The organism is Agromyces sp. NPDC055661, from assembly GCF_053618135.1.
Map to the genome: position 1 here is coordinate 723,463 of NZ_JBSHHC010000002.1, position 56,267 is coordinate 779,729.

Genomic DNA, 56,267 nt, shown 5'->3' on the forward strand with positions numbered 1-56,267 from the left:
ATGCCGCGGGCTGCGGGGTCGGCGGCGCCACGAGCTCGGAGTCCAGCAGGTCGACGACCGTCCACGCGGCATCCGTGCCCTGCGGCGCCGTGAGGCGGACGACGGAGCCGGCCGGGTACGTCGAGCCCAGGAGCATCCGCTGCTCGTCGTAGAAGTGCATGGGCCGGAACGGCTTCTGCACGTCGTAGCCCTCGCCGGGCACGCAGCCGCACTCGGTGATCCACCAGTCGGGGTGGAGGAGCCCCGCGTTCGGGTCGTTCGTGAACGGGTACTGGTTGTAGAGCCACGAGTACTCGGAGGTGAGCGTCATGAGCTTCGGCGCGCCGCCGTCGACGCGGACCTCGAGCGGCGCCGTGATGCCGCCGCCCGTGGGCGCGTCGGGGATGCTGTACCGCACGGTGATCGCGTTCGCGGCGGCAGGCAGCGTGAACTCGACGCGCTCACCGGGGTCGAGGCGCACGGCGGTGCGGCCGGATGCCTCGGCGGGCAGCGTGTAGGCCGTGCGGTCGGGGCCGATGATCTCGCCGTTCGTCGTCGCGTGCTCGGCCTCCTGCTCGAGGAAGGGCACGTCCGCACCGCGGCCGGCGACGAGGGCCGGGTCGAGCGCTGCACGCGTGACGACCGGGGCCGCAGGCGCAGCGGATGCCGCGGGGCCGGCCAGCGCCGCGCCGGCGACGATCGCCGCAGCGGCCGCCGCCGCGACGGCCGCTCGACCGCGCCAGAGACGCCGTCGACGAACGGGTGGGACGGGGATCGTGGGACGCGTCATCGTCGACTCGTTTCCTCTCGGTGGTGCACGCCATCGGACACCGCGGACTGGCCGCGAGTGAGGCGAGGGTATGCCGCCGCCGAGCGGCGTCACAAGGGGTTGCGAGGGATTGTCGACGGAAAGTCGTGTTCTTGCAGAGACGGGCGCAAGCGGGCGCAAGCGAGTGCGCCCGGGGCGCGCCGCTTGCGCGCTCCGGCCGAAAGCGGGGCGCTCAGGGGCCGGGGTTGATCGGCAGCGGGTCGAACACGAGCGGCGGATGTGCGATGCGCGTGCTGAACCAGGACCACGACTCGCCCGAGGTCTGCTCGATGGCGGCGAAGGTGTCCTGGCCGGCCGGCACGTTCCGCAGGATGATCGTGATCACCCGCCGGCCCTCGAACCGGATCGAACCGGGCGCGTCGACGGTGCCGCTGCCGGCGAATCCGCTCGGCGAGAAGCCGGCACGGGTCGGCGCGTCGACCGCGAACGTGAACACGTACGTGCCCGGTCCGGTGGCGCCGTATGCGCTCGGGTTGAAGTGCACCGACACCGCCGGGTTCCGGTTCGGCGACTCGCGCCGGTCGAAGCCGGCGAACGGCACGGGCGTGTCGGTCTGCACGATGGTCGGACGGATGAGCGTGAGGTTCGTGCGCCCGAGCCCGACGGTCTTCGTGGGCGAGAGCACCTCGATCGGCGCCCAGAAGATCGGGCCGAGGTGGAGGTCGCCGGCTCGCAGCTTCGCGGCCCAGTCCTCCGAGGTGAGGTCGCTCTCGAACTCGCCGAGCTGGGCGACGTCGGCCAGCGGTGCGCGGTCCGCGGCACCTGGATCGGTAGTAGACATGAGCAAAACTCTAGAACTTGGGTGGGTCGGCGTCATCAGGGCGAGCCCGGATGCCCCGGGGCGGGTGGTGCGTCCGCGCCGCACTACAGTTGAAGGGTTCGTTTCGACCTCACAGGGAGTGGATCACAGTGGCCGACGGCTTCGAGCTCTTCACTGATCGATCCGTTGTCGCGATGCGCGTCAACGGCGAGCTCAAGGACCTGGCCACGACGGTGACGGAGTCCGACGTCGTCGAGCCCGTCACGATCGACTCGCCCGACGGCCTGAGCATCCTCCGCCACTCCACCGCGCATGTCCTCGCGCAGGCGGTGCAGAACGTCAATCCCGAGGCGAAGCTCGGCATCGGCCCGCCCGTGACCGACGGCTTCTACTACGACTTCGACGTCGCCGAGCCGTTCACCCCCGAGGACCTCAAGGCCCTCGACAAGGAGATGGCGCGCATCGTCCGGTCCGGACAGCGGTTCGTGCGACGGGTCGTGACCGACGACGACGCCCGCGCCGAACTCGCGGGGGAGCCGTACAAGCTCGAGCTCATCGGGCTGAAGGGCCACGCCACCGGCACCGAGCAGTTCGAGGAGAGCGAGTCGGTCGAGGTCGGCGGTTCCGAGCTCACGATCTACGACAACGTCGACCCGAAGACCGGCGAAGTCGCCTGGAAGGACCTCTGCCGCGGGCCGCACCTGCCGAACACCAGGATGATCGGCAACGGCTGGGCGCTCATGCGCGTCGCGGCGGCGTACTGGCGCGGCTCAGAGAAGAACCCGCAGCTGCAGCGCATCTACGGCACCGCCTGGCCCACGAAGGACGAGCTGCGCGAATACCAGCACCGACTCGAGGAGGCGGCCCGCCGCGACCACCGCAAGCTGGGCGCCGAGCTCGACCTGTTCTCGTTCCCCGAGGAGATCGGCAGCGGCCTGCCCGTCTTCCACCCCAAGGGCGGCATCATCAAGCGCGAGATGGAGGACTACGTCCGCCGCCGCCACATCGAGGAGGGGTTCCAGTACGTCTCCACCCCGCACATCACGAAGGCGCACGTCTTCGAGCTGTCGGGACACCTGCCGTACTACAAGGACACGATGTTCCCGCCGATGGACCTCGAGAACAGCGAGTACTACCTGAAGGCGATGAACTGCCCCATGCAGAACCTCATCTTCCGGTCGCGCGGCAGGTCGTACCGCGAGCTTCCGCTGCGGTTCTTCGAGTTCGGCACGGTCTACCGCTACGAGAAGTCGGGCGTCGTGCAGGGCCTCACCCGCGTGCGCGGCCTCACCCAGGACGACTCGCACAGCTACGTGACGCCCGAGCAGGCGCCGGGGGAGATCAAGCACCTGCTCGACTTCGTGCTGGGCCTGCTGCGCGACTTCGGCCTGGACGACTTCTACCTCGAGCTCTCGACCCGCGACGCGGCATCCGACAAGTTCAAGGGCACCGACGAGCAGTGGGAGGTGGCCACGAACGTGCTGCGCGAGGTCGCCGAGGCCTCGGGCCTCGAGCTCGTGCCCGACCCGGGTGGCGCCGCGTTCTACGGCCCGAAGATCTCGGTGCAGGCGCGCGACGCGATCGGCCGCACCTGGCAGATGTCGACCATCCAGTACGACTTCAACCAGCCCGCGGGCTTCGGGCTCGAGTACACCGCGGCCGACGGCACGCACCAGCAGCCCGTGATGATCCACTCGGCGAAGTTCGGCTCGATCGAGCGGTTCTTCGGCGTGCTGACCGAGCACTACGCGGGCGCGTTCCCGATCTGGCTCGCGCCGGTGCAGGTCATCGGGATCCCCGTCGCCGACGAGTACGCGGAGTACCTCGGCGACATCGTGCGGCAGCTGCAGCGCGCCGGCGTGCGCGCCGAGCTCGACACGAGCGACGACCGCATGCAGAAGAAGATCCGCACGCACACCACCCAGAAGGTGCCGTTCCAGCTCATCGCGGGCGAGAACGACCGCGCCGGCGAGACGGTCAGCTTCCGGTTCCGCGACGGCACCCAGGAGAACGGCGTGCCGATCGCCGCCGCGATCGAGCGGATCCGCGCGGCGATCGACGACCGCCGCCAGGTGACCACGAGGGACGAACTGTTCGCATGACCCGCGCGTACGAGGCCGACGAGTTCGAGGGCGTGCCCACGGATGACGCGGCCGACCTCGCCGGCGTTCCCGACGCGTTCCAGCGGCTGTGGACGCCGCACCGCCTCGTCTACATCCAACACGGCCAGCAGCCCGACGAGCACACCTGCCCGTTCTGCCGCGCGCCCGAGCTGAGCGACGAGCAGTCGCTCATCGTCGCGCGCGGGAAGCTCGCCTACGTGCTGCTCAACCTGTACCCGTACAACAGCGGCCACCTGCTCGTGTGCCCGTACCGCCACATCGCGACGTACGACGAGGCGACGCCCGAGGAGGTCGCCGAGATCGGCGAGCTCACGCAGGTGGCGATGCGCGTCGTCAAGCAGGTCTCCCGATGCGACGGCTTCAACATCGGCATGAACCAGGGCCGCATCGCCGGCGCGGGCATCGCCGAGCACCTGCACCAGCACATCGTGCCGCGGTGGGCGCTCGACGCGAACTTCTTCCCGATCATCGCGGGAACCAAGGCGCTGCCGCGACTGCTCGGCGAGGTGCGGCAGGAGATCGCGGAGGCCTGGCGGGGCGCCTAGCGCACCTGTCGCACCGCGAACTGCATCCGCGGGTTCGCGTAGGCCTCCTGCGACTCGACGAGCTGCAGCTCGCGCTCACCTGAGGCGTGCGTGCGCTCGAGCAGGTCGAACACGCTCGAGGTCGCGCGCGCGAGGGCGCCCGCGGCATCCCCGGTGCGCCGGTAGTGCGCCGTGAAGAGGGCGGCGGTCACGTCGCCCGAGCCGTTCGCCTTCATGGGCAGCAGCGGGGTCTGCACGATCCAGGCGCCCGCGTCGTCGACGGCGAGCATCTCGATCGTGCCCTCCTCGCGGTCGGGTCGCTCGACGCTCGTCACCAGCACGGTGCGCGGACCGGTCGCGCGGATCAGGTCGACCGACTCCAGCGTGGACTCGAGGGTGTCGGGCTCCGTGTCCGTCAGGTAGCCGAGCTCGAACTGGTTCGGCGTGATGAGGTCGGCGGCCGGCACCACGCGATCGCGCAGGAGTACGGGAATCGCGGGCGCGACGAAGCATCCGGACTTCGCATTGCCCATCACCGGGTCGCACGCGTAGATGGCCGACGGGTTCGCGGCCTTGACCCGGGCGACCGCGTCGAGGATGACGTCGGCGATGCCCTCGCCGCCCTGGTAGCCCGACAGCACGACGTCGACCTGGGGGAACGCGCCGCGCTCCTCGATGCCCGTGATCACCGCGCGCACGTCGTCGGGGTCGATGAGCGGACCCCGCCACGCACCGTAGCCCGTGTGGTTGGAGAAGTTGACCGTGTAGACGGGCATGACCTCGACGCCGATGCGCTGGAGCGGGAACACGGCCGCGGAGTTGCCGACGTGCCCGTAGGCGACGGCGGACTGGATCGAGAGGACCTTCACCGGTCGATCATCGCATCCCGGCCGGGACGAGCCGTCCACCCGCGGCGCGCACCGCGCCCGCGATGTCCGCCGCGAGGCGCACGGCGTCGGCGTCTCCCAGGTCGTGCACGGTGAGCCGGAGCCGCCGTGCCCCGGGCGCGTCGGCGAGCACGAACGCGTCGCCCGGGCGGGCGAGCCAGCCGCGCCGCATGAGCTGCTCGGAGACGTCGCGGGCCGGCACCGGCAGGGCGACCCAGAGGTTGAGTCCATCGCCGGCCTCGGCGGGAATCCCGAGCGCGGTGAGCCGCTCGGCGAAGGCCCGGTTGCGCTCTGCGTAGTGCGCGCCCGCCGCCTCGATGCCGGCCGCGACATCGGGATCCGTCACGAGCGCGAGCGCCAGGCGCTGCAGGAGGTGGCTCACCCAGGTGGTCCCCGGGGTGAGCCGCATCGCCAGCCGCTCGGCGGTGTCGGGGTCGGACGCCGTCACCGCGAGGCACATGTCGGGGCCGAGGAACTTCGACACCGACCGTACGAGCGCCCAGCGCCGGTGATCGGGACCGATGAGGGAGTGGAACGGACGGCGCGAGAGCATCGAGAAGTGGTCGTCCTCGATGACGAGCACGTACGGGTGCTCGCGCAGCACGGCCCGCAGCTCCGCGGCGCGGGCCTCGGTCAGGCTCGCGCCCGTGGGGTTCTGCGCCCGCGGCGTGCACACGATGGCGCGCACGCCCTGGTCGAGCGCCGTGCGCAGGCCCTCGACGGTCATGCCCTCGTCGTCGACCGGCACCGGCACCACGCGGTATCCGCCGACGCGCACGGTGTGGATGCTCGTGAGGAAGCACGGGTCCTCGAGGGCGACCGCGTCGTCGCGCACGAGGGCCAGGGCGAGGAGCCGTTCGACGGCGTCGGCCGCGCCGCTCGTGATCGTGAGGCGCACCTCGTCGGGCGCGAGGTCCGAGCGCATCCAGGACTGCGCCCACTGCTCGAGCCCCGGGTCGATGACGGGTTCGCCGTAGAGCACGGGACGCCCGGCCACCTGCGCGAGCGCGCGGGACGGGTCGGGGATGAGGTCGGGGTCGGGATTGCCGGTCGCGACGTCGCGGAGCACGCTGTCGGCCGCGAACCCCTCCTGCGGCACGGCCGAGCGGTCGGCGACGTGCGTGCCGCCGCGCCCGCGGGTGACGACCACGCCGGCCTGGGTGAGCTGCCGATAGGCCGCGACGGCGGTGTTGCGGTTCACCCCGAGGGTGTCGGCGAGCGTCCGCACGGGCGGCAGCGCCTGGCCCGGCCGCAGCGCGCCGCGTTCGATCAGGGCGCGCACGCTCGCGGCGATGTCGGCGGCCGCACGGCCGGAGATCTCGAGGGTCAGGTCGCGGTCCATGGCTCCTCTTCGGGTCGGTCGCGGTCCATGCTACCGTTTGGCCTAGGCCAAGCGCTCGCATTGGCCGAGAGCCTGCGTCAACACGCGTCCTCCACCGAAGGGAACCCCCAGATGAGCACTGCCGAGACCGGCTCGAGCCGCGTGAAGCGCGGCCTCGCCGAGATGCTGAAGGGCGGCGTCATCATGGACGTCGTCACCGCCGAGCAGGCCCGCATCGCCGAGGACGCCGGCGCCGTCGCCGTCATGGCCCTCGAGCGCGTGCCCGCCGACATCCGGGCCCAGGGCGGCGTCGCCCGCATGAGCGACCCCGACCTCATCGAGGCGATCATCGCCGAGGTCTCGATCCCCGTCATGGCGAAGGCGCGCATCGGCCACTTCGTCGAGGCGCAGGTGCTGCAGGCCCTCGACGTCGACTACATCGACGAGTCCGAGGTGCTGTCGCCGGCCGACTACGTGAACCACATCGACAAGTGGGCCTTCAACACCCCCTTCGTCTGCGGTGCCACCAACCTCGGCGAGGCCCTGCGCCGCATCAACGAGGGCGCGGCGATGATCCGCTCGAAGGGCGAGGCCGGCACCGGCGACGTCTCCGAGGCGACCAAGCACATCCGCAAGATCACCTCCGAGATCAACCAGCTGAAGTCGATGACGCGCGACGAGCTCTACGTCGCCGCGAAGGAGCTCCAGGCGCCCTACGAGCTCGTGCTCGAGGTGGCCGAGACCGGCAAGCTTCCGGTCGTGCTCTTCACGGCGGGCGGGGTGGCCACGCCTGCGGATGCCGCGATGATGATGCAGCTCGGCGCCGACGGCGTGTTCGTGGGGTCGGGCATCTTCAAGTCGGGCAACCCCGAGGCGCGCGCCGCGGCCGTCGTCAAGGCGACCACCTTCTACGACGACCCGTCGGTCATCGCCGACGTGTCGCGCGGCCTCGGCGAGGCCATGGTCGGCATCAACGTGGGCGACCTGGCGGCGCCGCACCGCCTGGCCGAGCGCGGCTGGTGACCGCCACCCTCCGCGGCGAGTCGCTCGACGCGGGGGAGCCGGCCTCGTCCGGTCCCCGCGTCGGGGTGCTCGCGCTGCAGGGCGACTTCCGGGAGCACGCGCACGTGCTGTCGCGCCTCGGCGCGCACGTGTCGCTCGTCCGCCGGCCCGAGGAGCTCGACGCCGTCGACGGTCTCGTGATCCCCGGCGGCGAGTCGACCGTCATGGACAAGCTGTCGCGCGCCTACGGGCTCGCCGAGCCGCTGAAGGCGCGGATCGCCGAGGGCCTGCCCGTCTACGGCACGTGCGCCGGGCTCATCATGCTCGCCGACACGGTGCTCGACGCGATCGCCGGGCAGCAGTCGCTCGGCGGCCTCGACGTCGTCGTGCGGCGCAACGCGTTCGGCTCGCAGAACCAGTCGTTCGAGACGGACCTGGACGTCCCGGCGCTCGGCGACGACCCCGTGCACGCCGTGTTCATCCGCGGGCCGGTGGTGGAGTCGGTCGGTCCCGCAGCGACCGCGCTCGCGACGATCCCCGACGGCCGCGTCGTGGCGGTCGAGCAGGGCGACCTGCTCGGCACGAGCTTCCACCCCGAGATCACCGGCGAGTTCCGCTTCCACGCCTACTTCCTCGGCAAGGTCCGCGACCGGATCGCCGCACGGGAGGCGAGCGGGTAGTCGCCGCGCGTTTCCATGGAATCTCCGATGCGTCCGGCCGTCCGCGGCCGCTCCGCGTGACGGGGGCGCCCCATACACTCGGGGGCATGACCCGCTACATCGCACTGCTCCGGGGCGTCAACGTAGGCGGCATCACCATCAAGTCGGCCGACCTGCGCGACCTCGTCGAGTCGCTCGGCTTCGAGGGCGTGCGCACGGTGCTCGCGAGCGGCAACGTCGCCTTCGACAGCGGGCGAACGGATGCCGCCGCGCTGAAGCGCGACCTCGAGCGTGCGCTCGGCGAGCGCTTCGGCTACGAGGCGTGGATCGTGCTCGTCACGCGCGAGGACCTCGAGCGCGTCATCGAGGCCTTCCCGTTCGACGCCGACGACGACTCGCGCCAGCCGTGGGTCGTGTTCGCGTCCGAGACATCCGCGCTCGACGACCTGCTCGAGACGGCGGGGGAGACCGACCCCGAGGTCGACCCGATCAGTCGCGGCGACGGCGTCGTGTACTGGAACCCGGTGAAGGGCACGACCGTCGACACCCCCTTCGCCAAGGTGCTGGCGAAGGCCCGGTTCAAGCCGACGACGACGAACCGCAACCTGCGCACGCTGGCGAAGCTGCTGGCCTGACGCGAGCGGCCCGCCCGACGGTCGAACGGGCCGCCGAGGCGTCCGCCTGCCGCCCGGGGCCGGGGGCAGGGCTGGCCTAGAATGGGATGTCGGCGGGCGGACCCGCCGAGAAGCCGAACCAGGAGCAGCATGTCCGGGCATTCCAAGTGGGCCACGACGAAGCACAAGAAGGCCGTCATCGACGCGCGTCGCGCGAAGTCCTTCGCCAAGCTCATCAAGAACATCGAGGTCGCCGCCAAGATGGGCGGCGCCGACCTCAACGGCAACCCGACCCTGTACGACGCCGTGCAGAAGGCCAAGAAGACCTCGGTGCCGAACGACAACATCGACCGCGCCATCAAGCGCGGCGCCGGCATCGGCGGCGAGGCGGTCGAGTACCTGAGCATCACGTACGAGGCCTACGGCCCGTCGGGCGTGGCCATGATGGTCGAGGTGCTGACCGACAACAAGAACCGCGCCGCCGCCGAGGTGCGCACGGGGCTGAGCCGCAACGGCGGCACGCTCGCCGACCCGGGCTCGGTCGCCTACAACTTCACCCGCAAGGGCGTCATCGTGGTATCGGGTGAAGGCACGACGGAGGACGACGTCATGATGGCGGCCCTCGAGGCCGGCGCCGAGGAGATCGAGCCGCACGCCCAGGGTTTCGAGGTCATCACCGACCCGTCCGACATGGTCGCGGTGCGCAAGGCGCTGCAGGAGGCCGGCCTCGACTACGAGTCGGCCGACGTCGAGTTCGTGCCGAACCTCAAGGTCGAGATCGACGCCGACACGGCGCGCAAGGTGTTCCGCCTCATCGACGCGCTCGAGGACAGCGACGACGTCCAGAACGTCTACAGCAACTTCGACCTGAGCCCCGAGGTGCAGGCGCGGCTCGAGGACGAGGACTAGGCCGATCGCCGTGCGCGTGCTCGGCATCGACCCGGGACTCACGCGCTGCGGCGTGGGCGTGGTGGATGTCGAGCCGAACCGCACGGCTCGGCTCGTCGACGTCGTCGTGCTGCGGTCGCCCGCCGACCTCGACACGCCGCGCCGGCTCGCGCGCATCGCCGACGGGCTCGAGGCCATCCTCGACGAGCACCGTCCGCAGGCAGTCGCGCTCGAGCGCGTCTTCGCCCGATCGGATGTCTCGACGATCATGGGCACCGCCCAGATCTCTGGCGTCGCGATGCTCATCGCCGCACGTCGCGCCCTGCCCGTGGCATTGCACACGCCGAGCGAGGTGAAGGCCGCGATCACCGGGTACGGCCGCGCCGACAAGGCGCAGGTGGGCGCGATGGTCGCCCGCATCCTCGGGCTCGATCAGGTGCCGAAGCCGGCGGATGCCGCGGACGCGCTCGCACTGGCGATCTGCCATGCCTGGCGCACCGGCGGCGCGGCGGGGGAGGCCGTGACCGACGCGCGGCGCGGTCCCGCCGAGGACGCGGCGCTCACGCCCGCGCAGCGCGCATGGCTCGCCGCGGAACGCTCCGCCGCCGTGTCGGGGGCGGCCCGTAGGGTGAAGGAGTGATCTCCTCTCTCCGCGGCCGCGTGCTCACGTCGGCCGGCAGTTCGGTCGTGATCGAGGTCGGCGGTGTCGGGTTCCACGTGAACGCCACGCCCGCGCTGGCGCTCGCGAGCCGTGAGGGCGACGAGATCACCGTGCACACCAGCCTCATCGTGCGCGAGGACGCGCTGACGCTGTTCGGCTTCGCCACGCGCGACGAGCTCGACGTCTTCGAGCTGCTCATCGGCGTCACGGGGGTCGGCCCCAAGTCCGCACTCGGCGTGCTGTCGGCGCTCTCGCCCGAGCAGGTCGCCGCGGCCGTGCAGGCCGACGACGACACGGCGTTCCGCAAGGTCAGCGGCATCGGGCCCAAGACCGCGAAGCTCATCACGGTGTCGCTCGCAGGCAAGCTCGTCGCCCCGCGCTCCACGCCGTCCGCACCGGTGCCGGTCGCGCGCGGCGGCGCGGCCGAGAACGTGCTCGCGGCGCTCACGGGCCTCGGCTGGTCCGAGCGGGTGGCCGCCGAGGCGGTCGAGGAGACGGTGGCCGAGGCATCCGATGCCGACGCGGCATCCGTGCCCGCGCTGCTGCGGCTCACGCTCGCCCGGCTCGGCCCGGCGCAGCAGGCGGGCCGGGCGCGATGAGCGGCGATCGCAGCGGCATCGACGATCGCGACGGCGACGTCGACCTCACCGACCCGGTCCTCGCGTCCGAGGCCGAGCTCGCGTTCGAGGGCGCGCTTCGGCCTCGCAGCCTCGCCGAGTTCGTCGGGCAGACCCGCGTCAGGGGACAGCTGCAGCTGCTGCTCACGGCCGCGACGCTGCAGCAGCGCACGCCCGACCACATCCTGCTCGCGGGCCCGCCGGGGCTCGGCAAGACCACGCTCGCCATGATCGTGGCGCACGAGGGCGGCCGCCCGCTGCGCATGTCGAGCGGCCCGGCGATCCAGCACGCGGGCGACCTCGCGGCGATCCTCAGCTCGCTCGTGCCGGGCGAGGTGCTCTTCATCGACGAGATCCACCGCATGGCCCGCTCGGCCGAGGAGATGCTCTACCTCGCCATGGAGGACTTCCGCATCGACATCATGGTCGGCAAGGGCGCGGGGGCCACCTCGGTGCCGCTCGACCTCGCGCCGTTCACGCTCGTCGGCGCCACGACGCGCGCCGGACTGCTGCCGAACCCCCTCCGCGACCGCTTCGGTTTCACGGCGCACCTCGAGTTCTACGACGAGGCCGAGCTCGAGCAGGTGCTCGAGCGCGCCGCGAGGATGCTCGGCCTCTCCGTCGACCACGAGGCCCTCGCCGAGATCGCCGGGCGCTGCCGCGGCACCCCCCGCATCGCCAACCGGCTGCTCCGGCGGGTCCGCGACTACGCGCTCGTGCACCCTTCGACGGGCTCAGGGCACCGCTCCGGCCGGGCCGATGTCGAGGCGGTGCGCGCCGCCCTCGATCTCTACGACGTCGACGCGCTCGGGCTCGACCGGCTCGACCGTGCGGTCATGCAGACGATCCTCACGCGGTTCGGCGGGGGTCCCGTCGGGCTCAACACGCTCGCGGTCTCCGTAGGCGAGGAGGCCGAGACGATCGAGGCGGTCGTCGAGCCCTTCCTCGTGCGAATCGGGCTCATCACGCGCACCCCGCGCGGGCGGGTCGCGACGCCGGCGGCGTGGCAGCACTTCGGACTGTCGGGAAGCGCTCCCCAGGGCGCAGCGACCCTTCCGATCGATGACCTATAATCCATTGAGGCTTCGTCCTCACCGCCGTCGACTTCGTGCGGTACGCCGCACATCGGAAGGTTCCCTCCCCTCATGACGTTCGATCCGTTCACTATCATCATGCTCGCCGTCCTGGCGGTGCTGATCTTCTTCATGTTCCGCAACTCGCGCAAGCGCCAGGCGGACGCCCGCGACCTGCAGTCGAAGGTCCAGCCGGGTGCGAAGGTGATGACCAACTTCGGCGTCTTCGGAACGATCCTCTCCATCGACGAGGACGAGAACCAGGTCCTCGTCGAGACCTCGCCCGGCACGGTGCTCACGGTGCACCGCCAGACGATCGCCCGCGTGGTGGAGCCCGCTGCGGTCGCTGCCGCGACTGAGGTCGGCTCGGCCGACGCCGACGGCGCGCCCGAGTACGGCGAGCGCGTCGAGGACGCGCCCAGCGACGAGACGCCCGATACCAAGAAGTCGGACGACTAAGGCTCCCAACCGAGGCTCGGCCCGCGCGGCGTCGCACGGGCTCCAGCAGAGAAAGCAGAACACGTGGCTGCACCATCGAAGCGGTCATCGCGGCCGACCCCTGTTCGCAAGGCCTGGCGATCGCTCACCTGGCTCGGCGTCATCATCGTCGGACTCTTCGCGATCAATGCCGCCGGTGTGATCTGGGGCAACGGCTCGTGGACCCCGAAGCTCGCCCTCGACCTCGAGGGCGGCACCCAGATCATCCTGGAACCCAAGGTCGAGACCGGCGCATCCGTCTCGCAGGAGCAGCTCGACCAGGCGGTGTCGATCATCCGCCAGCGCGTCGACGCCTCCGGCGTGGCCGAGGCCGAGATCAACACCGAGGGCTCGAACGTCGTCGTCCGCATCCCGGGCGAGCTCGACGACCAGACGCGTGCGCGCATCGAGTCGTCGGCCAAGCTCGAGCTGCGGGCCGTGCTGCTCGCGGATGCCGCGACGAACCAGGCGATCGACTCCACCGAGAGCCCGGCTCCCACCGAGCCGGCCGAGGAGCTGTCCGACACGCCGACGGCCGAGCCGACGGACGGCAGCGACCCCGCGTGGATCACGCCGGCACTGCAGGACGAATTCGACAACTTCGACTGCTCGACGCTCGACGAGGCGGCCACGAACGTCGCTCCTGCCGACGAGCCGCTCGTCACGTGCGACGTGTCGCGCACCGCGAAGTACCTGCTCGGCCCGGTCGAGGCGAGCGGTGAGAACATCGTCGATGCGACGAACGGCATGATCCAGACCCAGACCGGTGCGAACACCGGGCAGTGGGCCGTGAACATCCAGTTCGACGACCAGGGCACCAAGGACTTCGCGGCGGTCTCGACGCGGCTCTTCGGCCTGCAGGGCCAGACGCCGCGCGACCAGTTCGCGTTCGTCCTCGACGGCGCCGTGCTCACCGCACCGTCGATGAACGGCGTCATCACCGACGGCCGCCCGCAGATCACGGGCAGCTTCACGCAGGAGTCGTCGAAGTCGCTCGCCGACCAACTGAAGTTCGGCGCCCTGCCGATCAGCTTCACGGTGCAGTCGTCCGACACGATCTCGGCCACGCTGGGCACGTCGCAGTTGGAGTCGGGCCTCATCGCGGGCCTCATCGGCCTCATCCTCGTCGTGATCTACACCCTGTTCCAATACCGGGCGCTCGGCAGCGTCACGATCGCGTCGCTCGTGATCGTGGGACTCATCACGTACCTGGCGATCACGATCCTGTCCTGGCGCGAGGGGTACCGCCTCTCGCTGGCAGGCATCGCGGGCCTCATCGTCGCGATCGGCTTCACAGCGGATTCGTTCATCGTGTACTTCGAACGCGTCCGAGACGAGCTGCGCGACGGCAGGCCACTGGTCGGCGCGGTCGAGGCCGGCTGGAAGCGCGCGTTCCGCACGATCCTCGCGTCGAAGGGCGTGAACCTGCTCGCCGCCGTGGTGCTGTTCATCCTCGCGGTCGGCAGCGTGAAGGGCTTCGCCTACACGCTCGGTCTCACCACCATCATCGACGTGGTCGTCGTGATCCTCTTCACGCACCCGATGCTCCAGCTGCTCGCGCAGACGAAGTTCTTCTCGAGCGGCAACCCGTGGTCGGGCCTCGACCCGAACGCGCTGGGCGCGGTCTACCGCGGCCGTGCCGAGTTCCGCAAGCCGGTCGCGGTCCCCGCGAGCAAGGTGGCGTCGAGCTCGAAGGAGGCGCAGAAGCGCCAGACCATCGCAGAACGCAAGGCCACCGCAGGCGTCGGCAGCGGGTCGAGCGAAGGCAAGGAGTCCTGATGGCCAACCGGCTCACCCAGTTCGGCAACGACCTCTACACGGGCAAGCGCTCGTTCAACTTCGTCGGCGGCCGTAAGAAGTGGTACCTGATCGCGGGCGTGATCATCATCCTGACGATCGCGATCCCGCTGCTGCGCGGTGTGAACTTCAGCATCGAGTTCCGCGGCGGGTCGCAGTTCCAGATCGCGAACGTCGAGAACGCCACCACCCAGCCGGCCAGCGACGCCGTGGCGTCGGTGGTGCCCGGTGCCGTCTCGCACGTCACGATCGTGGGCGGCAACGGCGTCCGGGTGCAGACCGACCAGCTCGAGCAGGCAGAGTCCCAGGAGGTCGCCGCGGCGCTGGCGGAGGCGTACGACGTGCCCGTGTCCGAGGTGACATCGTCGTTCATCGGCCCGAGCTGGGGCGCGGATGTCACCAGGCAGGCGCTCGTCGGTCTCATCGCGTTCGTGCTGCTCGCGGCGATCATCATGGCGCTGTACTTCCGAACGTGGAAGATGTCGCTCGCGGCGATCCTCGCGCTCATGGGCGACCTCATCGCCACCGTCGGCATCTACGCCGCCGTGGGCTTCGAGATCAGCCCTGCGGCGACGATCGGCGTCCTGACGATCCTCAGCTACTCGCTGTACGACACCGTCGTGGTCTTCGACAAGATCCGCGAGAACACGACGGAGGACGCCGGGCCCGAGTCGCGTCGGACGTTCGCGGAGTCGGTGAACCTCGCGGTGAACCAGACCCTCGTGCGTTCGATCAACACGAGCGTCGTCGCAGCGCTTCCGGTCGCGGCCATCCTCTTCATCGGTGCGGGCGTGCTGGGCGCCGACACGCTGCGCGACATCTCGCTCGCGCTGCTGATCGGCATCCTCGTCGGCACCTGGTCGACCGTGTTCATCGCGGCTCCGCTCTACTCGCAGCTGCGTGAGGGCGAGCCGGCGATCAAGCGCCACGACCAGAAGGTGCTGAAGGAGCGCGAGCGGGCCGGCGGTGCCTCCGCCCAGGCCGCGGGGGCCCTGCCGACGCCGGTCTGATGTTCGCCTCGGGCGAGAGCGGCGCGGAGCACTCCTCCGAGCGGCGATAATTGAGTCTTGGAGGTGCGCGCATGACCGAGGCGGGAGTCAACTCGACCGCTTCGCTGCGCCGCCTCGTGCCTCGGATCTTCTCGAAGGCCCAGCCGTCGGGAGCCGTCGACACGCTCATGCGCACGGTGCGGATGCACCACCCGAAGGCCGACCTCGGGCTCATCGAGCGCGCGTACACGGTCGCCGAACGAGCGCACGAGGGGCAGAAGCGCAAGAGCGGCGAGCCGTACATCACGCACCCGATCGCGGTCGCGCAGATCCTCGCCGACCTCGGCATCGGCCCGAAGACCGTCGCCGCGGCGCTCCTGCACGACACCGTGGAGGACACCGCCTACACGCTCGACGAGGTGCGGCATGACTTCGGCGACGAGATCGCGATGCTCGTCGACGGCGTCACGAAGCTCGACAAGGTCAAGTACGGCGACTCCACGCAGGCCGAGACCGTCCGCAAGATGATCGTCGCGATGTCGAGGGACATCCGCGTGCTGATCATCAAGCTCGCCGACCGATTGCACAACGCGCGCACGTGGGGCTTCGTCCCCGCGGAGTCCGCGACCCGCAAGGCCACCGAGACGCTCGAGATCTACGCGCCGCTCGCGCACCGCCTGGGCATCCAGGCCATCAAGTGGGAGCTCGAGGACCTCTCGTTCGCCGTGCTGTACCCGAAGCTCTACGCCGAGATCGAGAGCCTCGTGAAGCAGCGCACGCCGCAGCGCGAGGAGTTCGTCCAGACGGTCATCGACCTCGTGAACGAGGACCTGAAGGCGGCGCGCATCCGGGGCAAGGTCATGGGCCGGCCCAAGCAGTACTACTCGATCTACCAGAAGATGATCGTGCGCGGCCGCGACTTCGACGAGATCTACGACCTCGTCGGCATCCGGGTGCTCGTCAACTCGGTGCGCGACTGCTACGCCGTGCTCGGCTCGATCCACGCGCGCTGGACCCCGCTGCCCGGCCGCTTCAAGGACTACATCGCGACCCCGAAGTTCAACCTCTACCAGTCGCTGCACACGACCGTGATCGGGCCGAAGGGCCGCGCGGTCGAGATCCAGATCCGCACCCACGACATGCACCAGCGCGCCGAGTACGGCGTCGCCGCGCACTGGAAGTACAAGGAGCGGATGAACTCGGGTCGCGCCAGCGACAGCGCCGCGCATGAGACCGACATGGCGTGGCTGGCGCACATCTCGGACTGGCAGGCCGAGACGGCCGACCCGGGGGAGTTCCTCGACTCGCTGCGGTTCGAGATCGGCGCGAAGGAGGTCTACGTCTTCACGCCGAAGGGCCGGGTCATCGGCCTGCCCGCCGGTGCGACCCCGGTGGACTTCGCGTACGCGGTGCACACCGAGGTCGGCCACCGCACCATGGGCGCGAAGGTCAACGGGCGCCTGGTGCCCCTCGAGAGCGAGCTCAACAGCGGCGACGTCGTCGAGGTGTTCACGTCGAAGAACCCCGACTCGGGTCCGAGCAAGGACTGGCTCACGTTCGTCAAGAGCCCCCGCGCCCGCAACAAGATCCGCCAGTGGTTCACCAAGGAGCGCCGCGACGAGGCGATCGAGCAGGGCCGCGATGCCATCGCCCGCGCGATGCGCAAGCAGAACCTGCCGCTCCAGAAGCTGATGAGCCAGGAGTCGTTCGCCGAGGTCGCCGCGCTGCTGAAGTACGACGACGTGTCGTCACTCTACGCGGCGGTCGGCGAAGGGCACGTCTCGACGCAGTCGGTGATCGAGAAGGTCGTCGCGCTCGTGCGCGACGTCGACGAGGGCGACGACGAGCCCGACATCCCCATCTCGACGCGCTCGCGTCCGCTGCCGCGGAACAGCGACTCGGGCGTGCTCGTGCGCGGCGCCCCCGACATCCTCGTGAAGCTCGCCCGGTGCTGCACGCCGGTGCCCGGCGATGAGATCGTCGGTTTCATCACGCGCGGCTCGGGCGTCTCGGTGCACCAGGCGGCCTGCCACAACGTCCAGGCGCTCATGCGCGAGCCCGAGCGCATGATCGACGTCGAGTGGGCGCCGAGCTCGAAGAGCGTGTTCCTCGTGCAGATCCAGATCGAGGCGCTCGACCGGGCGGGCCTGCTCTCCGACGTGACGCGCGTGCTCTCGGAGCACCACGTGAACATCCTCTCGGCGAACGTCTCGACGTCGACCGACCGGCTCGCGCTCAGCCGCTTCGTGTTCGAGATGGGGGACACCACCCACCTCGATCGCGTGCTCAACGCGGTGCGGCGCATCGATGCCGTCTACGACGTCTACCGCGTGAGCGACGGCTAGGCCGCGTCACCGGCGCCGCGGCGAGCGGTCTGCTCGGCCCGATCGAGGCGTGCAAGCGCCGCCGCCTTGTGCGGCATGCGGGGGACGGCCGCGAGTCGGTCGCGCACGGCGCCGGCGAGCCCCGGATGCGACGTGACGAGCGCCGCGACCGCATCGAGGATCGCGTGCTCGTCGAGCACCGGGTCGCGCAGCAGGTCGAACGCCGTGCGTGCGGGCGTCGTGCACGGCACCTCGCCGAACCGCACGATCTCGTCGTCGTCGATGCGCACCTCGCGCACGAGGGCTCGGTGGTCGCCGATCACCGCGATGCGCGCGCTGAGCGGGACGCAGAACTGGGCGACGGCCGGGGGCGCGGCGATCGCGCCGTGCACCCATGCCGCCGACATCCGCTCGATCACGAGCGATCGCGGCGCACGCAGCGCGGTGACCGCGGCCCGGAACGCGGGCAGGTCGGGCTCGTCGAGCGGCGCCCATCCGTCGTCGACGGCGAAGAGCTCACCGTCGAGGCGGGCCGCGCACAGCTCGGCGAGCGGGAGGTCTCGGGTGTCGAGCACCGATGGGAGCCTGGCCATGAGACCATGCTGCGGCATCCGATCACCGAACCTCCGCTACCGCGGGCACGCTGTGGAGAACGACCCGCGCGAGTGCGGGGTGACGGACGAGTCGGCTCTAGCCGCCGACCGCCTTCAACCAGGAGCGACGTGCCTCGAGCGCCTCGCGCGCCTCTGCGGCGGCGCGCTGGTCGCCGGATGCCTCGGCCGCGGCGAGCTCGGCCTCGAGCTTCGCGATCGCGTCCTGGAGCTGCCCGACCATGCCCTCCGAGCGCGCCTTCTTCTCGGGGTCCTCGCGCTGCCAGCGCTCGTCCTCGAGCGAGCGCACGTGCGTCTCGACCTTGCGGAGGCGATCTTCGACGGGGCGCACCTGGTCGCGGGGGACCCGGCCGATGTCGTCCCAGCTGCGCTGGATGCGGTTGAGCGCGGCGCGCGCCTGCTTCGGGTCGGTCTCCGTGAGGAGCTTCTCGGCCTCGTCGAGGAGCGCCAGCTTCTCGGTGAGGTTGGCGCGGTAGGCCTCGTCCTCCTGCGCGTCGATCTCGGCCTTCGCCTGGAACAGCACGTCGCCGGCCGCCTTGAACTTCGCCCAGAGGGCGTCGTCGACCTTCTTGCCGGCGCGGCCGGCCTGCTTCCACTCGTCGAGCAGGGCGCGGTAGTCGCCGACGGCGTCGGCGCCGCGGGGTGCGAGGGCCTCGGCGCGCTCGATGAGCGCCTGCTTGCGGGCGCGGACGTCGCGATGGGCGGCGTCGAGCTCGGCGAAGAAGGCCTTGCGGTGCTGCTCGATCGTCGACCGGGCGGTGCGGAATCGCTTCCACAGCTCGTTGGCCTCATTCTTCGGCAGGCGCGGTCCGTCTTGCTGGTGCTGCTGCCAGCTCGCGAACAGTGCGTCGAGCTCGGCGGTCGCCTGCTTCCACTGCGTCTTCGCGGGGTCCTGGGCGGCGAGCGCCTCGGCCTGCTCGACGATGCGGGTGCGCTCGGCGACCGCGTCTGCGAGGGCGGCCTTCGCCTCGGCCTGTTGCTGCTCGGTGAGCTCCTTGGTGGTGCCCGACAGGGCCTCGAGGCGCTTGGAGAGCGACTCCAGGTCGCCGACGGCGTGCGCTCCGGCGACCGACTCCTGCAGGTTCGCGAGGGCCTTCGCGACATCCGCCGCGGGTGCACCACGACGCACGCGCTGCTCGAGCAGGCCGACCTGGCCCGCAAGGTCGGCGTACTTGCGCTCGAAGTACGCGAGCGCCTCCTCAGCCGTCGCGTCGGGGTACTGGCCGACCTCCCGCTCGCCGTCGCTCGTCCGCACGAAGACGGTGCCCGTCTCGTCGACGCGGCCCCACGGTTGCTGCTCTGAATCGGTCACGGGCCTCACCCTGTCGTGGTCGGATGCCGCCCATGGGCGGCGTTGACGGCATCAAGCCTATTGCACCGCCACCGGGCGGCGCGGGGTCGTCACTGGATCGTGAACCCCGTGATCGTGACCGGAACGGCGGGCGCTCCATCGGTGCCGCCGTCGGCCGTCCCGGCGTCCGTGATGCCCGACTTCAGCTGGTCGAGACCGCTCGTCACCTGGCCGATCACGGTGTAGCCGCCGGCCTCGTCGGGCGTCAGCTGCGTGTCCTCGTAGACGATGAAGAACTGGCTGCCCTGGCTGTAGGCGTTGGTGGGCTGGCGCGCCATCGCGATGGTGCCGGCCGGGTACTGGCCGTCGGCCGGCGCGTTCTCGACGGGGCCGTAGCTGTAGCCCGGGCCACCGGTGCCGTCGCCGGCCGGGTCGCCGCACTGCAGCACCCAGATGTTGTCGCGCGTGAGGCGGTGGCAGCTCACGCCGTCGTAGAAGCCCGACTGGGCGAGGCTGATCGTGCTCGAGACCGCCTGCGGCGCCGCGGCGCCGTCGAGCTCGACGCCCAGCGGGATGTCGTTGAGCGTGAGCGTGCCGGTCCAGGTGCGCCCTTCGGCGATGTCGGCCGACGGCACGTCGCCCTGGTTCTCGCCGGGCGGCGGCGTGGGCGTGGGCGTGGCGGTCGGCGTCTCCGTCGGCTCCGCGACGGGGGTGCCCGGTCCGCCGCCGAAGTAGAAGAGCTGCGCGGCGGTCGCGAGCGCGAGCACGACGACGAGCGCGACGACCGCGATCACGTTGTCCCGGACACGGCGGCGCTGCTTGCGGACGTGCACCTCCTGGCGCGCCTGGTACGTGCGGAGGCGGGCGCGTTCCTCACGCGCCTGACGGTCGTTCGATGCCACGCATGCTCCTTCTCGGGACTCCTGCGTGCCGACTCTACGCAACGCGCCGCCGTCGGCACCAATCGCGCGGGCGGGCGCACCTGCGCGGGCGTCCGCACGCGAGCGTCCACTGCCGGTGGTGTCGGATGCCGCGGCTACGCTGGACGGCATGGTGGACTCCAGCCCGGGGCTGCGCTCCGGCGCGACCCCGCTCGCCGTGCGCATGCGGCCGACGAGCCTCGACGAGGTCGCCGGGCAGCGCCACCTGCTCACCCCGGGGTCACCGCTCGTGGCGCTCGCGGGCGACCGCAGCGGCGAGTCGGGATCGGTGTCCGTCATCCTGTGGGGCCCGCCGGGCACGGGCAAGACCACGCTCGCGCAGGCCATCGCCCGCTCGTCGGGCCGCAAGTTCGTCGAGCTCTCGGCGGTCACCGCCGGCGTGCGCGACGTGCGGCAGGTCATGGAGGAGGCGCGCGCCTCCCGCGATCTCTACGGCCTCTCCACCGTGCTCTTCCTCGACGAGATCCACCGCTTCACGAAGGCGCAGCAGGACGCGCTGCTGCCCGGCGTCGAGAACGGGTGGGTCATCCTCGTCGCCGCGACGACCGAGAACCCGTCGTTCTCGGTCATCTCGCCGCTCCTGTCACGTTCGCTCCTGCTCACCCTCGAGCTCCTCACCGACGACGACCTCGGCGTGCTCGTCGACCGCGCGCTCGTCGATCCGCGCGGACTCGCCGGCGCCGTCGAGCTCGAGGCCGAGGCTCGCGCGGCGATCATCCGCCTCGCCTCGGGCGACGCACGCCGTGCCCTGACCGCGCTCGAGGCGGCATCCGTCGCGGCGAGCCAGGCGGCGGCGCAGGCCGCATCGGCCGAAGGCGGAGCCGAGGGCGAGTCGACCGACGACGAGGCGGCCGACGACGAGGCGGCCGAGTCGGCGGATGCCGCGAAGCCCGCGAAGCCCGTCATCACCGCCGAGGTCGTGGCCCGGGCCGTCGATCGCGCGCTGCTGCGCTACGACCGCAACGGCGACGAGCACTACGACGTGATCAGCGCATTCATCAAGTCGGTGCGCGGCAGCGACGTCGACGCGGCGCTGCACTACCTCGCGCGCATGATCGAGGCCGGGGAGGACCCGCGGTTCATCGCCCGCCGCATCATCGTGCTCGCGTCGGAGGACATCGGCATGGCCGACCCGACGGCGCTCGGCGTCGCGGTGGCCGCGGCCGACGCCGTGCAGTACATCGGCATGCCCGAGGGGCGCATCCCGCTCGCCCAGGCGGTCGTGCACCTCGCCACGGCGCCGAAGTCGAACGCGGCCTACCTCGGCATCGACCGGGCGATCGCCGACGTGCGCGAGGGTCGTGCGGGCCGAGTGCCCAAGCACCTCCGCGACGCCCACTACCCGGGCGCGAAGCGGCTCGGCCACGGCAAAGGCTACGTCTATCCGCACGACGACCCGATCGGCGTCGTGGCGCAGGAGTACCTGCCCGCCGAGCTGCGCGGCGCGACGTACTACGAACCGACCGAGCACGGCAACGAGCGCGAGGTCTCGGCGCGGCTCGCGAAGCTCCGGCGCATCGTGCGCGGCGGGCGCTGACCCAGCCGTGACCGCCGGTCGCGCCGTGATAACATGGTCGCTGGCCTGAAGCCAGATCCTCGAGCGCGGCTGCGAGAGGGTCACCGGCGAACGGGTGCGATCTGTAGCCGATCCACCCTTGGCGAATCCCTCTGACACGGACTTCCGGCGCGACCGCGCGCCGAGAAATCGCATTTGAGATTCTTCCGAAAGGACACTTGTGTCGAACCAGTCACGTAGCAAGACCCGCCTCTCCCGCGCGCTCGGCGTCGCCCTCACCCCGAAGGCCGCCAAGTACATGGAGAAGCGTCCGTACGCTCCCGGCGAGCACGGCCGCACCAAGCGCAAGCAGGACTCCGACTACGCCGTGCGTCTCCGCGAGAAGCAGCGCCTCCGCGCCCAGTACGGCATCCGCGAGAAGCAGCTCCGCATCGCGTTCAACGAGGCGCGCCGCACCGACGGCCTGACGGGTGAGAACCTCGTCGAGCTGCTCGAGATGCGCCTCGACGCGCTCGTGCTGCGCGCCGGCTTCGCCCGCACCATCGCGCAGGCCCGCCAGTTCGTGGTGCACCGCCACATCCTCGTCGACGGCAAGATCGTCGACCGCCCCTCGTTCCGCGTGAAGCCGGGCCAGACCATCGGCGTCAAGCAGCGCTCCGAGGGCACCGAGCCGTTCCAGGTCGCCGCGGCCGGCGGCCACGTCGACGTGCTCCCCAAGCTCCCGGGCTACCTCGACGTGGAGCTCGACAAGCTCCAGGCCACGCTCGCGCGTCGCCCGAAGCGCGCCGAGGTCCCCGTGACCTGTGACGTGCAGCTCGTCGTCGAGTACTACGCCGCTCGCTGATCGACGAACACCGTCCGACAGGGGCCGCGGGGATCTTCCCGCGGCCCCTGTCGCATTCCCGGGCGAGGTCGATCCGGATGCCGCGGCCTGCTGCCGCGGCATCCGACGCCACTAGACTGGATCGAGTGCCGGGCGGGACTCCGGCGCGCATTCACCCGGGGAGAGGGAGCACTTCGTGAAGAGCATCGTGTGGTTCGCCATCGGCGTCGCGGCCGGCTTCGTCGCCGCGCACCAGCTCAACCAGACCAAGCAGGGCCAGGAGTTCTTCTCCTCGATCGACGCCAAGGCCCGTGCATTCGGGAAGGCGATCGCCGAGGGCTACCACGAGCGCGACGCCGAGCTCCGCGCCCAAGGCGAGGGGCTCGACGCGGCCCGCTGACCGCCGGCACCAGACAGCTGCGGCCCATCGCGCCGCTGAACCAGAACGGAACCATGCAGACCGCAGACATCCGCCAGCGCTGGCTCGACTTCTTCGCCGCGCGCGGCCACACCGTCGTGCCCTCCGCCTCGCTCGTCTCCGACGACCCGACACTGCTCTTCACGGTCGCCGGCATGGTGCCGTTCGTGCCGTATCTCACGGGGCTGGTGCCGTCGCCGTACCCGCGCGCGACGAGCGTGCAGAAGTGCATCCGCACGAACGACATCGAGGAGGTCGGCAAGACCCCTCGGCACGGCACGTTCTTCCAGATGAACGGCAACTTCTCGTTCGGCGACTACTTCAAGGAGGGGGCGATCAGCCTCGCCTGGGAGCTGCTCACGACGCCCGAGGCCGACGGCGGCTACGGATTCGAGCCGAAGGACCTCTGGGTCACCGTCTACAAGGACGACGACGAGGCCATCGAGCTCTGGAAGAAGGTCGCGGGGCTGCCCGACGACCGCATCCAGCGCCTCGACAAGGACACGAACTACTGGCACACCGGCCAGCCCGGCCCGGCCGGCCCCTGCTCGGAGATCTTCTTCGACCGCGGACCCGAGTACGGCATCGACGGCGGTCCCGCCACCGACGACGACCGCTACGTCGAGATCTGGAATCTCGTGTTCATGCAGTACCTCATCGACGACGTGAAGTCGAAGACCGACTTCCGCATCGTCAAGGAGCTGCCGAAGAAGAACATCGACACCGGCATGGGGCTCGAGCGCGTCGCGTTCATCAAGCAGGGTGTCGACAACCTGTACGAGATCGACCAGGTCCGACCGGTGCTCGACCGTGCTTCCGAGCTCTCGGGCCGCCGCTACGGCGCCGATCACGAGGACGACGTGCGCATGCGCGTCATCGCCGACCACGTCCGCTCGGCGCTCATGCTCATGAGCGACGGCGTGAGCCCGTCGAACGAGGGCCGCGGTTACATCCTGCGCCGCCTGCTTCGCCGCACCATCAGGGCGATGCGCCTGCTCGGGGTCGAGGGCCCGACGTTCCGCGAGCTCTTCGCGGCGTCCCGCGACGCCATGAAGGCGGCGTATCCCGAGGTCGCACGCGACTACGCGCACATCGAGCAGCTCGCGCTCGGCGAGGAGGAGACGTTCCTCCGCACCCTCGCGGCGGGCACGTCGATCCTCGACGGCGCGGTCGCGTCCACGAAGCAGTCGGGTCGCGACGAGCTCGCGGGCGACACCGCGTTCCTGCTGCACGACACCTACGGCTTCCCGATCGAGCTCACGCTCGAGATGGCCGAGGAGGCCGGGCTGTCGGTCGACCGCGGCGCGTTCGACGAGCTCATGACGGCGCAGCGCACGCGCGCGAAGGCCGACGCGAAGTCGAAGAAGAAGGTGCTCGCCGACCTGTCGGTGTACGGCGACTTCCGCGCCAAGGGCGAGACGATCTTCACGGGCTACTCCGAGCTTTCCACCGAGTCGACCGTGCTCGGCATCCTCGTCGACGGCCAGCCGGCGCCCGTCGCGCTGGCGGGCCAGACGGCGGAGGTCATCCTCGCCGAGACCTCGCTCTACGCGGAGTCGGGCGGCCAGGCCCCCGACCAGGGCCGCATCGTCGGCGACGGCTTCGAGCTCGAGGTGCTCGACGTGCAGAAGCCCGTGAAGGGCCTCATCAGCCACACCGTGAAGGTGACCTCCGGCGAGGTCGCCGTCGGCGAGCACGCCACCACGCTCGTCGACGAGGACTACCGCCGCGGCGCGACGCAGGCGCACTCCGGCACGCACATCGTGCACGCGGCGCTGCGCCAGGTGCTCGGCCCCAACGCGCACCAGTCGGGCTCGTTCAACAAGGCCGGCTACCTGCGCCTCGACTACGGCTGGAACTCGGCCCTGTCGCCCGAGACCCGCAGCGAGATCGAGGAGATCTCGAACAACGCGATCCGCGACAACCTGCCGGTGCTCACCCGGGAGATGCCGCTCGACGAGGCGAAGTCGCTCGGCGCCATGGCCCTGTTCGGCGAGAAGTACGGCGACGTCGTGCGCGTCGTCGACATCGGCGGCCCGTGGTCGCGCGAGCTCTGCGCGGGTACCCACGTGGTGTCGAGCTCCGAGATCGGCATGATCAACATCGTCGGCGAGTCGTCGGTCGGCGCGTCGAACCGCCGCGTCGAGTCGCTCGTCGGTCGCGAGGCGTTCCAGCGGTTCGCAGCCGAGCGCGCGCTCGTCAACGAGCTCAGCACCAGCCTGAAGACGCGGCCCGAGCTGCTCGTCGACCGCGTCGGCGAGCTCGTGTCGAGCCTGAAGTCCGCCGAGAAGAAGATCGCGCAGTTCGAGGCGCGGGCGCTGAGCGACCGCGTCCCCGCCCTCGCGGCGAACGCGGTGCGCACGGGCGACGTGCTCCTCGTGGCCGAGACGGTCGGACGCCTCGGCTCGGGTGACGAGCTGCGGTCGCTCGCGACCGCGGTGCGGTCGAAGCTCGGCGACGCGGCATCCGTCGTGGCACTCGCGGCCGACGTCGGCGGCAAGCCCGTCGCGATCGTGGCCACCTCGCCCGCCGCACGGGACGCCGGCGTGAACGCCGGACCGCTCGCGAAGGCGATGGCCACGGTGCTCGGCGGAGGCGGCGGCGGCAAGCCCGACCTCGCGCAGGGCGGCGGCAGCGACGTGTCCGCGATCCCGGCGGCGCTCGACGCGGTGAAGCACGAGCTCGGCCGGTAGGCCCATGCGCTCGGGAGCGAGACTCGGCATCGACGTCGGGCGAGCCCGGATCGGCGTCGCACGCTGCGACGCCGGCGGGCTGCTCGCCGTTCCCGTCGAGACGGTCGCGCGCGACGTCGACGGCGACGCCGACGTCCGACGCATCCTCGAGCTCGCCGAGGAGTTCGACGCGATCGAGCTCGTGGTCGGCAATCCGCTCTCGCTGTCGGGCGCGCCGACGGCCTCGACCGACGACGCGATCGCCTTCGCCGGGCGGCTCGCGGCGGCGGGCTCGGCCGTGCGGCTGGTCGACGAGCGGCTCTCTACGGTGAGCGCGCAGCAGGCGCTGCGGGCCTCGGGGAAGTCGAGCCGAAGTCAGCGTCCCATCGTCGACCAAGTTGCAGCCGTTATCATTCTGCAACACGCCATCGACACGGAGCGGGCGTCGGGCCGGGAGCCCGGCCGCCTGATCACGACAGACGAAGGGTCGTCCCCCCTGTGACCCACCTTCCCCACGAGCCGCGCGGCGCCGCGCCGAGCGAGGTGACGGACTGGCACGCGCTCCTCGCCGGAGACACCCCCGACGCCGCGAACGGCTCGGCCACCGGGCCGACCTCGACGATCGGTTCCGGGGGAGCGGGCGACCAGCCGATGACCCGACGTGAGGCGCGCGAGGCGGAGCGCCGGGCCGTCGAGGAGCCCGAGCCCGAGGTGTACGAGCCGCGCAAGCCGTCGCGCGCCGAGCGGCGCGCCGCCGCGGCGACCGACTTCCACGACCACGATCCCGAGCACGCGCGCACCAAGCGCCGCGGCCCCTGGGGATGCCTCGTCGGCCTCGTCGTCGTGGCTGCACTCGCGGTCGGCGCGTTCTTCTTCCTGCAGGGGCCGATCAACGCGGTCATCGAGCGCTTCACGCCCGCGGCCGACTACTCCGGCACGGGCACCGGCGAGGTGACCTTCATGATCCACGAGGGCGACACCGGATCCTCGATCGCCCAGAACCTCGTCGACGAGGGCGTCACCGCCTCCTACGACGCGTTCTACGACCTCCTGCTCGAACAGAGCCCCGAGCCCGAGTTCCACCCCGGGGCGTACCGACTCGCCGAGGAGATGAGCGCAAAGGCTGCCCTCGACGCCCTCATGGATCCGGCGAACAAGCTCGAGAACACGTTCGTGATCCCCGAGGGCACGGCCATCGACGACGTGCTCGTCGCGATCTCGGAGGGCACCTCCATCCCGCTCGAGGACCTCCAGGCCGCCGCCGCGGAACCGCCCGCGAACTACGGCCTGCCCGCCGAGGCGACCATGCTCGAGGGCTTCCTGTTCCCCGCGACCTACACGCTCGATCCCGACATCGACGCGCACGGCGTGCTGCAGACCCTCGTCGACCGCCAGTTCGAGGCGCTCGACGCTGCGGGCGTGCCGGCCGACCAGCGCTGGCACACGATCGTGCTCGCGTCGATCGTGCAACGCGAGGCCGGCTCCAACCTCGACGACTTCCCGAAGGTCGCCCGGGTCTTCCAGAACCGCCTCGACCAGGGCATGAACCTCGAGTCGGATGCCACGGTGGCGTACGGCACCGGCAACACCCACACGGTCTGGACCACCGACGCCGAGCGCGCCGACGCGTCGAACCCCTACAACACGTACGCCAACCCCGGCCTCCCCATCGGACCCATCGGCAACCCGGGCGACGTCGCGATCAACGCGGCCGTCCATCCCGCCGACGGAAGCTGGCTGTTCTTCGTCCCCGTGAACCTCGCGACGGGCGAGACGGTGTTCTCGACCACGGTCGAGGAGCACGAGGCCGCGGTGGCGCAGTTGCAGGCCTGGTGCGCCGCGAGCGAAGAGAACGCCGCCTACTGTGAGTGACGCGGCGACGCGCCTCGCGGTGCTGGGTTCGCCGATCTCGCATTCGAAGAGCCCTGCGCTGCACCGCGCCGCCTACGAGCAGCTCGGACTCGACTGGGTGTACACGGCGATCGAGCTCGACGGCGCCGGGCTGCCGGAGTTCCTCGACACGCGGGACGCGTCGTGGCGCGGTCTCTCGCTCACGATGCCGCTCAAGCAGGACGTGCTGCCGCTCCTCGACGAGGTGGACGAGCTCGCCACGCTCACGCACGCGGCCAACACCGTACTGCTCGTCGACGGGGTCCGACGCGGCTTCAACACCGACGTCGGCGGGATCGTGCGCGCCCTCGGCGAGGCCGGCTGCGAGCTGGTGCGCCACGGCGTGCTCGTGGGCGGGGGAGCGACCGCGGCATCCGCCCTCGCGGCCATGGCCGAGCTCGGCGCCGCGACCGTGCAGGTGCTGCTGCGCCGGCCCGAGGCGGGCGGGCCGATCGTCGACCTCGGCGCGCGGCTCGGGCTGGCCGTCGACGTCCGTCCGATCGCCGACCTCGCGACGCTCGAGGAGGCCGACCTCGTGGTGAGCACGCTTCCCGGGGGCGCGGACCCGGGCGTCGAGGCATCCGCCGGCCTGCGTCGCGCGACGTTGTTCGACGTCGCCTACGCGCCCTGGCCCACGCGGCTCGTGTCGCAGTGGCTCGAGGCCGACGGCACGGTCGTGCACGGGCTCGGGATGCTGCTGCACCAGGCCCTGCTGCAGGTGCGGATCTTCACGTCGGGCGACCCGTTCCAGGCGCTGCCCGACGAGGCGGCGGTGCTGGACGTCATGCGCCGCGCGCTCTGAGCGCGCTGTGGAAGGATGGAGTCCATGCTCCGTTGGCTCACTGCCGGAGAGTCGCACGGCCCTGAGCTCGTCGCGATCCTCGAGGGTCTTCCCGCCGGTATCCCCGTCTCGCTCGACTCCATCCGCGCCGATCTCGCGCGCCGCAAGCTCGGGTACGGGCGCGGCGCCCGCATGAAGTTCGAGCAGGACGAGCTCGCGATCTCGGGCGGCGTGCGTCACGGCGAATCCCTCGGCAGCCCGATCGCCCTGCGCATCGGCAACACCGAGTGGCCGAAGTGGCAGGAGGTCATGAGCCCCGAGCCGATCGACCCCGAGAAGCTCGGACGCGGTCGCGGCGCGCCGCTGACCCGCCCGCGCCCGGGCCACGCCGACCTCGTCGGCATGCAGAAGTACGACTTCGACGAGGCCCGTCCGGTGCTCGAGCGGGCGAGCGCCCGCGAGACCGCGGCGCGCGTCGCCCTCGGCGCGGTCGCCCGCGGGTTCCTCGGGGAGCTCGGCATCCGCCTCGTGTCGCACACCATCGCCGTGGGCCCGGTGCGCGTGCCCGAGGACCGCCCGCTGCCGGTGCCCGACGACGTCGACCGCCTCGACGCCGACCCCCTGCGGTGCTTCGACGAGGAGACGTCGGCCCGCATGGTGGCCGAGGTCGACCTCGCGCACAAGGAGGGCGACACGCTCGGCGGGGTCGTCGAGGTGCTCGCCTACGGCGTGCCGCCGGGGCTCGGCTCCTACGTGCACTGGGACCGCCGGCTCGACGCGCAGCTCGCCGCAGCCCTCATGGGCATCCAGGCGATCAAGGGCGTCGAGGTCGGCGACGGGTTCACGACCACGACCCGACGCGGCTCGGCGGCCCACGACGAGCTGCACCTCAGCGACGGGCGCATCGTCCGCGCCAGCGATCGCGCCGGCGGCACGGAGGGCGGCATGTCGACCGGCACCGTGCTGCGGGTGCGCGCGGGCATGAAGCCCATCGCGACCGTGCCGCGCGCCCTCCCGACGATCGACATCGCGACCGGCGAGGCGGCGCCCGCGCACCACCAGCGCTCCGACGTCTGCGCCGTGCCCGCCGCGGGCGTCGTCGCGGAGGCCATGGTCGCACTCACCCTCGCCAACGCGGTGCTCGAGAAGTTCGGGGGCGACTCGGTCGGCGAGACGCGTCGCAACCTCGAGTCGTACCTCGCGTCCATCCCCGAGGCGCTCCGCACCGAGATCGCCTCGGCGGACACCGCTGCCGATCGTGTCTGAGGGCGCCCGCGTCAGCCTGCCCATCGTGCTCATCGGCCCGATGGGCGCCGGCAAGTCGCGCGTCGGACATCGGCTCGCGGCATCCGCCGGCGCGCCGTTCATCGACACCGACCAGCGCATCGTGGAGCGGTACGGGCCCATCGACGAGATCTTCGAGCGCGAGGGCGAGGAGTACTTCCGCATCATCGAGCGGGAGGTCGTCGCCGAGGCCCTGCACGAGGAGGCCGTGATCTCGCTCGGCGGCGGCGCCGTGCTGCACCCCGACACCCGCGCCGACCTCGCCGACCTCCAGGTGGTGCTGTTGCGCGTCACCCCCGAGGCGGTCGCCCCGCGGCTCTCCGGCGGCAACCGTCCGCTCATCGCCGAGGGCGGTATCGGCGCGTGGACGGCCATCTTCGAACAGCGCGAGCCCATCTACGCGGAGCTCGCGGACCTCGACATCGACACGTCGCGCCGCTCGGTCGCACGCATCGTCGACGACATCACCGGGCGCTTCGGAGGAGCAGCATGACGGCAGGCGAGACGCGCACGGCGATCCGGGTGGGCGGCGACACGGGATACGACGTGGTCGTGGGCCGCGGCGTCGTCGCGGAGCTCGGCGACGCGCTCGGCCCGAACGTGCGGAAGGTGCTCGTCGTGCACGCCCCGACCCTCGGCGCCCGTGCGGCGGCGCTGCGCGAGGAGCTCGGCGACCGCTTCGAGGTGCTGCTCGCCGAGGTGCCCGACGCCGAGGCGGGCAAGCGCATCGAGGTCGCCGCGTTCTGCTGGCAGATCCTCGGGCAGGCCGACTTCACGCGCAGCGATGCGATCGTCGGGCTCGGCGGCGGGGCGATCACCGACCTCGCCGGATTCGTCGCCGGCACCTGGCTGCGCGGCGTGCGGGTCGTGCAGGTGCCCACCACCGTGCTCGGCATGGTCGACGCGGCCGTGGGTGGCAAGACCGGCATCAACACGAACGAGGGCAAGAACCTCGTCGGCGTCTTCCACGCGCCCGCCGCGGTGCTCTGCGACCTCGAGCTGCTGGAAACGCTGCCGCGCAACGAGATCCTCGCCGGCTTCGCCGAGATCGTGAAGGCCGGGTTCATCCGGTACCCCGAGATCCTCGACGTCATCGAGGCCGATCCCGAGCTCGCGACCGACCCGACGTCGCCCGAGTTCCGACGGGTCGTCGAGCTCGCCATCCGGATGAAGGCCGACGTGGTGTCCGAGGATTTCACCGAGCAGGGCCTGCGCGAGATCCTCAACTACGGCCACACCCTCGGCCACGCGGTCGAGCACGCCGAGCGCTACCAGTGGCGGCACGGCGCGGCGATCTCCGTCGGCATGGCGTTCGCGGCCGAGCTCGGCCGTCTCTCGGGCCGCCTCTCCGACGAGGTCGCCGACCGGCACAAGCGCGTCCTCGACCTGCTCGGCCTGCCCACGAGCTACCCTGCCGGCCGGTGGAACACGCTCCTCGCGACCATGCAGCGCGACAAGAAGGCGCGCGGCGGACAGCTCCGGTTCATCGTGCTCGACGACCTCGCGAAGCCGACCGTGATGCAGGCGCCCGACCAGTCGCTGCTGTTCGCCGCGTACCAGGAGATCGGGTCCTGAGCGGGCTCGAGGGCCGCGAGGTCCACGGATCTCGAGACGCCTGCTCCGCGCGCTCCTCGACCGGCGGGCTGGCTAGGCTGGCCGCATGACCACGATCCTCGTGCTGAACGGGCCCAACCTCGGACGCCTCGGCACGCGCGAGCCCGAGGTGTACGGCTCGGAGACGCTCGCCGACATCGGCGCGGGGCTCGCGGCATCCGTGCCCGACGACGTCGAGATCGACCTGCGGCAGACCGACGACGAAGCCGAGCTCATCGGCTGGATCCACGAGGCCGTCGACCGACGCCTGCCGGTGGTGCTCAACCCCGCCGCGTTCACGCACTACAGCTACGCGCTGCGCGACGCGGCGGCGCAGCTGAAGCAGGCGGGCGTGCCGCTCGTGGAGGTGCACCTCTCGAACCCGCACGCACGCGAGGAGTTCCGCCACACGAGCGTGATCTCGGGCGTCGCGACCGGCGTGATCGCGGGCTTCGGCGCCGACTCCTACCGCCTCGCGGTCGACTGGGTCCTGCGTACGCTCGGCTGAGTCGACTACACTCGATCAGTCGCACGCGAATCCGTCGTGCCCTCTGACTTCCCACGATCGATCGGAACCCCTTCCCCATGGCAAGCACCGCGGACATCAAGAACGGCGTCGTCCTGAGCATCGACGGCCAGCTCTGGAGCGTCATCGAGTTCCAGCACGTCAAGCCCGGCAAGGGCGGCGCGTTCGTCCGCACGAAGCTCAAGAACGTCGTGACCGGCAAGGTCGTCGACCGCACGTACAACGCGGGCGCCAAGGTCGACATCGAGAACGTCGACCGCCGCGACTTCACCTACCTCTACAACGACGGCGACGGCTTCGTGTTCATGGACGCGACCGACTACGACCAGATCACGGTGCCGTCGACGGTCGTCGGCGACGCCGCCAACTTCATGCTCGAGAACCAGGCCGTGACGATCGCCCTGAACAACGGCAACCCGCTCTACGTCGACCTCCCCGCCTCGGTCGTGCTCGAGATCACCTACACCGAGCCCGGCCTGCAGGGCGACCGCTCGACCGGCGGCACCAAGCCCGCGACCGTCCAGACCGGGTACGAGATCCAGGTCCCGCTCTTCCTCGAGACCGGCACCAAGGTCAAGGTCGACACCCGCTCGGGTGAGTACCTCGGCCGCGTGAACGACTAGTGAGCGCCCGCACCAAGGCGCGCAAGCGCGCGCTCGACATGCTGTACTCGGCGGACATGCGCCAGGTCCCGGTCGAGCAGGTGCTGGCCGCCGAGGCCGAGCGCGCCGTCAACGAGCCCGAGCGCCAGGCGTCGTGGCTGTACGCCCGTGAGATCGTCGACGGCATCGTCGACCACCGCGAGGAGATCGACGAGCTCATCATGACGCACTCGCGCGGATGGACCCTCGAGCGCATGCCGGCGGTCGACCGCGCGCTGCTGCGGATCGGCGTCTGGGAGATCCTCTACAACGACGAGGTGCCCGACCCCGTGGCGATCTCCGAGGCCGTCGAGGCGGCGACCGTGCTGTCGACCGACGACTCGGCCGGTTTCGTGAACGGCCTGCTCGCGGCGATCTCGCACGCGAAGGCCTAGTCGGCGCGGCGCCTCAGTTCCATTCGGGAGGTCCTGCCGGCCTCGGCCGTGGCGGCTCCACCGCCCATCGCGGCGCGAACCCGGCGAGCACGGCGGCCTCGAGCCCGAGGCCCACGAGGCTGCCATGCGGCCAGTAGCCCAACGCGATGGTCGCGACCACGATGACGGCGAGCGTCGATCCGACGAGGATCCGCTCCCACACGGGGATGCCGCGACCCCGCGGCGCGGCGAACGCCACGACGAGGCCCCACAGGCCGATGGCGAGCAGGGCGAACGCCTCGGCTCCCCAGAGCAGGTGCACCGGGGCATCCGCCGGGTGGTTGAGGTAGCTCAGCAGGGTGATGGGCGCCGCCGCGAGCAGGAGCGCGCCGAGCACGCGACCGCTCCAGCCGAGGGCCGCGAAGACGGGCCCGGTCGCGAACCAGAGCAGGGCGAACGACACGGATGCCGCGGCGCCGAACACGAGGTACGCGTCCGACGAGCCCGTGGCGGGGAGCGCCTCGCGCAGCCCCTGGTAGACCGGCATGGCGTCGAGGGCGCGCAGCCAGGCCGGTGCATCGGCACCCGACCAGGCCGTCTGCTGCGGCGGCAGGAGGAAGAACGCCCACGCGGCGGCGACGAGGGCGATGACCACGCTCCACATCCTCGCGGGGTGTCGTCGCATGTGCCGAACCTAGCCGGATCCGCCCATCGCCGGGGCCGTCGGCACGTGGTGACCCCGGCACGGATCGAGGGTTAACCCTCTCCGGATTCCCACGAGAACCCCGATCCGCCGGGGTGGGGCGCACCGGTTCACTGGATATCGCCGCACTGCTGCGAGCCGTTCCCACTCGAATCCACGCTCTGGAAGGAGCACCTTCGTCATGTCCACGATCCCCGCCACCACCCCCGGGCTCCAGCCCATCGGCCCCCGTCCCGTCCCGGTCCCGCGCATCGGCGTGCTCGACCGCCTCGCCGCGCTCGAGGCGATGCTGAAGGCGTTCCTCGAGCGCTGGAGCATCCCCGCGCTGCGCGTCGCCCTCGGCCTCGTGTTCGTCGCCTTCGGCGTGCTGAAGTTCTTCCCCGGCGTGAGCCCGCTCGAGTCGCTCGTCGAGGCGACCTGGGGCGTCCTCACGTTCGGCCTCGTCGGCGGCCAGCTCGCGCTCGTGCTCACCGCGATCATCGAGACCGTCGCCGGCCTCGCCCTCATCTCGGGCGTGTTCGCGCGCTTCGGCCTCGTCATGCTCGCGATCGCGTTCGTCGGCATCCTCTCGCCGCTCGTGTTCTTCCCGGGCGAGCTGTTCACCGCCTCCGGGCCCACACTGCTCGGGCAGTACGTGCTGAAGAACGTCGTGCTCATCGCGGCCGCCCTCGTGGTCGCCTCGAAGGCGCTCCACGGGCCGGTGCGGTCCGCACGATGACGGAGATCCGTTCGCACCTGCGAGGGGCGGAGCGCGACGCGCTCCGCCCTTCGGCGTCCCACGGGTCGATCAGGTCGCGCGCATGCGGTTGTTGCGGGCGTCGTGCGTGAGCTCGGCGAGGCCGAGCGCCTCGAGCAGGGGCGGCAGGTACATGCCGAACCGGCCGCGGTAGCCCTTGCGCAGGCCGTACCAGCCGCCGACGGGGTTGTCCTCGGACCGGCCCCATGCCTCGACCGTGCCCTCGGCGGCCGGCTTCTGCTCGTCGGCGGCGCCGAGCGGCACCCAGTCGCCCTGCTCGCGCAGCCACGCCGCGAGGTCGTCGATCGCCGACAGGTGGTACTTCAGCGTCGTCGATCCGACGACGCAGACGAGCGCCGGCGGATCTGCCGACTCGTCGCGGTACATCGTGTAGGACGACGTCCCGGGTGGCGTCGTCAGCTGCCAGGGATCCTCGGCGGTGCCGCTGCCGGCCATGGTGCTCTCCGTCCTCGCGACGGGCGCCGCGCCGCGCCCGATGCCGCCGATGCTACGCCGGTGCCGCGCGGGCGGCCATCGCCCGGCTGGTAGGCTCTTCGGGAAGGCAACCTTGAAGCCCGTCCTGTGAGGCGGAGAAGGGAGTCCGCATGGCTGTGCGCACCGTGCTGCAGCAGGCTGACATCGATCGGGCGATCACTCGCATCGCCCACGAGATCCTCGAATCCAATCGCGGAGCCGAACGGCTCGTCCTCCTCGGCATCCCCACCCGTGGCGTCGTGCTCGCCGAGCGCCTCGCCGCGATCATCGGCCGCATCGCGGCATCCGACGTGCCGGCCGGCGCGCTCGACGTGACCATGTACCGCGACGACCTCGACCGGCACCCGACGCGCGCGCCGCAGCCGACCTCGGTCCCCGCCGGGGGCATCGACGGAGCCACCGTGGTGCTCGTCGACGACGTGCTCTACTCGGGCCGCACGATCCGCGCCGCGTTCGACGCGCTCGCCGACCTCGGCCGGGCCAGGGCCGTGCGGCTCGCCGTGCTCGTCGACCGCGGGCACCGCGAGTTCCCGATCCGTGCGGACTTCGTGGGCAAGAACCTGCCGAGCTCGGCGCGCGAGCGCATCCACGTGCGCCTCGCCGAGATCGACGGCGACGACGCCGTCACCATCGACGGGGGCGAGGACTGATGCGCCACCTGCTCTCCACGAAGGACCTGGCCCGCGACGACGCCATCGCCCTGCTCGACATCGCCGAGGACATGGCGGCCGTGCAGGAGCGCGAGATGAAGAAGCTGCCGACGCTGCGCGGCAAGACGGTCGTCAACCTCTTCTTCGAGGACTCCACGCGCACCCGCATCTCGTTCGAGGCGGCCGCCAAGCGCCTCTCGGCCGACGTCATCAACTTCAGCGCCAAGGGCTCGAGCGTCTCGAAGGGCGAGAGCCTGAAGGACACCGCGCAGACACTCCAGGCGATGGGCGCCGACGGCGTCGTCATCCGCCACCCGGCCTCGGGCGCCCCGCAGACGCTCGCCACGAGCGGGTGGATCGACGCGGGCGTCGTGAACGCCGGCGACGGCACGCACGAGCATCCGACCCAGGCGCTCCTCGACGCGTTCACGATCCGGCGCCGCCTGCACGGCAGCGCGTCGCGCGGGCGCGACCTCGACGGCGTCCGCGTGGTGATCGTCGGCGACATCCTGCACTCGCGCGTCGCCCGCTCGAACGTGTGGCTGTTGGACACGCTCGGCGCAGAGGTGGAGCTCGTCGCCCCGCCGACGCTCGTGCCGGTCGACACCGCCGGTTGGCCGGCGCGCGTCGGCTACGACCTCGACCCGGCGCTCGCGGGCGAGCCCGAGGTCGTCATGATGCTCCGCATCCAGGCGGAGCGCATGCAGGCCGCGTTCTTCCCGAACAGCCGCGAGTACGCACGCACGTGGGGGCTCGACGACGCCCGGTTCGACCGGCTGCCCCCGACTACGATGGTCATGCACCCCGGCCCGATGAACCGTGGGCTGGAGATCGCCGCCCGCGTCGCCGATTCGCCGCAGTCGACGGTGCGCGAGCAGGTCGCGAACGGAGTATCAGTGAGAATGGCCGCCCTCTACGTGCTGCTGTCCGGCGAACGGGGTGAGGGCTGATGACCGAGCGCTTCCTCATCACGGGTGCGACCCTGCCCACGGGCGAACGCGCCGACCTGCTGCTCGCCGACGGCGTCATCGCCGAGGTCGGCGGCGACGCGGATGCTGCGGGCGCGACGGTCGTCGACGCGGACGGGCTCATCGCCCTCCCCGGCCTCGTCGACCTGCACACGCACCTGCGCGAACCCGGCTACGAGCAGAGCGAGACGGTGCTCACCGGCACGCAGGCCGCGGCCGCCGGCGGGTTCACCGCGGTGTTCGCCATGGCCAACACCTTCCCGGTGGCCGACACCGCCGGCGTCGTCGAGCAGGAGGCGAGCCTCGGCCGCGACGCCGGCTATGCCACCGTGCAACCCATCGGCGCGGTCACCGTCGGCCTCAAGGGCGAGCAGCTCGCCGAGCTCGGCGCCATGGCCCGGTCCCGCGCCCACGTCCGCGTGTTCAGCGACGACGGGTTCTGCGTCTCCGATCCGCTGCTGATGCGACGCGCCCTCGAGTACGTCAAGGCGTTCGACGGGGTCATCGCCCAGCACGCGCAGGAGCCGCGCCTCACGCAGGGCGCCCAGATGAACGAGGGTGCGCTCTCGGGCGAGCTCGGACTCGCGGGCTGGCCCGCCGTCGCCGAGGAGTCGATCATCGCGCGCGACGTGCTGCTCGCCGAGCACGTCGGCAGCCGCCTGCACGTGTGCCACGTGTCCACGGCCGGATCGGTCGAGGTGATCCGCTGGGCGAAGGCCCGCGGCATCGACGTCACCGCCGAGGTCACCCCGCACCACCTGCTCCTCACCGAGGACCTCGTCTCGAGCTACGACCCCCGCTACAAGGTGAACCCGCCGCTCCGCCGCGCCGAAGACGTCGAGGCCCTGCGCGCCGCGCTCGCCGACGGCACCATCGACATCGTCGCCACCGACCACGCCCCGCACCCGGTCGAGGCGAAGGAGAGCGAGTGGGACGCGGCCGCGAACGGCATGGTCGGCCTCGAGTCGGCGCTGTCGGTCGTGCACGCCGCGGTCGTCGAGAACGGCCTGCTGGACTGGGCGGACGTCGCGCGCGTGCTCTCGGCCACCCCGGCCCGCATCGGGCGGCTCGCCGGCCACGGGCAGGCCATCGCCGCCGGCGCGCCCGCGGAGGTCGTGCTCTACGACCCGGCAGCGGCATCCGAGTTCGGCCTCGACCGCCTCGCCGGGCGCAGCGTGAACTCGCCCTACCTCGGACGTCGTCTGCCCGGGCGCGTGGTCGCCACGTTCCACGCCGGCTACGCGACCGTGCTCGACGGCGCGGTGCGCCCCGCCGACGAGGTCGCGCGCCTCGCCGCCCAGCGGGAGGTCGCCCGTGGGTGAGTGGATCGGCGCGGTCGTCGCCGTCGCGATCATCGCCGTGGTCGCGTGGCTCATGATCCGGTCGTGGCGGCGACGCACCGAGCGCGACGAGACGCTCTCGGCATACCCGGTGCCCGCCACCCTGCCGGCGCCGATGTTCGAGACCGAGGTCCTCTACGTGGCGACGACGCCGGCGAGCCAGCCGCTCGAGCGGCTCGCGGTGCAGGGGCTCGCGTTCCGCGGCGCCGCCCGCATCGAGCTGTCGCCCGAGGGCCTCGTGCTCCGGATCGCGGGGGAGCCGCCCACGTGGCTGCCCGCCGAGCGCCTCGTCGCCGCCGGCGAGGCCACCTACGCGATCGACCGGGGCGTCGAGCCCGAGGGCCTGATCGCCGTCACGTGGATCGCGCACACGGCCGACCCCGAGGCCGAGGCACCGCACGTCGACAGCTACCTCAGGGCCCGGTACCCGGGCGACCCGGCGCGCATCATCGCCGCCGTCAACGACATCGCCGCCGCGCACGTCGCGACGCGGCCGGACCAGCAACAGGAGAGCGAGGCCTCGGATGACTGAGACCCTGACCCGCACGAACGAGCCCGCCGTGCTCGTGCTCGAGGACGGACGGCGGTACGAGGGACGCGCCTACGGCGCCCGCGGCGTCACGCTCGGCGAGGCGGTCTTCGCGACCGGCATGACGGGCTACCAGGAGACCCTGACCGACCCGTCGTACGCCGGCCAGATCGTGATGATGACCGCGCCGCACATCGGCAACACGGGCATGAACGACGAGGACATGGAGTCCTCGAAGCTGTGGGTGGCGGGCTTCGTCGTGCGCGACCCCTCCCGGGTCGTGTCGAACTTCCGCTCGCAGCGCAGCCTCGACGACGACCTCGAGGCGGCGGGCGTCGTCGGCATCAGCGGCATCGACACCCGCGCGGTCACCCGCCACATCCGCTCGGCGGGCGCCATGCGCGCCGGGATCTTCTCGGGCGACGCCGCGGTGCTCACGCACGGCGAGCAGCTCGAGCTCGTGCTCGGCGGCGCCGAGATGGCCGGCCGCAACCTGTCGGACACGGTGTCCACGACCGAGTCGTACACGCTGCCCGCCCAGGGCGAGCGCGTCGGCTCGGTGGCCGTGCTCGACCTCGGGGTGAAGCGGTCGACGTTGGACTTCCTCGCCGAGCGCGGCTTCGACGTGCACGTCGTGCCGCAGTCGGTGACGGCGGAGGAGGTGCTCGCGCTCGAGCCCGACGCCCTGTTCTTCTCCAACGGGCCCGGCGACCCGGGGGCATCCGACCGGCACGTCGAGCTGCTGCGCACCACCCTACGCGAGGGACTGCCGTACTTCGGCATCTGCTTCGGCAACCAGCTGCTCGGGCGCGCGCTCGGCTTCGGCACCTACAAGCTGCCGTTCGGCCACCGCGGCATCAACCAGCCGGTGCTCGACAAGGCCACGGGCCGGGTCGAGATCACGGCGCACAACCACGGCTTCGCCGTCGACGCGCCCATCGACCGCGTGAGCGAGTCGAGCGAGGGCTTCGGCCGTGTCGAGGTCAGCCACTACGACCTCAACGACAACGTCGTGGAGGGGCTGAACTGCCTCGACATCCCGGCGTTCTCGGTGCAGTACCACCCCGAGTCGGCGGCCGGCCCGCACGACGCCAACTACCTCTTCGACCGGTTCCGCGACATGGTCATCCGGACGTCGACCAGCACAGCCACCGATCGGACCACCGAGGGAGACCACGCCTGATGCCCAAGCGCGACGACATCCAGAGCGTCCTCGTCATCGGGTCCGGCCCGATCGTCATCGGACAGGCCGCCGAGTTCGACTACTCCGGCACCCAGGCGTGCCGGGTGCTGCGCGCCGAGGGCGTGCGCGTCATCCTCGTGAACCCGAACCCGGCCACGATCATGACCGACCCCGGCTTCGCCGACGCCACCTACATCGAGCCGATCACCCCCGAGATCATCGAGTCGATCATCGTGAAGGAGCGACCCGATGCGGTGCTGCCGACGCTGGGCGGCCAGACCGCGCTCAACGCGGCGATCGCGCTGCACGACGCCGGCATCCTCGACAAGCACGGCGTCGAGCTCATCGGCGCGAAGGTCGACGCCATCCGCAAGGGCGAGGACCGGCAGCTCTTCAAGGACCTCGTGATCGAGGCCGGCGCCGACGTGGCGCGCTCGCACGTGGCGACGACGCTCGAGCAGGCAAAGGAGTTCGCCAAGGACCTGGGGTACCCCCTCGTGGTGCGCCCCTCGTTCACCATGGGCGGCCTCGGCTCGGGCTTCGCGTACACCGAGGAGGAGCTCGTCCGCATCGTGACGCAGGGCCTGCACGATTCGCCCACCACCGAGGTGCTCCTCGAGGAGTCGATCCTCGGCTGGAAGGAGTACGAGCTCGAGCTCATGCGCGACACGGCCGACAACACGGTCGTCGTCTGCTCGATCGAGAACGTCGACCCGGTCGGCGTGCACACCGGCGACTCGATCACGGTGGCGCCCGCGCTCACCCTGACCGACCGCGAGTACCAGCGCCTCCGCGACATCGGCATCGACATCATCCGCGCCGTGGGCGTCGACACCGGCGGCTGCAACATCCAGTTCGCGGTGAACCCCGAGACCGGCCGGATCATCGTCATCGAGATGAACCCCCGGGTGTCGCGGTCGTCGGCGCTCGCGTCCAAGGCCACGGGCTTCCCGATCGCGAAGATCGCCGCGAAGCTCGCGATCGGCTACCGCCTCGACGAGATCCCGAACGACATCACGCGCGTGACGCCGGCGAGCTTCGAGCCGACGCTCGACTACATCGTCGTGAAGGTGCCGCGGTTCGCGTTCGAGAAGTTCCCCGCCGCCGACCCGACGCTGACGACGACCATGAAGTCCGTGGGCGAGGCCATGGCGATCGGCCGCAACTACGCCACCGCGCTGCAGAAGGCGCTGCGCTCGCTCGAGAAGCGCGGGTCGTCGTTCCACTGGGGCGACGAGGACCGCAGCGTCGCCGAGCTCGTCGAGGCGAGCCGCACGCCCACCGACGGACGCATCGTGCTCGTGCAGCAGGCGTTGCGCAAGGGCGCCACGGTCGAGGAGCTGTTCGAGGCCACCAAGATCGACCCGTGGTTCCTCGACCAGATCGTGCTCATCAACGAGGTGGCGCAGGCCGTGGCGAACGCCGAGGCGCTCGACCACGACACGCTGCTGCTCGCGAAGGACCACGGCTTCTCGGATGCGCAGATCGGCCAGCTCCGCGGCTTCGGCGAGGCCGACGCCCGCGAGGTCCGCCACATCCTCGGCATCCGGCCGGTGTACAAGACCGTCGACACCTGCGCGGGGGAGTTCCCGGCGCTCACGCCGTACCACTACTCGAGCTACGACCTCGAGACCGAGGTGGAGCCGAGCGACCGCCGCAAGGTCGTCATCCTCGGCTCGGGCCCGAACCGCATCGGGCAGGGCGTCGAGTTCGACTACTCGTGCGTGCACGCGTCGTTCGCGCTCTCCGAGGCCGGATTCGAGACGATCATGATCAACTGCAACCCCGAGACGGTCTCGACCGACTACGACACGAGCGACCGCCTCTACTTCGAGCCGCTCACGCTCGAGGATGTGCTCGAGGTGATCCACGCCGAGTCGCAGACCGGCGAGCTCGTCGGCGTCGTCGTGCAGCTCGGCGGCCAGACGGCGCTCGGGCTCGCGAAGGGCCTCGAGGCGGCCGGCGTGCCGATCCTCGGGACGAGCCCGTCGGCCATCGACCTCGCGGAGGAGCGGGGGCTCTTCTCCGGCATCCTCGACACGGCCGGGCTGCTCGCCCCGCGCAACGGCACGGCGATCGACCTCGCCGGCGCGGTGCACGTGGCCGAGGGCATCGGCTACCCCGTGCTCGTGCGCCCGAGCTATGTGCTCGGCGGTCGCGGCATGGAGATCGTGTACGACACCGCGTCGCTCGCGGACTACTTCACCCGCATCGAGGGCCAGGGCATCGTCGGCCCGAGCCACCCGCTGCTCGTCGACCGCTTCCTCGACGACGCCATCGAGATCGACGTCGACGCGCTGTACGACGGCACCGACCTCTACATCGGCGGCGTCATGGAGCACATCGAGGAGGCCGGCATCCACTCCGGCGACTCGAGCTGCACGCTGCCGCCCGTCACGCTCGGCCGCGCCGAGGTCGACCGCGTGCGCGTGGCGACCCGCGCCATCGCCGAGGGCGTCGGCGTGCGGGGCCTGCTCAACGTGCAGTTCGCCGTCGCCGCGGGCGTGCTCTACGTGCTCGAGGCGAACCCGCGCGCGAGCCGCACCGTGCCGTTCGTGTCGAAGGCGCTCGGCATCCCGCTCGCCAAGGCCGCTTCGCGCATCATGGTGGGGGCGACGATCGCCGAGCTGATCGCCGAGGGCATGCTCCCGGCATCCGACGGCTCGAGGGTGCCGTTCGACGCGCCCGTCGCCGTCAAGGAGGCCGTGCTGCCGTTCCACCGCTTCCGCACGCGCGAGGGCATCATGGTGGACTCGGTGCTCGGCCCCGAGATGCGCTCGACGGGCGAGGTCATGGGCATCGACCGCGACTTCCCGACCGCGTTCGCGAAGAGCCAGTTGGCGGCCTACGGCGGGATGCCGCTGTCGGGCACGGTCTTCGTCTCGGTCTCCGATCGCGACAAGCGCGCCATCATCCTCCCGGTCCTGCGCCTGCAGCAGCTCGGGTACGACATCGCGGCGACCGAGGGCACCGCGGAGGTGCTGCGCCGCAACGGCATCCGCGCGCGCGAGGTGCTGAAGTTCAGCGACAAGCCCACCGCCGATGCGTCCTCCGTCGTGGAGCTCATCCACCTCGGCGAGGTCGACGTGGTCGTGAACACCCCGAGCGGCCGGTCGGCACGCGCCGACGGCTACGAGATCCGCGCCGCGGCGGTCGCGGCCGACATCCCGTTGTTCACGACGATCGCCGAGCTCTCGGCGGCCGTCGCCTCGCTCGACGCCGTGCGCGGCGGGTTCGAGGTGACGAGCCTGCAGGAGTACGGCGCCCGCCGGGAGGTGCCCGCGTGAAGGCCGACAGCGTGACGCCGTTCGGCGAGCGGCTCGAGGCCGTCTTCGCGGCCTACGGCCATCTCTGCCTCGGCCTCGACCCGCACGCGTCCGTGCTCGCAGCCTGGGGCCAGCCCGACTCCGCCGAGGGCGTGCGAGAGCTCGGCCTGCGCGCCATCGAGACGGCGGCGGGTCGGATCGGCATCGTGAAGCCGCAGGTCGCGTTCTTCGAGCGGCACGGCGCGGCGGGCTACGCCGTGCTCGAGCGGCTACTCGCCGAGGCGCGCGACGCCGGCCTCCTCGTGATCGCCGACGTGAAGCGCGGCGACATCGGCTCGACCGTCGAGGCCTACGGCGAGGCGTGGCTGCGCCCGGGGTCGAGCCTCGAGGCCGACGCCATGACGATCAGCGCCTACCAGGGCCTCGGCTCGATCGAGCAGGTCATGACCTCCGCCGAAGCCGCGGGCAAGGGGCTCTTCGTGCTCGCCGCGACCTCGAACCCCGAGGCCGCCGCCATCCAGCGGGCCGTGCTGCAGCAGTCCAGCCGCGCCGGCTCCACGGTCGCGCAGGCCATCACGCAGGGCGTGGTCGGCTGGAACCAGGGGCGCACGGATGCTGCAGAGCACGCGGTCGGCTCGATCGGCGTCGTGTTCGGCGCCACCACAGACCTCCCGTCGGCCGGCATCGACATCGACGGCGAGCCGCCGCGCCCGGGCCTGCCGGTGCTGGCGCCCGGGTTCGGCCACCAGGGGGCGGAGCCCCGCGACATCCGGGCCCGCTTCGGCTCGTACGCCGGGGGCGTGGTCGCGAACGAGTCGCGGTCGCTGCTCATGGCGGGGCCCGACGGATTGGGCGACGTCCTCGCGCGTCGCGTCGACGAGTACGGAGCGGCGATTGCCTGACACCACCACGACGAAGACCGCCGGCCCCTCGAGCCCGCCCGAGGTCGACCGGGTCGCGGCATCCCGCGCCGCCGTCGCCGCGCGCCGGGCCCGAGCCGCCGTGAAGGCCGACATCGCGAGCGGCCTGCGCAGCCCGCTCGACGTGCTGCGCGTCGCCTACGAGGCGCCCGAGGGGGTCGAGGGCCGCCTGCGCGTGCCCGAGTTCCTCACGTCGATCCCTGCGATCGGCGCGACGAAGAGCGCGCGCATCATGCAGGACCTCGAGATCGCGACGTCGAAGCGCCTCGGCGGCCTCGGGCGCCTGCAGCGCCGCCGGCTGCGCGAGTTCGTCGCCGAGTGGATCGCCACCCACGGCGGCACGGGCGACCGCCTCGTCGTTCTCGCGGGCCCGACGGCCGTCGGCAAGGGCACCGTGGCCGGCTACATCCGCCGTCACCACCCCGACGTGCGGCTCTCGGTGTCGGCCACCACGCGTGCACCGCGTCCGGGCGAGGTCGAGGGCGAGCACTACTTCTTCGTCGACGACGCCGAGTTCGACCGCATGGTCGACACGGGCGAACTGCTCGAGTGGGCGACCGTGCACAACGCGTACCGGTACGGCACGCCGCGCCGCGCGGTCGAGCAGGCGATCGCCGCCGGCGACAGCGTGCTGCTCGAGATCGACATCCAGGGCGCCCGTTCGGTGCGCCGCGCGATGCCCGAGGCGACGCTCGTGTTCCTGCTGCCGCCGACGTGGGACGAGCTCGTGCGCCGCCTCGTCGGCCGCGGCACCGAGAGCCCCGCCGAGCAGCAGCGCCGGCTCGAGACCGCGAAGGTCGAGCTCGCGGCCGTCGACGAGTTCGACCACCAGGTGGTCAACCACGACGTCGGCGAGGCCGCGCAAAAGGTCGTAGACTTGATGAGGCCCCGCAAGGGTCGGCGTTGAGCTGCCCGGGCTACGACTTTCCGCGCACTCCGGTGCGCCCGTTCCGTCTGAAGGAGTTCCTCCATGGCTGAGAAGCTGTCCGGCATCATCGATCCGCCCATCGACGACCTGCTCTCGAAGGTCGACTCGAAGTACCAGCTCGTGATCTTCGCGTCGAAGCGCGCGCGCCAGATCAACGACTACTACGCGGACCTGCACGAGGGCAGCCTCTTCGACAACGTCGGGCCGCTCGTCGACTCGTCGATCGACGACAAGCCGCTGTCGGTCGCGCTCCACGAGATCAACGAGGACAAGCTCCGGCTCCGCCCCATCGGCGAATAGCACGGCGCGGATGTCGCGGCTCAACATCGTCGTCGGCATCACCGGCGGCATCGCGGCGTACAAGGCCGTCGGCGTCGTCCGCGCGCTCGTGCTCGCCGGGCACGACGTCCACGTCGTGCCCACCGAGGGCGCGCTCCGCTTCGTGGGCCGTCCGACGCTCGAGGCGATCTCGCGCAACCCCGTGCACACCGACCTCTACGAGGGTGTCGCCGAGGTCCGCCACGTCGCCATCGGTCAGGCCGCCGACCTCATCGTGATCGCGCCGGCCACGGCCAACACGATCGCGAAGCTCGCCACGGGCCTCGCCGACGACCTGCTCGGCAACACCGTGCTCGCCAGCGAGGCGCCGGTCGTCATCGCGCCCGCGATGCACACCGAGATGTGGCGGCATCCGGCGACCCAGGCGAACATCGCCACCCTCCGCTCGCGCGGGGTCACCGTCGTCGGGCCGGCCGTCGGCCAGCTCACGGGTGCCGACAGCGGGCCCGGGCGCATGGAGGAGCCCGACGTGATCGCGGCCGCCGCGCTCGAGGTCGCCGCGGCATCCGGTCGACGCGACCTCGCGGGCCTGCGCGTCGTCGTGACCGCCGGCGGCACGCGGGAGCCGCTCGATCCCGTGCGGTTCCTCGGCAACCGCTCCAGCGGCAAGCAGGGCGTCGCCATCGCCGAGGCCGCTCGCACGCGCGGCGCCGAGGTGACCCTCGTCGCCGCGAACCTCGAGGTGCCCGACCCGGACGGCTGCGACCTCCGCCGCGTCTCGACCGCGCTCGAGCTGCAGGATGCCGTGACCGACGCCGCACGCGGCGCCGACGTCGTGGTGATGGCGGCCGCCGTCGCCGACTACCGTCCGGCCGACGTGAGCGAGTCGAAGCTCAAGAAGGACGCGAGCGACGCCGGGCTGACGCTCGAGCTCGTGCGCAATCCCGACATCCTCGCCGGGCTCGGCCACGCGCCCCACGACGGCACGCTGCTCGTGGGCTTCGCCGCCGAGACCGAGCCCGACGACGAGAAGCTCCTCGCGCTCGGTCGCGCCAAGCGCGAGGCGAAGGGCGCAGACCTGCTCGTGGTGAACCGCGTGGGCTGGCACGAGGGGTTCGCGAGCGACGAGAACCGCATCGTGGTGATCGGACCCGACGGCGGCATCGTCACACGAGCACACGGAACGAAGACATCAGTGGCCCATGACATCCTCGACGTGGTTGTCTCGATGGTGACGACCTCAGCGGCCGACGCCGACACCACGAAGGAACACGAGCCCACGACATGAGCGCACTCCGACTGTTCACCTCCGAATCCGTCACCGAGGGTCACCCCGACAAGATCTGCGACCAGGTCTCCGACTCGATCCTCGACGCGCTGCTCACCGTCGACCCGCACGCCCGCGTCGCCGTCGAGACGCTCGTCACGACCGGACTCGTCCACGTGGCGGGCGAGGTGACGACGACCGGGTACGTCGAGATCCCGGCCATCGTGCGCGACCGCGTGACCTCGATCGGCTACAACTCGTCGGACGTGTGGTTCGACGGCCGCTCGTGCGGCGTCTCCGTGTCGATCGGGGGGCAATCGCCCGACATCGCGCAGGGCGTCGACAACGCCTTCGAGACCCGCGAGCGCGACAGCGACGACGCCCTCGACCGTCAGGGCGCGGGCGACCAGGGCATCATGTTCGGCTACGCCACCCGCGAGACCCGCGAGCTCATGCCCGTGCCGATCTGGCTCGCGCACCGGCTCGCCGAGCGGCTCGCCGCGGTGCGCAAGCAGGGCGAGCTCGACTACCTGCGTCCCGACGGCAAGACCCAGGTCACCGTCGGCTACGACGGACAGGTGCCGCGCACGATCGAGACCGTCGTGCTCTCGACGCAGCACTCGCCGGCCGTCTCGACCGAGCAGCTGCGCGCCGAGGTCGAGGAGCTCGTGATCCAGCCGGTGCTCGAGACCGTCGAGCTCTCGCGCTCCGACCTCTCGGTGCTCATCAACCCGACCGGCCGCTTCGAGATCGGCGGACCGCAGGGCGACGCGGGCCTCACCGGGCGCAAGATCATCATCGACACGTACGGCGGTGCGAGCCGGCACGGCGGCGGCGCCTTCAGCGGCAAGGACCCGTCGAAGGTCGACCGCTCGGCGGCGTACGCCATGCGCTGGGTCGCGAAGAACGCGGTCGCGGCCGGGCTCGCCGATCGGATCGAGCTGCAGGTCGCGTACGCGATCGGCAAGGCGGCGCCCGTCGGCCTCTACGTCGAGACGTTCGGCACCGCCCACGTGCCCGACGAGCGCATCATCGGCGCGATCCGCGAGGTGTTCGACCTTCGGCCTGCGGCGATCATCCGCGACCTCGACCTGCTGCGCCCGATCTACGCGAAGACCGCGACCTACGGCCACTTCGGCCGCGAACTGCCCGAGTTCACCTGGGAGCGGCTCGACCGCCTCGACGACCTCCGCAGCGCCGCCGGGCTCTGACGTGCCGGGCGGCGCCGTCGCCAGGGTGCTCGTCGACTCGCCCCTGCCGCAGCTCGACCAGCTCTTCGACTACGCGGTGCCCGAACCCCTCCGCGAGCGGGCGCGCCCCGGGGTCCGGGTGCGCGTGCCGCTGCGCACCGGCGGCCGGATCGCCGACGGGTGGCTCGTCGAGCTCGCCGACACGAGCGAGTACGGCGGCACGCTGAGCGAGCTCGAGGACGTCGTTTCGGACGTGCCCACGCTCGTCCCCGACGTGTGGACGCTCGCGCGCGCCGTCGCCGACCGGGCCGCGGGCAACGCGAGCGACATCCTGCGCCTCGCCGTCCCCAGCCGCTACGTGCGGGTCGAGCGGTCGTGGCTCGCCTCGCCGCCCGACCCCGGCCCCCTGCCCGACGCGCCCCCGCCGATCCACGGGGCGCCGGCCGGCGCGATCGAAGGGGGCATCGACCGCGGCGAGCGGATGACCCTCGGCGCGGATCCGCGTCCGCTGCGGCTGCCGACGGGGGAGTGGGTCGGCGCGTGGGCCGTCTCGCTGGCGCAGGCGGCCGCCCACGCGTTGCACGGCGACCGCTCGGCGCTGCTCGTCGTGCCCGACTACCGCGACCAGGAGCAGCTCGAGGCGGCGCTCCACGCCCTCGTCGACCCGCGACGCGTGCTGCGCACCGACGCCCGCCAGTCGGGCGGCGACCGCTACCGCGCGTTCCTCGACGCCACGCGCGACGACGCCCGCATCATCGTCGGCAACCGCTCGACCGTGTACGCGCCGGCCGCCCGACTCGGCCTGATCGCGATCTGGGACGACGGCGACGCGCTCCTCAACGAACCGCTCGCCCCGGGCGTGCATCCGCGTGACGCGGCGCTCGTGCGCCAGGAGCAGAGCAGTGCCGCGCTGCTCTTCGCGGCCCACACCCGCAGCGTCGAGGTCGAGCGGCTCGTCGGGATCGGCTGGGTGCATGCGATCGAGCCGGCCGCGCAGGTGCGCCCGAAGGTCGTCATGACCGAGCAGCAGGCGAGCCCCGAGCCGGGATCGGCGCGCATCCCGTCGGCGGCCTGGCGGCAGGCGCAGGAGGCCGTCCGCGAGGGCCCGGTCCTCGTGCAGGTCGCCCGCCCGGGCAACGCCCCACTGCTCGCGTGCGACCGCTGCCGGGAGCCGGCCCATTGCGCGGCCTGCGGGGGCACGCTCGTGGTGCCGCGCGGCGGCGGCGACCCGCGCTGCGTGCTGTGCGGCACGAGCGCGGGCGGCTGGCGCTGCCCGGTGTGCGACGGCACGCGCCTGCGCGCGGCGACCGTGGGCGCGAGCCGCACCGCCGAGGAGCTCGGCCGCGCCTTCCCGCGCGCCCGGGTGATCCTCTCCGACGGCGAACGTCCCGTGCTGCGCGTCGGCGCCGAGCCGGCGCTCGTCGTCGCCACGCGCGGCGCCGAGCCCCTCGCCGACGGCGGCTACCGGGCCGTCCTGCTCCTCGACGGCGAGCGGATGCTGCTGCGGGAGTCCCTGCGCGTCGCCGAGGACTGCCTGCGGTGGTGGTCGAACGCCAGCGCGCTGGCGGCTCCGGGCGCGCCGGTGTTCCTCGTGGGCGTCGGCGGCGCGCTGGCCACGGCGCTCTCGACGTGGCGCCAACCCGAGTGGGCGGCCACCGAGCTGGCGGCGCGGCGCGCGCTGCGCTTCCCGCCCGCGGTGCGGGTCGCGAGCGTCACCGCCGGGCACGCCGCCGTCACGCGGGCCGTCGACGCGATGCGCGGCATCGCGGGCGTCGACGTGCTCGGACCGGCGCCCACCGGCGACGAGGACGCGAGCCTGCAGCGGGCGATCGTGCGGTTCGACTACGGCGCGGGCGCACGGGTCGCGCGCGAGCTGCGCGCCGAGATGATCCGCGTGGCGACCGAGCGACGGCGGCCCGTCGCCGGGCGACCCGTGCGGCGACCGCCGGTGCTGCGCGTGCGGTTCGACGACCCAGACGTGCCCTGACACCGCCTGCGATGCTGCCGGCTCGTCGGTCCCGCGCCTGCCGTGCGCGGCCGTCGGCCACAATGGAGTGTGCAGAAGCTCCGTCTCGTGTTCGCCGGCACGCCGGCCGCCGCCGTCCCGTCGCTCGAACGACTCGCCGCGAGCGGGCACGAGATCGTGGCGGTGGTCACGCGCCCCGCGGCGCCGCAGGGGCGCAAGCGCGTCCTGACGCCCGCGCCGGTCGCCACCGCGGCCGAGCGACTCGGGCTCGCCGTCATCGAGGCAGCGCGGCTCGACGAGCCGACGACGCAGCGCATCCTCGGGCTCGAACCCGACCTCGGCGTCATCGTCGCCTACGGCGGCCTCGTCCGCGAGCCGCTGCTGTCGGCGCCCTCGCACGGCTGGATCAACCTGCACTTCTCGCTCCTGCCGGCCTGGCGCGGTGCCGCCCCCGTGCAGCACGCACTCATCGCCGGCGACGCCGAGACCGGGGCATCCGTGTTCCAGCTCGTGCCCGAGCTCGACGCGGGCGACGTGTTCGCCATGCGGGCCCGACCGTCGGGCGACGGCACCGCAGGCGAGCTGCTCGACACCCTCGCGCACGAGGGCGCCGACCTGCTCGCCGAGGTGGTCGACGGCATCGCCGACGGATCGGCCTCCGCGACGCCGCAGGCGGGCGAGCCCACGTTCGCGCCGAAGCTCGGCATCGACGACGCGCGGCTCGACTGGACGGCTTCCGCCGACGCGGTGCGCAGCCGCTTCCGCGGCGTCACGCCCGAGCCCGGCGCGTGGACCACGGTCGACGAGCAGCGCGTCAAGGTGCTCGACCTCGGCGAGGCGAGCAAGACGCCGGCGACGGATGCCGCGGCGCTCGCCCCGGGCGCCCTCGAGCTCGTCGGGCGACGCCTCCTCGTCGGCACCGGCACGGGCGCGCTCGAGCTGCACCGCGTCCAGCCGGCCGGCCGCACCGCGATGTCCGCGGCGGACTGGTGGCGCGGCTCCGGCCGCGACGGGGCGGTGGCGCGATGAGCGCCGAGCGGGGCGGAGGCGGCGCACGCGGCGCCCGCGGGCACGGCCCCGCACGCAACCGCACCGGCCGCCGCGACGAACGCGTCTCGCCCGCACGGCTCGTGGCGTACGACGTGCTCGCGGCCGTGCGCGCCGATGAGGCCTACGCGAACCTGCTCCTGCCCGTGCGCATCCGCCGGGCCGGGCTGAGCAAGGCCGACGCCGCGCTCGCGACCGAGCTCACCTACGGCACGCTCCGTCGGCAGGGCACGTACGACCAGGTCATCGAGCTCGCCGCCGGCCGCCCGACGTCCGCGATCGACCCCGCCGTGCTCGACGTGCTGCGGCTCGGCGCGCACCAGCTGCTCGCGACCCGGGTGCCGACGCACGCCGCGGTCAACGAGCAGGTCGCGCTCGCCCGCCGGGTCGAGCCGAAGGCAGCGGGCTTCGCGAACGCGGTGCTGCGCACGATCTCCCGCACGTCGCCCGAGGGCTGGCGCGAGCTCATCGCAGAGGGCGCGCACAGCGAGGAGGAGCGCCTCGCGCGCCTCGAGAGCCACCCCGAGTGGATCGTGCGCGCGTTCCGCGCCGCGCTCGAGCACGAGGGCCGCGGCGACGAGCTCGAAGCGCTGCTCGCCGCGGACAACGCCTCGCCCCGCGTGAACCTCGCGGTGCTCCCGGGCCTCGGCGCCGACGTCGACGACTTCCCGGGCTTCGAACCCGACCGGTACTCGCCGATCGGCGGCGTCGCCGACGACGCGATCGCCGCGGCCGAGTCCTCCGAGGGTCGGGTCCGCGTGCAGGACGAGGGGTCGCAGCTCGCCGCGCTCGCCCTCACCCGCGCGGCACCGGTGCGGCCGGGGGAGCGCTGGCTCGACCTGTGCGCCGGCCCCGGCGGCAAGACCGCCGTGCTCGCCGCCGAGGCCGCCTCGGGCGGCGCAGTGCTCGCCGCGAACGAGCTCGTCCCGACCCGCGCCGACCTCGTACGCAGAGCGATCGCGGGGGTGCCGCTGCCCGTCGAGGTCCGCGTGGGCGACGGCCGAGCGGTCGACGCGGCCGAGTTCGGCGCCCCCGACGGGTTCGACCGCATCCTCCTCGACGCCCCGTGCACCGGGCTCGGCGCGCTCCGGCGACGGCCGGAGGCGCGGTGGCGCAAGGCGCCGTCCGACGTCGCCGAGCTGACGCGGCTGCAGGGCGACCTGTTCGACGCTGCGGTGCGAGCGCTCGCACCGGGCGGCATCCTCGCGTACGTCACCTGCTCGCCGCACACCGCCGAGACCCACGGGACGCTGAACGCGGCGCTCCGGCGATGGGGCGGCGGCATCCGGCAGCTCGACACGCAGGCCGTCGTGCAGGGCGTGGCGCGGCATCCGCTCGACCTCGCCGGTGCGCCCGAGACCGCGCAGCTCTGGCCGCACCGTCACGGCACCGACGCGATGTTCGTCGCGCTCGTGCAGCGAACGACGACGGATGCCCCGGAGGCCGCTCGCTAGGCTTGGCGGCATGACGACGCGCATCAACCCGAGCATCCTCGCCGCGGACTTCGCGAACCTCGAGCGCGAGCTCGGGCGCATCGCGTCGGCCGACCTGGTGCACGTCGACATCATGGACAACCACTTCGTGCCGAACCTCACGTTCGGCCTGCCGATGGTCGAGCGGCTGCAGCAGGTCTCGCCCATCCCGCTCGACGTGCACCTCATGATCGACGACCCCGACCGCTGGGCGCCGGGCTACGCCGAGGCCGGCGCGGCCTCGGTCACGTTCCACGCCGAGGCGGCGGGCGAGCCCGTGTCGCTCGCACGGCGGCTGCGCGAGATCGGCGCGCGCGCGGGCATCGCGCTGAAGCCGGGCACGGATGCCACGCCCTACCTCGACCTCCTGCCCGAGTTCGACCAGGTGCTGATCATGACCGTCGAGCCGGGCTTCGGCGGACAGTCATTCATCCCCGAGACCATGCCGAAGCTGCGCCGCGTGGCCGACGCCGTGCGCAACGCAGGCCTCGACGTGTGGCTGCAGGTCGACGGCGGCATCACCGCCGATACCATCGGCATCGCCGCCGAAGCGGGCGCGAACACGTTCGTCGCGGGCTCCGCCGTGTTCGGCGGCGAAGTGCCGGCCGAGCGCATCGCGTCGCTGCGCGACGCCGCGTCGGCGCACACCCACGCGCACCGGTAGCCTAAGGGAGTGAAATCCTTCGACGACCTCTTCGTCGAGCTCAGCGACAAGGCCACCACCCGCCCAGAGGGTTCCGGCACCGTGCGCCAGCTCGACGCGGGCGTGCACGCCATCGGCAAGAAGATCGTCGAGGAGGCGGCCGAGGTCTGGATGGCCGCCGAGTACCAGGGCGACGACGAGACCGCCGAGGAGATCTCGCAGCTGCTCTACCACCTGCAGGTGCTCATGCTCGCGAAGGGCCTGACGCTCGCCGACGTGTACCGACATCTCTGATCCGCCATGACCGCAGATCGATTCCGTCGACACGAAAGCCAGGGAATGCTCCGAATCGCCGTGCCCAACAAGGGCTCGCTCTCCGATACCGCCGCGCAGATGCTCTACGAGGCCGGGTACACCGGCCGCCGCGACCCGCGCGAGCTCATCGTCGCCGACCCCCGCAACGGGGTCGAGTTCTTCTACCTCCGCCCGCGTGACATCGCCACGTACGTCGGCTCCGGCGCGCTCGACGTGGGCGTCACCGGCCGTGACCTGCTGCTCGACTCGGGCTCCGACGCGACCGAGATCGCACCGCTCGGGTTCGGCGACTCGACCTTCCGCTTCGCCGGCCCGCCCGGGGCGTACTCGGTGCTCGCCGACCTGCAGGGCGTCCGGGTCGCGACGAGCTACCCGGGCCTCGTCGGCGCCTTCCTCGAGCGCAACGGCGTCACGGCCAAGCTCGTGAAGCTCGACGGCGCCGTCGAGTCGGCCGTGCGGCTCGGGGTCGCGGATGCCGTCGCCGACGTCGTCTCGACCGGGGGCACGCTGCGCAAGGCGGGCCTCGACATCTTCGGCCCGGTCATCCTCGACTCCGAGGCCGTGCTCATCGGCTCCGGCATCGAGAAGCCGGGCACGAACACGCTCATGCGGCGCCTCCAGGGCGTGCTCGTCGCCCGGCAGTACGTGATGCTCGACTACGACGTGCCCCTGACCGCGCTCGAGGCCGCCACGGCCGTCGCGCCGGGTTTCGAGTCGCCCACGGTGTCGCCGCTCCACGACAAGGACTGGGCGGCCGTGCGCGTCATGATCCCGCGCGTGGACATGAACCACGTCATGGACGACCTGTACGCACTGGGCGCGCGGGCGATCCTCGTGAGCGCGATCCACGCGGCACGACTGTAGGGGAGCGCGCATGTCCCTCGCCGTCCGAGTGATCCCGTGCCTCGACGTGGCCGGCGGCCGCGTCGTCAAGGGCGTCAACTTCCAGAACCTGCGCGACGCGGGCGACCCCGTCGAGCTCGCCGCGCGCTACTCCGACCAGGGCGCCGACGAGCTCACGTTCCTCGACGTCACCGCGACCGTCGACGACCGGTCCACCACCTACGGGATGGTGCAGCGCGTCGCCGAGCAGGTCTTCATCCCGCTGACCGTCGGCGGCGGCGTGCGCTCCGCCGAGGACGTCGCGCGCCTGCTCGGGCACGGCGCCGACAAGATCGGCGTGAACAGCGCCGCAATCGCGCGCCCGCAGCTCGTCGCCGAGATCGCCGACCGGTTCGGCGCGCAGGTGTGCGTGCTCTCGCTCGACGTGAAGCGCTCCGACCGCACGCCGTCGGGCTTCGTCGTGACGACGCACGGCGGCCGCACCGAGACCGACCTCGACGCGCTCGAGTGGGCGCGCACCGCCATCGAGCTCGGCGCGGGCGAGCTGCTCGTGAACTCCATCGACGCCGACGGCACGAAGCAGGGCTTCGACCTCGAGCTCACGGCGCTCATGCACGAGCTCGCGAGCGTCCCCGTGATCGCCTCGGGCGGTGCCGGCGCCGTCGGCGACTTCGGGCCGGCGATCGCCGCGGGTGCCGACGCGGTGCTCGCGGCATCCGTGTTCCACAACGGCGAGATCACCATCGCCGAGGTCAAGGCCGCCCTCGCGGCCGAGGGGAGGGTCGTGCGATGAGCGAACCGGGCGACGAGGAGCTTGAGCGTGACGACGAGGCGTGGACGCCTGACGGATCCCCGCTCGACCGCGCGACCTTCAATGCCGACGGGCTGCTGCCGGCGATCATCCAGCAGGAGGGCACCGGCGAGGTGCTCATGCTCGGCTGGATGGACCGGGAGGCCATGCGGCGCACGCTCACCGAGGGCCGAGTGACCTTCTGGTCCCGCTCGCGACAGGAGTACTGGCGCAAGGGCGACACCTCGGGCCACGTGCAGTACGTGCGCGCCGCCGCCCTCGACTGCGACGCGGACACGCTGCTCGTCACGGTCGAGCAGGTCGGCGCGGCCTGCCACACCGGCACGCGCACCTGCTTCGACGGCGACCCGCTCGAGGTGCGGAAGGGCATCGCGCCCGCTGCGGCCGACTGACGACCCCACCCGCCGAGACGACGAGGAGACCCGAGTGCCCGCCACCACGAGCTTCGAGGAGTTCACCGCGCTGCTGCCCGGCCGCCGCGTCGTCCCCGTGACGCGAGAGCTCTTCGCCGACGGGGAGACGCCGGTCGGCATCTACCGCAAGCTCGCCGAGGGGCGACCGGGCACGTTCCTGCTCGAGTCCGCCGAGCAGGGCGGCATCTGGTCGCGGTACTCGTTCGTGGGCGCCTCGTCCTACGGCGTGCTCACCGAGCACGACGGCCGCGTCGAGTGGCAGGACTACGGGCTGAGCGCGGAACGCGCCTTGGGCGACGCCGCGGACCTCGCGCCGCTCGCCGCCCTCGAGGCGCTGTTCGAGCGCTGGCGCACCGAGGACGTGCCGGGCGCGCCGCCGCTCACCGGCGGCCTCGTGGGCTTCATCGGGTGGGAGGCGATCCGCCAGATCGAGCACCTGCCGAATCGCCCGCCCGCCGACTTCCCGATGCCGGGACAGGCGTTCTCGTTCGTGTCGGAGCTCGTCGTGATCGACCACCGCACCGGCACCGTGCAGCTCGTGGCATCCGTGCTCAACGACGGCGACGACGCGGCCGATGCGCTCTGGGTCGACGCGCAGGAGCGACTCGACCGGATGCAGCGGCGCCTCGCCCGCCCGTCCGAGGCGTGGCTCGCCGAGATCGACCTCTCGACCGCCGCGAGCCCCGCGCAACGCACCGAGAAGGCCGACTTCCTCGCCGCCGTCGAGCGATCGAAGGAGTACATCCGCGAGGGCGACATCTTCCAGGTCGTGATCGCGCAGCGGTTCGAGCTCGAGGCGACCGCGCACCCGCTCGACGTCTACCGCGTGCTGCGCAGCCTCAACCCGAGCCCGTACATGTACGTGCTGCACCTCGAGGACCCGGCGGGCGAGCCGTACTGGATCGTGGGCTCGTCGCCCGAGGCGCTCGTGAAGGTGCAGGACGGCCGCGTGTTCACGCACCCGATCGCGGGGTCCAAGCCGCGCGGCGCGACGCCCGAGCAGGACGCCGAGCTCGAGGCCGAGCTCGTGGCCGACCCGAAGGAGCAGGCCGAGCACCTCATGCTGGTCGACCTGGCCCGCAACGACCTCGCGAAGGTCTGCCTCGCGGGATCGGTCGAGGTCACCGAGTTCATGCGCGTCGAGCGGTTCAGCCACATCATGCACCTCGTCTCGTCGGTCGAGGGCGACCTGCGGGATGACGCGAACGCGGTCGACGTGTTCCGTGCGACCTTCCCGGCCGGCACGCTCTCGGGCGCGCCGAAGCCGCGCGCGCTCGAGATCATCGACGAGCTGGAGCCCGCGCAGCGCGGCCTGTACGGCGGCGTCGTCGGGTACTTCGGCTTCGGCGGCGACGCCGACCTCGCGATCGCGATCCGCACGGCCACCATCTCGGGCGGCGTGGCGCGCGTGCAGGCGG

At 71.9% G+C, this 56,267-nt stretch carries 56 protein-coding genes (2 of these 56 only partly in view); 47 read left to right on the top strand and 9 right to left on the bottom strand.

Annotation, left to right across the window (positions count from 1 at the left end; translation table 11 throughout):
- Positions 1–769, bottom strand: partial view of a glycosyl hydrolase family 28-related protein gene (locus ACWGO8_RS16950; RefSeq protein WP_452044158.1) — the start only. The gene continues 1,286 nt to the left of window position 1, outside the view; only the first 769 of its 2,055 coding nucleotides appear in the window; the start codon lies at positions 767–769; its stop codon lies beyond the left edge, outside the window.
- Between the two features lie 211 nt (positions 770–980).
- A complete protein-coding gene (locus ACWGO8_RS16955) occupies positions 981–1,589 on the bottom strand; it encodes a hypothetical protein (protein WP_452044159.1) in 609 nt (202 codons plus the stop codon).
- Positions 1,590–1,762: 173 nt separating this feature from the next.
- Here ACWGO8_RS16955 and thrS point away from each other — a divergent pair, with 173 nt between their 5' ends.
- Positions 1,763–3,670 (top strand): threonine--tRNA ligase, encoded by a 1,908-nt coding sequence (gene thrS, locus ACWGO8_RS16960; protein WP_452044580.1) that lies wholly within the window; start codon positions 1,763–1,765, stop codon positions 3,668–3,670.
- Positions 3,667–4,236, top strand: a complete 570-nt coding sequence (locus tag ACWGO8_RS16965; protein WP_452044160.1) for an HIT family protein — start codon at positions 3,667–3,669, stop codon at positions 4,234–4,236. Before thrS ends, ACWGO8_RS16965 begins: the two co-directional genes overlap by 4 nt.
- Here the strand turns inward: ACWGO8_RS16965 and pdxY are convergent.
- Complete coding sequence (gene pdxY / locus ACWGO8_RS16970; protein WP_452044161.1) at positions 4,233–5,084, bottom strand: pyridoxal kinase PdxY; 852 nt, start codon at positions 5,082–5,084, stop codon at positions 4,233–4,235. The two genes, ACWGO8_RS16965 and pdxY, sit on opposite strands and share 4 nt — an antisense overlap.
- Before the next feature lie 7 nt (positions 5,085–5,091).
- The gene (locus ACWGO8_RS16975; protein WP_452044162.1) at positions 5,092–6,444 is read right to left on the bottom strand and encodes an aminotransferase class I/II-fold pyridoxal phosphate-dependent enzyme; all 1,353 of its coding nucleotides are present in this window, start codon (positions 6,442–6,444) and stop codon (positions 5,092–5,094) included.
- Between the two features lie 111 nt (positions 6,445–6,555).
- On the opposite strand from ACWGO8_RS16975, the gene pdxS reads away from it, so the two are divergent.
- From pdxS to ACWGO8_RS17030, 11 genes are all read left to right on the top strand, one after another.
- Positions 6,556–7,446, top strand: a complete 891-nt coding sequence (gene pdxS, locus ACWGO8_RS16980) for a pyridoxal 5'-phosphate synthase lyase subunit PdxS (protein WP_376954904.1) — start codon at positions 6,556–6,558, stop codon at positions 7,444–7,446.
- Positions 7,443–8,105, top strand: coding sequence for a pyridoxal 5'-phosphate synthase glutaminase subunit PdxT (gene pdxT / locus ACWGO8_RS16985; protein ID WP_452044163.1), 663 nt, complete (start codon positions 7,443–7,445; stop codon positions 8,103–8,105). Before pdxS ends, pdxT begins: the two co-directional genes overlap by 4 nt.
- 86 nt (positions 8,106–8,191) lie before the next feature.
- On the top strand, positions 8,192–8,719 hold the full coding sequence (locus ACWGO8_RS16990; RefSeq protein ID WP_452044164.1) for a DUF1697 domain-containing protein: 528 nt from the start codon (positions 8,192–8,194) through the stop codon (positions 8,717–8,719).
- Positions 8,720–8,848: 129 nt separating this feature from the next.
- The gene (locus ACWGO8_RS16995) at positions 8,849–9,607 is read left to right on the top strand and encodes a YebC/PmpR family DNA-binding transcriptional regulator (protein WP_452044165.1); all 759 of its coding nucleotides are present in this window, start codon (positions 8,849–8,851) and stop codon (positions 9,605–9,607) included.
- A gap of 10 nt (positions 9,608–9,617) precedes the next feature.
- Positions 9,618–10,226, top strand: a complete 609-nt coding sequence (gene ruvC, locus ACWGO8_RS17000) for a crossover junction endodeoxyribonuclease RuvC (protein WP_452044166.1) — start codon at positions 9,618–9,620, stop codon at positions 10,224–10,226.
- Entirely contained in the window at positions 10,223–10,846 is a 624-nt protein-coding gene (gene ruvA / locus ACWGO8_RS17005; RefSeq protein ID WP_452044167.1) for a Holliday junction branch migration protein RuvA, read from the top strand. Before ruvC ends, ruvA begins: the two co-directional genes overlap by 4 nt.
- On the top strand, positions 10,843–11,937 hold the full coding sequence (gene ruvB, locus ACWGO8_RS17010; RefSeq protein WP_452044168.1) for a Holliday junction branch migration DNA helicase RuvB: 1,095 nt from the start codon (positions 10,843–10,845) through the stop codon (positions 11,935–11,937). Before ruvA ends, ruvB begins: the two co-directional genes overlap by 4 nt.
- Positions 11,938–12,036: 99 nt before the next feature.
- Entirely contained in the window at positions 12,037–12,396 is a 360-nt protein-coding gene (gene yajC / locus ACWGO8_RS17015) for a preprotein translocase subunit YajC (protein WP_452044169.1), read from the top strand.
- A 63-nt stretch (positions 12,397–12,459) separates the two neighbouring features.
- Positions 12,460–14,193: a protein translocase subunit SecD gene (gene secD / locus ACWGO8_RS17020; RefSeq protein ID WP_376954893.1), complete on the top strand. Its 1,734-nt coding sequence runs from the start codon at positions 12,460–12,462 to the stop codon at positions 14,191–14,193.
- The gene (gene secF / locus ACWGO8_RS17025) at positions 14,193–15,221 is read left to right on the top strand and encodes a protein translocase subunit SecF (protein ID WP_452044170.1); all 1,029 of its coding nucleotides are present in this window, start codon (positions 14,193–14,195) and stop codon (positions 15,219–15,221) included. The genes secD and secF overlap by 1 nt, the downstream gene beginning before the upstream one ends.
- Before the next feature lie 71 nt (positions 15,222–15,292).
- On the top strand, positions 15,293–17,545 hold the full coding sequence (locus tag ACWGO8_RS17030) for a RelA/SpoT family protein (RefSeq protein WP_452044171.1): 2,253 nt from the start codon (positions 15,293–15,295) through the stop codon (positions 17,543–17,545).
- Here the strand turns inward: ACWGO8_RS17030 and ACWGO8_RS17035 are convergent.
- The 3 genes from ACWGO8_RS17035 to ACWGO8_RS17045 all read right to left on the bottom strand — a co-directional run bounded on the left by ACWGO8_RS17035 (position 17,542) and on the right by ACWGO8_RS17045 (position 20,328).
- Positions 17,542–18,117, bottom strand: coding sequence for a type IV toxin-antitoxin system AbiEi family antitoxin (locus ACWGO8_RS17035; RefSeq protein ID WP_452044172.1), 576 nt, complete (start codon positions 18,115–18,117; stop codon positions 17,542–17,544). The two genes, ACWGO8_RS17030 and ACWGO8_RS17035, sit on opposite strands and share 4 nt — an antisense overlap.
- Before the next feature lie 97 nt (positions 18,118–18,214).
- Positions 18,215–19,447, bottom strand: a complete 1,233-nt coding sequence (locus tag ACWGO8_RS17040; RefSeq protein WP_452044173.1) for a DUF349 domain-containing protein — start codon at positions 19,445–19,447, stop codon at positions 18,215–18,217.
- Between the two features lie 89 nt (positions 19,448–19,536).
- Positions 19,537–20,328, bottom strand: a complete 792-nt coding sequence (locus ACWGO8_RS17045) for a peptidylprolyl isomerase (RefSeq protein ID WP_452044174.1) — start codon at positions 20,326–20,328, stop codon at positions 19,537–19,539.
- 148 nt (positions 20,329–20,476) lie between these two features.
- Between ACWGO8_RS17045 and ACWGO8_RS17050 the strand changes: the two genes are divergently transcribed.
- The 13 genes from ACWGO8_RS17050 to nusB all read left to right on the top strand — a co-directional run bounded on the left by ACWGO8_RS17050 (position 20,477) and on the right by nusB (position 32,906).
- Complete coding sequence (locus tag ACWGO8_RS17050; RefSeq protein ID WP_452044175.1) at positions 20,477–21,904, top strand: replication-associated recombination protein A; 1,428 nt, start codon at positions 20,477–20,479, stop codon at positions 21,902–21,904.
- Between the two features lie 199 nt (positions 21,905–22,103).
- A complete protein-coding gene (gene rpsD, locus ACWGO8_RS17055; RefSeq protein ID WP_452044176.1) occupies positions 22,104–22,727 on the top strand; it encodes a 30S ribosomal protein S4 in 624 nt (207 codons plus the stop codon).
- 175 nt (positions 22,728–22,902) lie between these two features.
- On the top strand, positions 22,903–23,106 hold the full coding sequence (locus tag ACWGO8_RS17060) for a hypothetical protein (RefSeq protein ID WP_376954884.1): 204 nt from the start codon (positions 22,903–22,905) through the stop codon (positions 23,104–23,106).
- A 53-nt stretch (positions 23,107–23,159) separates the two neighbouring features.
- The gene (gene alaS, locus ACWGO8_RS17065; protein WP_452044177.1) at positions 23,160–25,817 is read left to right on the top strand and encodes an alanine--tRNA ligase; all 2,658 of its coding nucleotides are present in this window, start codon (positions 23,160–23,162) and stop codon (positions 25,815–25,817) included.
- A 4-nt stretch (positions 25,818–25,821) separates the two neighbouring features.
- Positions 25,822–26,298 carry a Holliday junction resolvase RuvX gene (ruvX, locus tag ACWGO8_RS17070; RefSeq protein WP_376954882.1) on the top strand — a complete coding sequence of 159 codons (477 nt, stop codon included), beginning with the start codon at positions 25,822–25,824 and terminating at the stop codon, positions 26,296–26,298.
- On the top strand, positions 26,295–27,668 hold the full coding sequence (gene mltG, locus ACWGO8_RS17075) for an endolytic transglycosylase MltG (protein WP_452044178.1): 1,374 nt from the start codon (positions 26,295–26,297) through the stop codon (positions 27,666–27,668). Before ruvX ends, mltG begins: the two co-directional genes overlap by 4 nt.
- A complete protein-coding gene (locus ACWGO8_RS17080; protein ID WP_452044179.1) occupies positions 27,661–28,488 on the top strand; it encodes a shikimate dehydrogenase in 828 nt (275 codons plus the stop codon). The genes mltG and ACWGO8_RS17080 overlap by 8 nt, the downstream gene beginning before the upstream one ends.
- Before the next feature lie 24 nt (positions 28,489–28,512).
- A complete protein-coding gene (gene aroC / locus ACWGO8_RS17085; protein WP_452044180.1) occupies positions 28,513–29,733 on the top strand; it encodes a chorismate synthase in 1,221 nt (406 codons plus the stop codon).
- Positions 29,726–30,244, top strand: coding sequence for a shikimate kinase (locus ACWGO8_RS17090; protein WP_452044181.1), 519 nt, complete (start codon positions 29,726–29,728; stop codon positions 30,242–30,244). Before aroC ends, ACWGO8_RS17090 begins: the two co-directional genes overlap by 8 nt.
- Complete coding sequence (gene aroB / locus ACWGO8_RS17095) at positions 30,241–31,326, top strand: 3-dehydroquinate synthase (protein ID WP_452044182.1); 1,086 nt, start codon at positions 30,241–30,243, stop codon at positions 31,324–31,326. The genes ACWGO8_RS17090 and aroB overlap by 4 nt, the downstream gene beginning before the upstream one ends.
- 85 nt (positions 31,327–31,411) lie before the next feature.
- Positions 31,412–31,852: a type II 3-dehydroquinate dehydratase gene (locus tag ACWGO8_RS17100; RefSeq protein ID WP_452044183.1), complete on the top strand. Its 441-nt coding sequence runs from the start codon at positions 31,412–31,414 to the stop codon at positions 31,850–31,852.
- A gap of 77 nt (positions 31,853–31,929) precedes the next feature.
- Positions 31,930–32,493, top strand: a complete 564-nt coding sequence (gene efp / locus ACWGO8_RS17105) for an elongation factor P (RefSeq protein ID WP_376954876.1) — start codon at positions 31,930–31,932, stop codon at positions 32,491–32,493.
- Positions 32,493–32,906, top strand: coding sequence for a transcription antitermination factor NusB (gene nusB / locus ACWGO8_RS17110; protein WP_452044184.1), 414 nt, complete (start codon positions 32,493–32,495; stop codon positions 32,904–32,906). Before efp ends, nusB begins: the two co-directional genes overlap by 1 nt.
- A 13-nt stretch (positions 32,907–32,919) precedes the next feature.
- Here the strand turns inward: nusB and ACWGO8_RS17115 are convergent, their stop codons facing one another.
- Positions 32,920–33,540, bottom strand: coding sequence for a hypothetical protein (locus ACWGO8_RS17115; RefSeq protein WP_452044185.1), 621 nt, complete (start codon positions 33,538–33,540; stop codon positions 32,920–32,922).
- A gap of 229 nt (positions 33,541–33,769) precedes the next feature.
- Between ACWGO8_RS17115 and ACWGO8_RS17120 the strand changes: the two genes are divergently transcribed.
- The gene (locus ACWGO8_RS17120; RefSeq protein ID WP_452044186.1) at positions 33,770–34,306 is read left to right on the top strand and encodes a DoxX family membrane protein; all 537 of its coding nucleotides are present in this window, start codon (positions 33,770–33,772) and stop codon (positions 34,304–34,306) included.
- 69 nt (positions 34,307–34,375) lie between these two features.
- Here ACWGO8_RS17120 and ACWGO8_RS17125 read toward each other — a convergent pair whose 3' ends face one another.
- On the bottom strand, positions 34,376–34,780 hold the full coding sequence (locus tag ACWGO8_RS17125; protein WP_452044187.1) for a DUF6855 family protein: 405 nt from the start codon (positions 34,778–34,780) through the stop codon (positions 34,376–34,378).
- A 149-nt stretch (positions 34,781–34,929) separates the two neighbouring features.
- Here ACWGO8_RS17125 and pyrR point away from each other — a divergent pair, with 149 nt between their 5' ends.
- The 20 genes from pyrR to ACWGO8_RS17225 form a co-directional block, all read left to right on the top strand.
- The gene (pyrR, locus tag ACWGO8_RS17130; RefSeq protein ID WP_452044188.1) at positions 34,930–35,469 is read left to right on the top strand and encodes a bifunctional pyr operon transcriptional regulator/uracil phosphoribosyltransferase PyrR; all 540 of its coding nucleotides are present in this window, start codon (positions 34,930–34,932) and stop codon (positions 35,467–35,469) included.
- Positions 35,469–36,419: an aspartate carbamoyltransferase catalytic subunit gene (locus ACWGO8_RS17135; protein ID WP_452044189.1), complete on the top strand. Its 951-nt coding sequence runs from the start codon at positions 35,469–35,471 to the stop codon at positions 36,417–36,419. Before pyrR ends, ACWGO8_RS17135 begins: the two co-directional genes overlap by 1 nt.
- Complete coding sequence (locus ACWGO8_RS17140; RefSeq protein WP_452044190.1) at positions 36,419–37,759, top strand: dihydroorotase; 1,341 nt, start codon at positions 36,419–36,421, stop codon at positions 37,757–37,759. The genes ACWGO8_RS17135 and ACWGO8_RS17140 overlap by 1 nt, the downstream gene beginning before the upstream one ends.
- Positions 37,752–38,309 (top strand): PH-like domain-containing protein, encoded by a 558-nt coding sequence (locus ACWGO8_RS17145; protein WP_452044191.1) that lies wholly within the window; start codon positions 37,752–37,754, stop codon positions 38,307–38,309. The genes ACWGO8_RS17140 and ACWGO8_RS17145 overlap by 8 nt, the downstream gene beginning before the upstream one ends.
- Complete coding sequence (gene carA, locus ACWGO8_RS17150) at positions 38,302–39,489, top strand: glutamine-hydrolyzing carbamoyl-phosphate synthase small subunit (RefSeq protein WP_452044192.1); 1,188 nt, start codon at positions 38,302–38,304, stop codon at positions 39,487–39,489. Before ACWGO8_RS17145 ends, carA begins: the two co-directional genes overlap by 8 nt.
- On the top strand, positions 39,489–42,776 hold the full coding sequence (gene carB, locus ACWGO8_RS17155) for a carbamoyl-phosphate synthase large subunit (protein ID WP_452044193.1): 3,288 nt from the start codon (positions 39,489–39,491) through the stop codon (positions 42,774–42,776). The genes carA and carB overlap by 1 nt, the downstream gene beginning before the upstream one ends.
- Positions 42,773–43,657 (top strand): orotidine-5'-phosphate decarboxylase, encoded by an 885-nt coding sequence (gene pyrF, locus ACWGO8_RS17160; protein WP_452044194.1) that lies wholly within the window; start codon positions 42,773–42,775, stop codon positions 43,655–43,657. The genes carB and pyrF overlap by 4 nt, the downstream gene beginning before the upstream one ends.
- The gene (gene gmk, locus ACWGO8_RS17165; RefSeq protein ID WP_452044195.1) at positions 43,650–44,582 is read left to right on the top strand and encodes a guanylate kinase; all 933 of its coding nucleotides are present in this window, start codon (positions 43,650–43,652) and stop codon (positions 44,580–44,582) included. Before pyrF ends, gmk begins: the two co-directional genes overlap by 8 nt.
- A gap of 63 nt (positions 44,583–44,645) precedes the next feature.
- The gene (rpoZ, locus tag ACWGO8_RS17170; RefSeq protein ID WP_067947279.1) at positions 44,646–44,903 is read left to right on the top strand and encodes a DNA-directed RNA polymerase subunit omega; all 258 of its coding nucleotides are present in this window, start codon (positions 44,646–44,648) and stop codon (positions 44,901–44,903) included.
- A gap of 10 nt (positions 44,904–44,913) precedes the next feature.
- A complete protein-coding gene (gene coaBC, locus ACWGO8_RS17175) occupies positions 44,914–46,170 on the top strand; it encodes a bifunctional phosphopantothenoylcysteine decarboxylase/phosphopantothenate--cysteine ligase CoaBC (protein ID WP_452044196.1) in 1,257 nt (418 codons plus the stop codon).
- Positions 46,167–47,360: a methionine adenosyltransferase gene (gene metK / locus ACWGO8_RS17180; RefSeq protein WP_452044197.1), complete on the top strand. Its 1,194-nt coding sequence runs from the start codon at positions 46,167–46,169 to the stop codon at positions 47,358–47,360. Before coaBC ends, metK begins: the two co-directional genes overlap by 4 nt.
- 1 nt (position 47,361) lies before the next feature.
- Entirely contained in the window at positions 47,362–49,326 is a 1,965-nt protein-coding gene (locus ACWGO8_RS17185) for a primosomal protein N' family DNA-binding protein (RefSeq protein ID WP_452044198.1), read from the top strand.
- A gap of 69 nt (positions 49,327–49,395) precedes the next feature.
- Positions 49,396–50,334, top strand: coding sequence for a methionyl-tRNA formyltransferase (fmt, locus tag ACWGO8_RS17190; RefSeq protein ID WP_452044199.1), 939 nt, complete (start codon positions 49,396–49,398; stop codon positions 50,332–50,334).
- Positions 50,331–51,806: an RsmB/NOP family class I SAM-dependent RNA methyltransferase gene (locus ACWGO8_RS17195; protein WP_452044200.1), complete on the top strand. Its 1,476-nt coding sequence runs from the start codon at positions 50,331–50,333 to the stop codon at positions 51,804–51,806. Before fmt ends, ACWGO8_RS17195 begins: the two co-directional genes overlap by 4 nt.
- A 10-nt stretch (positions 51,807–51,816) precedes the next feature.
- Entirely contained in the window at positions 51,817–52,488 is a 672-nt protein-coding gene (rpe, locus tag ACWGO8_RS17200) for a ribulose-phosphate 3-epimerase (protein ID WP_452044201.1), read from the top strand.
- 9 nt (positions 52,489–52,497) lie between these two features.
- Complete coding sequence (locus tag ACWGO8_RS17205) at positions 52,498–52,761, top strand: phosphoribosyl-ATP diphosphatase (RefSeq protein WP_148734894.1); 264 nt, start codon at positions 52,498–52,500, stop codon at positions 52,759–52,761.
- A 45-nt stretch (positions 52,762–52,806) separates the two neighbouring features.
- Positions 52,807–53,646, top strand: coding sequence for an ATP phosphoribosyltransferase (gene hisG, locus ACWGO8_RS17210; RefSeq protein ID WP_452044202.1), 840 nt, complete (start codon positions 52,807–52,809; stop codon positions 53,644–53,646).
- A gap of 10 nt (positions 53,647–53,656) precedes the next feature.
- Positions 53,657–54,418 (top strand): imidazole glycerol phosphate synthase subunit HisF, encoded by a 762-nt coding sequence (hisF, locus tag ACWGO8_RS17215; protein WP_376954849.1) that lies wholly within the window; start codon positions 53,657–53,659, stop codon positions 54,416–54,418.
- Positions 54,415–54,828: a phosphoribosyl-AMP cyclohydrolase gene (gene hisI / locus ACWGO8_RS17220; protein WP_452044203.1), complete on the top strand. Its 414-nt coding sequence runs from the start codon at positions 54,415–54,417 to the stop codon at positions 54,826–54,828. The genes hisF and hisI overlap by 4 nt, the downstream gene beginning before the upstream one ends.
- Positions 54,829–54,862: 34 nt before the next feature.
- Positions 54,863–56,267, top strand: partial view of an anthranilate synthase component I gene (locus ACWGO8_RS17225; RefSeq protein ID WP_452044204.1) — the 5' portion only. 116 nt of this gene lie beyond the right edge of the window; only the first 1,405 of its 1,521 coding nucleotides appear in the window; its start codon is at positions 54,863–54,865; its stop codon lies beyond the right edge, outside the window.

Excerpts from the sequence above, each read along its gene's own strand:
- ACWGO8_RS16955 (WP_452044159.1), bottom strand. The coding sequence starts at position 1,589 with ATGTCTACTACCGATCCAGGTGCCGCGGACCGCGCACCGCTGGCCGAC.
- thrS (WP_452044580.1), top strand. The coding sequence starts at position 1,763 with ATGCGCGTCAACGGCGAGCTCAAGGACCTGGCCACGACGGTGACGGAG.
- ACWGO8_RS16965 (WP_452044160.1), top strand. The coding sequence starts at position 3,667 with ATGACCCGCGCGTACGAGGCCGACGAGTTCGAGGGCGTGCCCACGGAT.
- ACWGO8_RS16975 (WP_452044162.1), bottom strand. The coding sequence starts at position 6,444 with ATGGACCGCGACCTGACCCTCGAGATCTCCGGCCGTGCGGCCGCCGAC.
- pdxS (WP_376954904.1), top strand. The coding sequence starts at position 6,556 with ATGAGCACTGCCGAGACCGGCTCGAGCCGCGTGAAGCGCGGCCTCGCC.
- ACWGO8_RS16990 (WP_452044164.1), top strand. The coding sequence starts at position 8,192 with ATGACCCGCTACATCGCACTGCTCCGGGGCGTCAACGTAGGCGGCATC.
- ACWGO8_RS16995 (WP_452044165.1), top strand. The coding sequence starts at position 8,849 with ATGTCCGGGCATTCCAAGTGGGCCACGACGAAGCACAAGAAGGCCGTC.
- ruvB (WP_452044168.1), top strand. The coding sequence starts at position 10,843 with ATGAGCGGCGATCGCAGCGGCATCGACGATCGCGACGGCGACGTCGAC.
- yajC (WP_452044169.1), top strand. The coding sequence starts at position 12,037 with ATGCTCGCCGTCCTGGCGGTGCTGATCTTCTTCATGTTCCGCAACTCG.
- secF (WP_452044170.1), top strand. The coding sequence starts at position 14,193 with ATGGCCAACCGGCTCACCCAGTTCGGCAACGACCTCTACACGGGCAAG.
- ACWGO8_RS17030 (WP_452044171.1), top strand. The coding sequence starts at position 15,293 with ATGACCGAGGCGGGAGTCAACTCGACCGCTTCGCTGCGCCGCCTCGTG.
- ACWGO8_RS17035 (WP_452044172.1), bottom strand. The coding sequence starts at position 18,117 with ATGGCCAGGCTCCCATCGGTGCTCGACACCCGAGACCTCCCGCTCGCC.
- ACWGO8_RS17050 (WP_452044175.1), top strand. The coding sequence starts at position 20,477 with ATGGTGGACTCCAGCCCGGGGCTGCGCTCCGGCGCGACCCCGCTCGCC.
- alaS (WP_452044177.1), top strand. The coding sequence starts at position 23,160 with ATGCAGACCGCAGACATCCGCCAGCGCTGGCTCGACTTCTTCGCCGCG.
- ruvX (WP_376954882.1), top strand. The coding sequence starts at position 25,822 with ATGCGCTCGGGAGCGAGACTCGGCATCGACGTCGGGCGAGCCCGGATC.
- aroC (WP_452044180.1), top strand. The coding sequence starts at position 28,513 with ATGCTCCGTTGGCTCACTGCCGGAGAGTCGCACGGCCCTGAGCTCGTC.
- aroB (WP_452044182.1), top strand. The coding sequence starts at position 30,241 with ATGACGGCAGGCGAGACGCGCACGGCGATCCGGGTGGGCGGCGACACG.
- ACWGO8_RS17100 (WP_452044183.1), top strand. The coding sequence starts at position 31,412 with ATGACCACGATCCTCGTGCTGAACGGGCCCAACCTCGGACGCCTCGGC.
- efp (WP_376954876.1), top strand. The coding sequence starts at position 31,930 with ATGGCAAGCACCGCGGACATCAAGAACGGCGTCGTCCTGAGCATCGAC.
- ACWGO8_RS17120 (WP_452044186.1), top strand. The coding sequence starts at position 33,770 with ATGTCCACGATCCCCGCCACCACCCCCGGGCTCCAGCCCATCGGCCCC.
- ACWGO8_RS17125 (WP_452044187.1), bottom strand. The coding sequence starts at position 34,780 with ATGGCCGGCAGCGGCACCGCCGAGGATCCCTGGCAGCTGACGACGCCA.
- pyrR (WP_452044188.1), top strand. The coding sequence starts at position 34,930 with ATGGCTGTGCGCACCGTGCTGCAGCAGGCTGACATCGATCGGGCGATC.
- ACWGO8_RS17135 (WP_452044189.1), top strand. The coding sequence starts at position 35,469 with ATGCGCCACCTGCTCTCCACGAAGGACCTGGCCCGCGACGACGCCATC.
- ACWGO8_RS17140 (WP_452044190.1), top strand. The coding sequence starts at position 36,419 with ATGACCGAGCGCTTCCTCATCACGGGTGCGACCCTGCCCACGGGCGAA.
- carA (WP_452044192.1), top strand. The coding sequence starts at position 38,302 with ATGACTGAGACCCTGACCCGCACGAACGAGCCCGCCGTGCTCGTGCTC.
- carB (WP_452044193.1), top strand. The coding sequence starts at position 39,489 with ATGCCCAAGCGCGACGACATCCAGAGCGTCCTCGTCATCGGGTCCGGC.
- rpoZ (WP_067947279.1), top strand. The coding sequence starts at position 44,646 with ATGGCTGAGAAGCTGTCCGGCATCATCGATCCGCCCATCGACGACCTG.
- coaBC (WP_452044196.1), top strand. The coding sequence starts at position 44,914 with ATGTCGCGGCTCAACATCGTCGTCGGCATCACCGGCGGCATCGCGGCG.
- metK (WP_452044197.1), top strand. The coding sequence starts at position 46,167 with ATGAGCGCACTCCGACTGTTCACCTCCGAATCCGTCACCGAGGGTCAC.
- ACWGO8_RS17195 (WP_452044200.1), top strand. The coding sequence starts at position 50,331 with ATGAGCGCCGAGCGGGGCGGAGGCGGCGCACGCGGCGCCCGCGGGCAC.
- rpe (WP_452044201.1), top strand. The coding sequence starts at position 51,817 with ATGACGACGCGCATCAACCCGAGCATCCTCGCCGCGGACTTCGCGAAC.
- hisG (WP_452044202.1), top strand. The coding sequence starts at position 52,807 with ATGCTCCGAATCGCCGTGCCCAACAAGGGCTCGCTCTCCGATACCGCC.
- hisF (WP_376954849.1), top strand. The coding sequence starts at position 53,657 with ATGTCCCTCGCCGTCCGAGTGATCCCGTGCCTCGACGTGGCCGGCGGC.
- hisI (WP_452044203.1), top strand. The coding sequence starts at position 54,415 with ATGAGCGAACCGGGCGACGAGGAGCTTGAGCGTGACGACGAGGCGTGG.